This window comes from Enterococcus pernyi (assembly GCF_045371165.1).
GTDB lineage: Bacteria > Bacillota > Bacilli > Lactobacillales > Enterococcaceae > Enterococcus_B > Enterococcus_B pernyi.
On the sequence record NZ_JBIQDM010000005.1, the window covers coordinates 57,672 to 115,342 of the forward strand.

The 57,671-nt window shown below is 38.3% G+C and carries 49 protein-coding genes, 1 pseudogene and 1 other annotated feature (1 of these 51 only partly in view); of the genes and pseudogenes, 10 read left to right on the forward strand and 40 right to left on the reverse strand.

Translation table 11 applies throughout. The annotated features are described in order from the left end of the window. Positions 1–4,973, reverse strand: partial view of a hypothetical protein gene (locus ACH0AK_RS07585; protein WP_347082506.1) — the 5' portion only. Its footprint begins 1,783 nt before the window's first position; 4,973 of the gene's 6,756 nt are visible here — the first part of the coding sequence; the start codon lies at positions 4,971–4,973; its stop codon lies beyond the left edge, outside the window. Positions 4,974–5,180: 207 nt separating this feature from the next. Between ACH0AK_RS07585 and ACH0AK_RS07590 the strand changes: the two are divergent. Next, positions 5,181–5,684: pseudogene (locus ACH0AK_RS07590) on the forward strand (transposase); the annotation flags it as partial. A 307-nt stretch (positions 5,685–5,991) separates the two neighbouring features. Here the strand turns inward: ACH0AK_RS07590 and ACH0AK_RS07595 are convergent. From ACH0AK_RS07595 to opp3b, 5 genes are read right to left on the reverse strand one after another with little or no spacing between them, the layout of a single operon-like run. Next, on the reverse strand, positions 5,992–6,999 hold the full coding sequence (locus tag ACH0AK_RS07595; protein WP_023519217.1) for an RNA-guided endonuclease TnpB family protein: 1,008 nt from the start codon (positions 6,997–6,999) through the stop codon (positions 5,992–5,994). Between the two features lie 12 nt (positions 7,000–7,011). Continuing rightward, entirely contained in the window at positions 7,012–7,965 is a 954-nt protein-coding gene (locus ACH0AK_RS07600; protein ID WP_010736151.1) for an ABC transporter ATP-binding protein, read from the reverse strand. Next, a complete protein-coding gene (locus tag ACH0AK_RS07605; protein ID WP_224434559.1) occupies positions 7,940–9,022 on the reverse strand; it encodes an ABC transporter ATP-binding protein in 1,083 nt (360 codons plus the stop codon). The genes ACH0AK_RS07600 and ACH0AK_RS07605 overlap by 26 nt, the downstream gene beginning before the upstream one ends. 5 nt (positions 9,023–9,027) lie before the next feature. Further along, on the reverse strand, positions 9,028–10,071 hold the full coding sequence (locus ACH0AK_RS07610; RefSeq protein ID WP_347082504.1) for an ABC transporter permease: 1,044 nt from the start codon (positions 10,069–10,071) through the stop codon (positions 9,028–9,030). Then, positions 10,072–11,013, reverse strand: a complete 942-nt coding sequence (gene opp3b, locus ACH0AK_RS07615; RefSeq protein WP_023519216.1) for an oligopeptide ABC transporter permease — start codon at positions 11,011–11,013, stop codon at positions 10,072–10,074. An 80-nt stretch (positions 11,014–11,093) separates the two neighbouring features. Between opp3b and ACH0AK_RS07620 the strand changes: the two genes are divergently transcribed. Continuing rightward, positions 11,094–11,438 carry a DUF3899 domain-containing protein gene (locus tag ACH0AK_RS07620; protein WP_010736155.1) on the forward strand — a complete coding sequence of 115 codons (345 nt, stop codon included), beginning with the start codon at positions 11,094–11,096 and terminating at the stop codon, positions 11,436–11,438. A 92-nt stretch (positions 11,439–11,530) separates the two neighbouring features. Here the strand turns inward: ACH0AK_RS07620 and ACH0AK_RS07625 are convergent, their stop codons facing one another. From ACH0AK_RS07625 to ACH0AK_RS07650, 6 genes are all read right to left on the reverse strand, one after another. Then, positions 11,531–13,198 carry a peptide ABC transporter substrate-binding protein gene (locus ACH0AK_RS07625; protein ID WP_010736156.1) on the reverse strand — a complete coding sequence of 556 codons (1,668 nt, stop codon included), beginning with the start codon at positions 13,196–13,198 and terminating at the stop codon, positions 11,531–11,533. Between the two features lie 332 nt (positions 13,199–13,530). Continuing rightward, a complete protein-coding gene (locus ACH0AK_RS07630) occupies positions 13,531–14,073 on the reverse strand; it encodes an aminoglycoside 6'-N-acetyltransferase (RefSeq protein ID WP_023519215.1) in 543 nt (180 codons plus the stop codon). A gap of 85 nt (positions 14,074–14,158) precedes the next feature. Continuing rightward, positions 14,159–15,232: a dual-specificity RNA methyltransferase RlmN gene (gene rlmN / locus ACH0AK_RS07635; RefSeq protein ID WP_010736158.1), complete on the reverse strand. Its 1,074-nt coding sequence runs from the start codon at positions 15,230–15,232 to the stop codon at positions 14,159–14,161. 120 nt (positions 15,233–15,352) lie between these two features. Further along, on the reverse strand, positions 15,353–15,766 hold the full coding sequence (locus ACH0AK_RS07640) for a hypothetical protein (protein ID WP_010736159.1): 414 nt from the start codon (positions 15,764–15,766) through the stop codon (positions 15,353–15,355). Between the two features lie 15 nt (positions 15,767–15,781). Beyond that, positions 15,782–16,192, reverse strand: coding sequence for a ribonuclease G (locus ACH0AK_RS07645; RefSeq protein WP_226076807.1), 411 nt, complete (start codon positions 16,190–16,192; stop codon positions 15,782–15,784). 479 nt (positions 16,193–16,671) lie between these two features. After that, on the reverse strand, positions 16,672–19,104 hold the full coding sequence (locus tag ACH0AK_RS07650; RefSeq protein WP_347082499.1) for a DNA translocase FtsK: 2,433 nt from the start codon (positions 19,102–19,104) through the stop codon (positions 16,672–16,674). Between the two features lie 512 nt (positions 19,105–19,616). On the opposite strand from ACH0AK_RS07650, the gene ACH0AK_RS07655 reads away from it, so the two are divergent. Beyond that, positions 19,617–21,071: a metallophosphoesterase gene (locus ACH0AK_RS07655; protein ID WP_226076707.1), complete on the forward strand. Its 1,455-nt coding sequence runs from the start codon at positions 19,617–19,619 to the stop codon at positions 21,069–21,071. Between the two features lie 136 nt (positions 21,072–21,207). Here the strand turns inward: ACH0AK_RS07655 and ACH0AK_RS07660 are convergent, their stop codons facing one another. The 4 genes from ACH0AK_RS07660 to ACH0AK_RS07675 form a co-directional block, all read right to left on the reverse strand. Further along, complete coding sequence (locus tag ACH0AK_RS07660) at positions 21,208–22,653, reverse strand: glycoside hydrolase family 1 protein (RefSeq protein ID WP_023519209.1); 1,446 nt, start codon at positions 22,651–22,653, stop codon at positions 21,208–21,210. A gap of 205 nt (positions 22,654–22,858) precedes the next feature. Then, the gene (locus ACH0AK_RS07665) at positions 22,859–23,671 is read right to left on the reverse strand and encodes an amino acid ABC transporter substrate-binding protein (RefSeq protein ID WP_226076709.1); all 813 of its coding nucleotides are present in this window, start codon (positions 23,669–23,671) and stop codon (positions 22,859–22,861) included. Between the two features lie 18 nt (positions 23,672–23,689). Beyond that, positions 23,690–24,325, reverse strand: coding sequence for an amino acid ABC transporter ATP-binding protein (locus ACH0AK_RS07670; protein WP_010736165.1), 636 nt, complete (start codon positions 24,323–24,325; stop codon positions 23,690–23,692). A 20-nt stretch (positions 24,326–24,345) separates the two neighbouring features. Continuing rightward, the gene (locus tag ACH0AK_RS07675; RefSeq protein WP_010736166.1) at positions 24,346–24,987 is read right to left on the reverse strand and encodes an amino acid ABC transporter permease; all 642 of its coding nucleotides are present in this window, start codon (positions 24,985–24,987) and stop codon (positions 24,346–24,348) included. Positions 24,988–25,078: 91 nt separating this feature from the next. Continuing rightward, positions 25,079–25,309, reverse strand: a binding site (T-box leader). A 92-nt stretch (positions 25,310–25,401) separates the two neighbouring features. On the opposite strand from ACH0AK_RS07675, the gene ACH0AK_RS07680 reads away from it, so the two are divergent. Then, positions 25,402–25,887 (forward strand): YbaK/EbsC family protein, encoded by a 486-nt coding sequence (locus ACH0AK_RS07680; protein WP_023519207.1) that lies wholly within the window; start codon positions 25,402–25,404, stop codon positions 25,885–25,887. Position 25,888: 1 nt separating this feature from the next. Here the strand turns inward: ACH0AK_RS07680 and ACH0AK_RS07685 are convergent, their stop codons facing one another. From ACH0AK_RS07685 to ACH0AK_RS07695, 3 genes are all read right to left on the reverse strand, one after another. Continuing rightward, positions 25,889–27,964, reverse strand: a complete 2,076-nt coding sequence (locus ACH0AK_RS07685) for a DNA topoisomerase III (RefSeq protein WP_080674304.1) — start codon at positions 27,962–27,964, stop codon at positions 25,889–25,891. Further along, positions 27,897–28,274 carry a DUF1033 family protein gene (locus ACH0AK_RS07690; RefSeq protein WP_010736169.1) on the reverse strand — a complete coding sequence of 126 codons (378 nt, stop codon included), beginning with the start codon at positions 28,272–28,274 and terminating at the stop codon, positions 27,897–27,899. Before ACH0AK_RS07690 ends, ACH0AK_RS07685 begins: the two co-directional genes overlap by 68 nt. Before the next feature lie 124 nt (positions 28,275–28,398). Beyond that, positions 28,399–28,965, reverse strand: a complete 567-nt coding sequence (locus ACH0AK_RS07695; RefSeq protein ID WP_010736170.1) for a TetR/AcrR family transcriptional regulator — start codon at positions 28,963–28,965, stop codon at positions 28,399–28,401. Positions 28,966–29,112: 147 nt separating this feature from the next. Here ACH0AK_RS07695 and ACH0AK_RS07700 point away from each other — a divergent pair, with 147 nt between their 5' ends. Next, positions 29,113–30,375: a multidrug efflux MFS transporter gene (locus tag ACH0AK_RS07700; RefSeq protein WP_023519205.1), complete on the forward strand. Its 1,263-nt coding sequence runs from the start codon at positions 29,113–29,115 to the stop codon at positions 30,373–30,375. A 30-nt stretch (positions 30,376–30,405) separates the two neighbouring features. On the opposite strand, the gene mnmA is transcribed toward ACH0AK_RS07700, so the two are convergent. The 5 genes from mnmA to ACH0AK_RS07725 all read right to left on the reverse strand — a co-directional run bounded on the left by mnmA (position 30,406) and on the right by ACH0AK_RS07725 (position 34,899). After that, positions 30,406–31,527: a tRNA 2-thiouridine(34) synthase MnmA gene (mnmA, locus tag ACH0AK_RS07705; RefSeq protein WP_023519204.1), complete on the reverse strand. Its 1,122-nt coding sequence runs from the start codon at positions 31,525–31,527 to the stop codon at positions 30,406–30,408. Between the two features lie 199 nt (positions 31,528–31,726). After that, positions 31,727–32,350, reverse strand: coding sequence for a hypothetical protein (locus ACH0AK_RS07710; protein ID WP_347082493.1), 624 nt, complete (start codon positions 32,348–32,350; stop codon positions 31,727–31,729). A 958-nt stretch (positions 32,351–33,308) separates the two neighbouring features. Next, positions 33,309–33,572: a hypothetical protein gene (locus ACH0AK_RS07715; protein ID WP_023519201.1), complete on the reverse strand. Its 264-nt coding sequence runs from the start codon at positions 33,570–33,572 to the stop codon at positions 33,309–33,311. Positions 33,573–33,961: 389 nt separating this feature from the next. After that, positions 33,962–34,249, reverse strand: coding sequence for a hypothetical protein (locus ACH0AK_RS07720; protein WP_023519200.1), 288 nt, complete (start codon positions 34,247–34,249; stop codon positions 33,962–33,964). 392 nt (positions 34,250–34,641) lie between these two features. Continuing rightward, on the reverse strand, positions 34,642–34,899 hold the full coding sequence (locus tag ACH0AK_RS07725; protein ID WP_023519199.1) for a hypothetical protein: 258 nt from the start codon (positions 34,897–34,899) through the stop codon (positions 34,642–34,644). 1,549 nt (positions 34,900–36,448) lie between these two features. Between ACH0AK_RS07725 and ACH0AK_RS07730 the strand changes: the two genes are divergently transcribed. Further along, positions 36,449–38,362 carry a hypothetical protein gene (locus tag ACH0AK_RS07730; RefSeq protein ID WP_347081800.1) on the forward strand — a complete coding sequence of 638 codons (1,914 nt, stop codon included), beginning with the start codon at positions 36,449–36,451 and terminating at the stop codon, positions 38,360–38,362. 304 nt (positions 38,363–38,666) lie between these two features. On the opposite strand, the gene ACH0AK_RS07735 is transcribed toward ACH0AK_RS07730, so the two are convergent. From ACH0AK_RS07735 to ACH0AK_RS07745, 3 genes are all read right to left on the reverse strand, one after another. Next, positions 38,667–39,353 carry a hypothetical protein gene (locus ACH0AK_RS07735; RefSeq protein ID WP_023519195.1) on the reverse strand — a complete coding sequence of 229 codons (687 nt, stop codon included), beginning with the start codon at positions 39,351–39,353 and terminating at the stop codon, positions 38,667–38,669. A gap of 156 nt (positions 39,354–39,509) precedes the next feature. Then, complete coding sequence (locus tag ACH0AK_RS07740; protein WP_023519194.1) at positions 39,510–40,118, reverse strand: metallophosphoesterase; 609 nt, start codon at positions 40,116–40,118, stop codon at positions 39,510–39,512. Between the two features lie 92 nt (positions 40,119–40,210). Beyond that, positions 40,211–41,482 (reverse strand): MFS transporter, encoded by a 1,272-nt coding sequence (locus ACH0AK_RS07745; protein ID WP_226076711.1) that lies wholly within the window; start codon positions 41,480–41,482, stop codon positions 40,211–40,213. A gap of 91 nt (positions 41,483–41,573) precedes the next feature. Here ACH0AK_RS07745 and ACH0AK_RS07750 point away from each other — a divergent pair, with 91 nt between their 5' ends. Next, positions 41,574–42,353, forward strand: a complete 780-nt coding sequence (locus ACH0AK_RS07750; protein WP_010736188.1) for a hypothetical protein — start codon at positions 41,574–41,576, stop codon at positions 42,351–42,353. 142 nt (positions 42,354–42,495) lie between these two features. Here ACH0AK_RS07750 and ACH0AK_RS07755 read toward each other — a convergent pair whose 3' ends face one another. The 4 genes from ACH0AK_RS07755 to ACH0AK_RS07770 form a co-directional block, all read right to left on the reverse strand. Further along, the gene (locus ACH0AK_RS07755) at positions 42,496–42,843 is read right to left on the reverse strand and encodes a DUF1831 domain-containing protein (protein ID WP_010736189.1); all 348 of its coding nucleotides are present in this window, start codon (positions 42,841–42,843) and stop codon (positions 42,496–42,498) included. A gap of 75 nt (positions 42,844–42,918) precedes the next feature. Then, on the reverse strand, positions 42,919–44,049 hold the full coding sequence (locus tag ACH0AK_RS07760) for a cysteine desulfurase family protein (RefSeq protein WP_023519192.1): 1,131 nt from the start codon (positions 44,047–44,049) through the stop codon (positions 42,919–42,921). 166 nt (positions 44,050–44,215) lie between these two features. Beyond that, positions 44,216–45,196 carry a ribose-phosphate diphosphokinase gene (locus tag ACH0AK_RS07765; RefSeq protein ID WP_010736191.1) on the reverse strand — a complete coding sequence of 327 codons (981 nt, stop codon included), beginning with the start codon at positions 45,194–45,196 and terminating at the stop codon, positions 44,216–44,218. A 77-nt stretch (positions 45,197–45,273) separates the two neighbouring features. Next, a complete protein-coding gene (locus tag ACH0AK_RS07770) occupies positions 45,274–46,128 on the reverse strand; it encodes a hypothetical protein (RefSeq protein ID WP_023519191.1) in 855 nt (284 codons plus the stop codon). A 237-nt stretch (positions 46,129–46,365) separates the two neighbouring features. On the opposite strand from ACH0AK_RS07770, the gene ACH0AK_RS07775 reads away from it, so the two are divergent. Further along, complete coding sequence (locus ACH0AK_RS07775; protein ID WP_010736193.1) at positions 46,366–48,273, forward strand: M13 family metallopeptidase; 1,908 nt, start codon at positions 46,366–46,368, stop codon at positions 48,271–48,273. 188 nt (positions 48,274–48,461) lie between these two features. Here the strand turns inward: ACH0AK_RS07775 and ACH0AK_RS07780 are convergent, their stop codons facing one another. From ACH0AK_RS07780 to ACH0AK_RS07810, 7 genes are all read right to left on the reverse strand, one after another. Beyond that, a complete protein-coding gene (locus ACH0AK_RS07780) occupies positions 48,462–48,557 on the reverse strand; it encodes a putative holin-like toxin (protein WP_353629272.1) in 96 nt (31 codons plus the stop codon). Positions 48,558–48,713: 156 nt separating this feature from the next. Further along, complete coding sequence (locus ACH0AK_RS07785) at positions 48,714–48,800, reverse strand: putative holin-like toxin (protein ID WP_353629271.1); 87 nt, start codon at positions 48,798–48,800, stop codon at positions 48,714–48,716. 1,568 nt (positions 48,801–50,368) lie between these two features. Beyond that, on the reverse strand, positions 50,369–50,656 hold the full coding sequence (locus tag ACH0AK_RS07790; protein ID WP_010736195.1) for a hypothetical protein: 288 nt from the start codon (positions 50,654–50,656) through the stop codon (positions 50,369–50,371). Positions 50,657–50,806: 150 nt separating this feature from the next. Continuing rightward, positions 50,807–51,358, reverse strand: coding sequence for a cysteine hydrolase family protein (locus ACH0AK_RS07795; RefSeq protein ID WP_023519187.1), 552 nt, complete (start codon positions 51,356–51,358; stop codon positions 50,807–50,809). A 12-nt stretch (positions 51,359–51,370) separates the two neighbouring features. Then, positions 51,371–52,063 carry a 5'-methylthioadenosine/adenosylhomocysteine nucleosidase gene (locus ACH0AK_RS07800; protein ID WP_023519186.1) on the reverse strand — a complete coding sequence of 231 codons (693 nt, stop codon included), beginning with the start codon at positions 52,061–52,063 and terminating at the stop codon, positions 51,371–51,373. A 17-nt stretch (positions 52,064–52,080) separates the two neighbouring features. Next, entirely contained in the window at positions 52,081–52,365 is a 285-nt protein-coding gene (macP, locus tag ACH0AK_RS07805) for a cell wall synthase accessory phosphoprotein MacP (protein WP_010736198.1), read from the reverse strand. A gap of 12 nt (positions 52,366–52,377) precedes the next feature. Beyond that, a complete protein-coding gene (locus ACH0AK_RS07810; RefSeq protein ID WP_010736199.1) occupies positions 52,378–52,941 on the reverse strand; it encodes an NUDIX hydrolase in 564 nt (187 codons plus the stop codon). A 217-nt stretch (positions 52,942–53,158) separates the two neighbouring features. Between ACH0AK_RS07810 and ACH0AK_RS07815 the strand changes: the two genes are divergently transcribed. Further along, positions 53,159–53,815 carry a 5-bromo-4-chloroindolyl phosphate hydrolysis family protein gene (locus ACH0AK_RS07815; protein ID WP_023519185.1) on the forward strand — a complete coding sequence of 219 codons (657 nt, stop codon included), beginning with the start codon at positions 53,159–53,161 and terminating at the stop codon, positions 53,813–53,815. An 89-nt stretch (positions 53,816–53,904) separates the two neighbouring features. Beyond that, positions 53,905–55,104, forward strand: a complete 1,200-nt coding sequence (locus tag ACH0AK_RS07820) for a toxic anion resistance protein (RefSeq protein ID WP_499796842.1) — start codon at positions 53,905–53,907, stop codon at positions 55,102–55,104. A gap of 64 nt (positions 55,105–55,168) precedes the next feature. Here the strand turns inward: ACH0AK_RS07820 and ACH0AK_RS07825 are convergent, their stop codons facing one another. Then, on the reverse strand, positions 55,169–56,548 hold the full coding sequence (locus ACH0AK_RS07825) for an APC family permease (RefSeq protein WP_019724164.1): 1,380 nt from the start codon (positions 56,546–56,548) through the stop codon (positions 55,169–55,171). A 43-nt stretch (positions 56,549–56,591) separates the two neighbouring features. Then, complete coding sequence (locus ACH0AK_RS07830; protein ID WP_019724165.1) at positions 56,592–57,458, reverse strand: GRP family sugar transporter; 867 nt, start codon at positions 57,456–57,458, stop codon at positions 56,592–56,594. Positions 57,459–57,671 lie beyond the last annotated feature (213 nt).

Genomic DNA, 57,671 nt, shown 5'->3' on the forward strand with positions numbered 1-57,671 from the left:
GTGCCCATTTTAACCCTTTTATCGTGAGAACTTGTGCTTGAAGTACCTGAGGTGCCCGGTGTCTCTCCTTGCGACACTCTTGATTCACCTGAAGTGGTTTTTCTTTTATGCTGTAAAGCCTCTAACTTATGAGGTTTTTCTTTCTTACTTGTTTGTTCAATTGCTTCTACCTTCGCTCTTTCCGAATCTGTCTCAAAACGAAACTTGCCTTTTTTTTCATCAAATATCAAAATCGTCATCGGTTCATTGTATTCCTTTTTCACTAAATGATACCGATTGCTATTTTTATCCAATGCGATCAACGGAATGTAATGATTATTGATCTTGATGTAGGATCTGCCTGATTCATTCCACATCATCCCCTTTCCATACGGAGCAGAAAGTCCACTTGGATCTTTTAGTGTTTCAAACTTATCTAACATCCCAGCGATTTTTTCCTCTACGGATTTTGATATGAAAGTAGACGTTGCTTCTTCAAAATACCATTCCATCCCGTTAAAATTCACTGGTAACATTTTTCCTTCATGACGATCATAAACATCTAATCGGATTCCATGCTTTTTGATGACTGTCATGGTCACTTCAATCAATTTCTCCTTCATTTCAATACAACGCTTCGTTTCTTCACCTTCTTTTGCTACAGTTGTGATCTTTCCTGTACCATAGGCTTGAGGATTTAAATTATCTTCCACGACAAAGATCTGATTTTCATCCAACTTCACCTCCAAGAGGTTAATCAAGTTGAGTTGTTCATTCGTAAATGTAGCGGGTCTATAGGGCTCTAAGCGATCCCCCTTTTTCATAAACAAGCCGCCAAACACCTCTGCAGTTTCTAGATTCGTCACGCGCATATACAAATGAGCATTCACTTTTCTCACTGGTACTTCCAGACCATTTAACTGAACGATCTCGATTGATTTCTCCCACGCTTTTTGCTTCTTCTCCCACGCTTCGACTCTTTCTAACATTTCTCTCGTCTTTTTACCCACACGAAGTTCATTTTTGAACTGCACTACTTTTCTAATGATCCATCGTCCTCCACCTACAATGGTCTCAAATCCTGGATCAATCGTTTGTGCAAGAGTTAACGCAAGTCTTCTGGTCTCGGCCGCTGTTGGTAGGAAACTTTTACCACTTCTGATGGCGTTGCGAATTCCTCTACTGGCAAACGCTCGAGCCGCACCTAATGTAAATTTCATATTGAGGGAAGTGACTTGACCGAGTACCGGAATCATGAGTAAGGCATCAATCGTACAAGAAACAATTGCTCCTTCTGTGTCTTGATTAATGCTCCCTGTCACACAATCATAAAAAGGAATAAAATGCTTGACGACCTCCAAAGCTTTTTCGAGATCCGCTTTGTCGTCTCCCGAATCATACAATTGTTGATACAGTTGATCACTATGTTTACGACTAAGTGCTTCAATGAATGGAGTTGTCTCAACTCCATGGGATAATTTTTTACTCCAATTCATACGAGTAGAAAATGTAAAAAGTTTATCCCCGATCCGAATCTCATTTCCTTCTTTCTTATACCCATTTTTCCAAAGGTTTTTCTGATCAAATAACCCAAATTTGAGGTATAATAGAGGATCTTGATCAACACGATAAAAACGATAACCTCCTTCGCCAGCCAACTGCTTCAGGGCATACCAACGTTTTTCCTTTTCGTTGTCCGCTACAAACAGATCGGTTTTGTCTAGATTTAGAATCGTTCTCTGTTTCTTCTTCATAGAAAGCAACTGATACATCTTCAGAGCCACACTTGCGACTGGCACTTCAGCCATATAGTCACTTTCATTTGTCAACTCGGCATTTGCCTCATATAGCTGAGTTCCTTCTGAGAAAATAAACGCTCTTTCCTCTTTGTCGAAGGCGAGTAATGCAAACTCTATCAGTTTTTTATTCAGTGGCAAATACGTATCTGCTACATTTTTCGTCAATTTAACATAACTAGTTTCTAATTTCTCTGGAATCCAGTCAATATCTGGACAAGGATCTTCTGAACCTATAAGATAATTTTGTTTGATCACATGAAATGAAATGAGGGAACCTTTGTCGCGACAAGTCTGTGCCACAGTTATAGCTAATGCTTTTTTTCGACGCCATTGAAGAAAGACTTTTTGATAAGCTTTATACAATTGACTGAGGAGTTCTTGATTTTCGACTAGCTTATAATAACCTTCTTGTTGATATCCAATAAAGGTACTGATTGCCACTTCTTTGTAGGTGTCCGTAGCCAATGCCTCTCGTAATAGATTTGGTTCTAGTTGGGCGACCGCAAGCAAAGAAGGCATTAGAAGTTGACGGAATTCTTCATAGCTGGTCACGCCTTTTTCAAGGATCGTTTCCCAGAAATGTTGCCCCATCAACCAACTATCTTCTTGACTGAATGCCTGTGGGTACCCACTCTCATTTAAAATTTGTGCTCCTGTCAGCTGCATCAATGATTGATAATCAGAAATCAATAAGTGATCCGCTAAACCACTGCTATCTAGAAAATAATTTGGTAGCTCTTTATGAAGTAACAAATTCCATAATTTGTTAAAGACTCTTTTCTGTTCTTGAGAAAGGGTAGGCGTATCTAACTGAATTAATCCCTCTTTTTCTAAGTTTCTGGCAGTGAATAAATCTCTCAATCGACCTATGGTAAATTGCTCTACATCAGGAGCCGACACTAAGGTTTTGACTATATAAGCTTCAATCGAACTTCCTAATATCGTTTCAAAGGCCCATTTCATGACAGTTAATTCGGCATCTTTGTTTGAAATCTTTTCCTTTCCTTTTATATCATAAAGCTTCAATCCTTTTATAATCACTTTTGCTACTGCTTGAATTCTTTTATAATTGAAGACGAATTTGTTATTTTCTTCTTTGATGATCCATTTTCCTAAGGCGATCAATATTTGTTCTTTGGTTGGCTGATTTGGTAATAATTCCTTTTCTTGAAAAAATGCTTCCATTTGTTTTCGCACATTAGGATCACGCCATTGAATTCCATCAGTTTCGCTGTTATTTTTTTGGTTTTCTGTCCTTGTGGGGTGGGGCGTACTGATTCCTTCTGGTTGTTTAGTCGTTTCCACAACAAGATTTAAAGCCACAGGTTGGTTTTCTGTTCTTGTGGGGTGGGGCGTACTGGTTCCTTCTGGTTGTTTAGTCGTTTCCACAACAAGATTTAAAGCCACAGATTGGTTGTCCTTCACTGTTTCATAGATCCATGTCCCGACCGTTAGACCGGCTTGTTCCTCTGAAATCACTGTCTCTTCGCTCATTTCCAAGATCAGTTTTGCAATTTGTTTAACTTTCACCATATCCAACGTTGGTGGCGCTGCACCTTCAAGAAGTACCCACTCACCGACTGTCTCCATTAATTCCTCAGCATTTTCTTGACAAGCAATTCCTTTTTCCGTGAAAAAATGAGTCAGCTTTTTATTTATGTCCTCTTTTTGTTCCTTATTCCACATTGGAAGAGGTGTTTCCTGTTCTTCTTGAATTATTTCCTTTGCTGGATCAGCTCTATTTTCACGCAAAAATGCTTGGATTTTTTCATTGATCTCTTGCTCTTGGGTGGTGTCAAATTCTCCAGCTGTTGTCACATTTAATCCAAGTACTTCCGTAGGAATAGCTGTCGCATTCACCGAACTGTCTTCGAGAGTTGTTTCAGTGCTAACAGGAAGGGGCATTGCTTCCACCCCAAATGTTGGGAAAATATCAAAGCTCCCTACTTTTTCACAAAAATCTTCTACTAAATCCCAAAGTTGCGTGAAGAAACTCACTTTTTCAGGAGATAGTACAGATTCACCTTCTGGTGGTGTGCCTGTCACTTCCTCTGAAGCTGTTTCCTGAGGATCCTGCGCCTGTTTTTCCTCCCTTGATTTTTTTGGTGAAATCTTGGATGGATGCGAGTCTTTCGTGGAGTACACATTCATCGGTATCTGTTGATCCTTTTCTAAATGGAAATCACTAGATAGCTCTTCCTCATAATCTATCGAAAAAGTACGCAACAATAAATTCACAAACTGCGACAGCACTGACCCACCACTTGTGTCTTTTTGTTCTTGGGTGTAGCTCGTATTCTCGTATTGGTGAAAGATCTGGTAAAATCGCTCCGTTAATCCCTTCCAAAACGTGGCTGGGATTGGTCTATGTACATTCGTTGGGGCATCTGTTGTGCCATTATATTTGGTTTCAAAGGTGGTTCGGATGGCTTCACTTAGTTTTTGAGCCGACTCTTGTGCAGAAAAATAAGGAAAATCTTGAGTTTTTGAATCATTCTTATGGTGAGAAGAGTGTGTAGAATTCTCCCTCTCTTGTTTCTTTTGCTCATTTTGCGCATTCGATCGAGTAATCGCTTCTTGGCAAATAGTGGTCAATCTCGTTTGTTCCACACTTGTTCCTGTGACGATCCATGTGTTTACCTGATCTGTCCTTCTCGTGGTTGTACAATTGATCAGTTGATGAATCTTATGCCTCCGTCGGTACAAAGAAAGACTTCGTTCATGCACCATCTTCGCGAGATCAACGTACGGTGATAGATCCATGGATGTCGTATTAGCAAACGTCTGATTGTCATAAGAAAGTTTGTCTGTATCCGAATGGGATATCGCATGGTTTGGATTCAAGGAATGGATTCGAGCACGATTGATGGTGGAGGTGGAAACAAAGGAGTGAATCCTTGCCTGATTCCCCTCTCTTCTCACGTCAACTCGTGTAGTGACTTCAAATGCTGGCGAGTCTTTTTTTATAACCGGATGTTGTTCGGGAGGATCTACTGGCCGAAAATTTTGAAAAATAGTGGCTAGATAAACCAATCCAGTAAATGTCCATACACCATTGCGTATCAGCGTTTGCCCCCTGTGATTGGCTAGATAGGTTAAAATCTTTTGGTCCGTTCCTGGCGGATGTTCATCATTCCGTTTGTTGTAATTATTTCCAATTTTTTCTCTATGAGCATCTTCTGGTAACTTTGGCATCTCTTTCACTCCTCGTTAATTAATAAGATAGATAGTTTATTTATATGTAGTCAACAAAAAGCACCTCCTAATCACTCTTTTTTGTATCATATAATACAAACTTCAAAAAATACACTAAAAAAGAAAACTCAGACTACAGTTTTTTTATTACAATTAAAAAAAAACGTTCGCTTTTTGAGGAGGAATGTATAATGCTGTCCAAACAATCAAATGAATGAGCAACGTAAAGTAGAACAGAAAAGCCATGCAGAAAAACTGAAAAAGAACTGGCGCTTTCTGCTAAAAAATCGTGCAAACATTAACCACTATGAATATAAAACATGGAAAAGTTTCCGAGCACCTAAATACCCATTTCTTACTGAAGCAATGATGATTGATCGATTGCTTAGCTTTTCCACGCCCCTAAAGGAGGCGTATCCCGTTTTCCATGAATTAGTTGAAGCTTTTCGAGACAAAGATCCTGACTTGCTTTTCTCCTTATTGGCAGAACTTCCCGAAACATTAGATGAAGGATTTCGTGAGAAACTTCAAAACCTTCTGATCTACGAAGAAGGCATCGGCAATGCGATGATTTATCCTTACTCCAATGGAAAAATAGAAGCAAAGAATACCCACATAAAAACAATGAAACGAGTATCCTACGGATTTAAATCATTTGAGAATATGAAAATTAGAATCTTTTTGACCAATCAATTAATCAAAGTTAGATAACACAAAATCTGAGTCAGAATGAGGTTTGTTCTGACTCAGATTTAGTTTTTCGCAACTCATCAGTCCTTATTGACAAAGAGCCCATATCTTTTATTATACAAAAATAGACAAAAGTATTAGTCTACACTCTTAGTAAAGAGGAAACTGATGCTTTTGTCTACAGTCTGAAAGGAGAAGAGCATTCATGCTCTTCTCCTCTTTTTTGGTTTGTCATAATTAGTGAGCTTCTCTGAAAGAAATTCCTAGAAACAAAAACAATAGATGTTTTTTATTAGCAAGGCGAACCCTGGCGCCCCTACCAGTTTTTTTATTCAAAAAGGACTTGTTTCCCGATTTCAACTAATTCCAGACTCTTTTTATTTGTGGAAGGATCTGTTTGTTCTTTCATATCGATCAATACTAACTTTTTGCTATACCATTGCGATTTATATTGGAGCTTTGCTAATAGCTTATGCCAGTCTTGGATAGAAAAATCACCTTCCGGACAATCTGCTGAAATCGATTCGACAAACAAATAATCATAATGACGGATCACTGTTCCTGAAATTTGTTCTAAATAGTCTTCTCGTTGAAATTTTTGTTTTAAATAAAGGTCTTTGATTTTCCTTTTTTGCTTTTGATAATTTTTTACTCTTTCAACGCGTGTGCGTCGATGCTGTGCTGATCGTCCTTTGATCACAAGCTTTCTCTTTGCCCGCAGAAGTTGTTGATCAACTTGTTTGAATTTAGGAATCGTGATGTCAAGTGGTGTGGACATCTCCACTAGACGATCTGGATCATAGGCTATCCCGATCCATTTATTTGACGCTTTCATCGTCTTTTGGGGAACTTCACAGAGCAAGGAGACATAAAAGATCTCGTTGTATCGAGATGAGATCGTTGCTGAACGAATCGTTCCTTCAATCGGACGATGGGCATGGATGCGAATTTTCTCTTTTAGCTTTGGCAATTTGAGGTATGTTTCTTCTAAATAGATTGTTCCTTTTTGATTATTCGTCGTATACGACTGCCAAATACTTTTTTTATTTTTTAGTTTGGGGAAGCTTGCGCGTCCTTTAAAATAATTACGAAATGCACGATCCAAGTTTAATTGGGCATTCGCTAAGGCTAAACTATCGACTTCTTTTAAAAACGGATATTGCTTTTTTAAAGAAGCTGGTGTCAGCGTATAATCGATCGCTTGTGTTTCTAAATAATACGCCTGTCTGGCTTTTAATAAATGATTGTAAGTGAAACGCACACAACCAAATGTTTGGATCAACCACTGTTTTTGTGAATCAGTGGGATAGATTCGAAATTTAAAGGCTTTTAGCATCGGCTTCTCCCCCTAGTTTGCGACTAGCAAGGCTTCTTTCTGCCGTTTTAATTTTTTCGCATAATAAGCAACTTCTTGTTCTGTTGCATATACAAAATGTTCAGGAGCAATTTCTCTTAACGTGCGGATTTGTCCATCATCTGGTTCAGGTTGATACTTGATCCGGCGACGTTGGCGTTCATGATCAGGGTCAGGCAATGGGATCGCTGATAGTAAGCTTTCCGTATATGGGTGCACTCCATGATTATAGATTTCTTCACTGGTTCCCATCTCAAGCAACAAGCCATTGTGCATCACACCAATACGGTCACTGATATGTTTCACCATGGATAGATCGTGCGCGATAAACAAGTAAGTCAATCCTTGCTCTTTTTGTAAATCTTGTAAAAGATTGACCACTTGGGCTTGGATCGATACGTCTAAAGCAGAGATTGGTTCATCACAAATGATAAACTTCGGATTGACTGCTAATGCTCGTGCAATCCCGATCCGTTGGCGTTGTCCCCCTGAAAATTCATGAGGATAGCGTGTGCCATGGCTGGGATTTAAGCCAACTGTTTTTAGTAACTCGTTGACTTTTTCTGCACGTTCTTCGGGTGATTTAGCTAGTCCGTTGACATCGATTCCTTCTGCAATAATATCTCGTACTTTCATTCTTGGATTTAATGAAGCATATGGATCTTGGAAAATCATTTGGACTTCATGACGAAACTTTGTCATGGCTTGTTTGCCTTTTAATTTCGTCACATCTTGCCCATCAAATAAGATCTCGCCACCCGTTGGTTCATTCAAACGGATGATCGTTCGACCTGTGGTTGACTTTCCACTACCAGATTCGCCAACTAAGCCGAATGTTTCTCCTTCATAGATGTGAAAACTGATATCATTCACCGCATGGACTTCATTTTTCTTTCCTACATTAAAATACTGTTTTAAGCCTTTAACCTCGAGCAGTTTTTTGTTCATTGTTCAATCCCCCTTGGCCATGTGCTTTTTGCTTTTCTTGAAAAATCGCCCAGCGCCGTTGAATCTCTTCTGGCGGTGACACTTTTGGAGCTTGTGGGGCTAATAGCCAAGTAGCTGCTTGGTGTGTTGGTGATAGTTCGAAAAACGGTGGTGCTTGTTCCGCATCGATTTTCAATGCAAATTCATTTCGTGGATAGAAGGCATCACCTTTTGGCGGATTCAATAAATCCGGTGGAGAACCTGGGATTGCATATAAGCGGTCATTGCCACTTTCCAATGTAGGCATAGAGCCAAGTAAGCCCCATGTATACGGATGCTGTGGATTGTAAAAAATCTCTTCAGATGTCCCCACTTCAATGATTTTTCCACCGTACATCACTGCTACTCGATCAGCGACATTCGCTACGACACCAAGATCATGGGTGATAAAAATGATCGACGTGTCGATTTTTGATTGGATTTTTTTCAACAACTCTAAAATCTGTGCTTGGATCGTCACATCTAAGGCTGTCGTTGGTTCATCTGCAATCAAGATTTCTGGGTAACAAATCAACGCGATCGCGATCACGATCCGTTGCCGTTGTCCCCCTGAAAATTGATGAGGATAGCTATGGATGCGTTTCTCAGCTTCCGGGATTCCTACAAGATTCAATAATTCTAAAGCGGCTTTTTGCCCCTCTTTTTTCGATACTTTATTATGCTTACGTAAAGATTCTGCTACTTGTTTACCAATCGTCATCGTTGGATCTAATGAAGTCATCGGATCTTGGAAGATCATCGCAATTTCTTTCCCACGAATCTTTTGCATTTCTTTTTCTGTTTTATCAACAATGTTTTGTCCTTTGAATAAAATCTCACCAGAATCGATCGATGCGTTACTTGACAGTAAACGCATGATACTTCTAGTCGTTACAGATTTCCCACTACCGGATTCGCCAACGATTGCCAATGTTTCACCTTTGTTCAAATGAAAATCGACGCCTCGGATTGCTTGGACTTTTCCAGCATAGGTATCAAAGGAGATTTGTAAGTTCTTTACTTCAAGAATTTTCGTCATCGTACTCACTCTTTCATTTTAGGATCAAAGGCATCACGTAAGCCATCTGCTAATAAGTTGAAACCAATCATGATCACCGATAAGGTTGCTGCCGGTATCCATAATAGGTACGGCAAGTATAAGAATGTTTTGTATCCATCACTCAACATCGTTCCCAATGAAGCAGAAGGTGGTGTCAAGCCTAGGCCGATGAAACTTAAGAAAGCTTCGAAGAAAATCGCTGATGGGATACTGAACATCATTTGGATGATGATCACACTCGAAATGTTTGGCAAGATATGCTTGAAGGCGATCTTCCATTTGGATTCACCTAATGTCATTCCTGCTAACACATACTCTTGGTCTTTTAATTTCAAGGTTTGCGCCCTGACGATCCGAGCCATCGGAATCCAGTTCGTGATCGCCATCGCCGCCACGATCGAGAAGATCCCTGGTTCAAAGACGACCAACATCAAAATCATCACGACTAAGTTAGGAATACCAGATAAGACCTCTAAGAAACGTTGCATCGCATTGTCCACACGACCACCTAACAAACCAGAGATCAAACCATAGGCAACACCGATCGTTACATCTAGTAACGCAGCAATGAAGGCAATCAGTAGAGAGATACGTGTTCCCATGAACAAACGACTTAACACATCACGACCTAGACCATCTGTTCCTAAAAAGTAGTTCACGTCTGCGGGAACATTTGCTTGCGCATATTTATCGACTAACTCACCAGCAACCATTGCTTTTCCGTTTAGTCCGTCGATATTGATACCAGGAATACGTGGTGGTAAGTTGATGTAATCGACATTTTGAGCGGTTGGATCATGGGGTGAAACGAAAATCGTGAGGATCGAGATAAAGATGATCACGATCAGTAATCCCATAGAAATAACTGCCGCTTTGTTTTTCTTCAATCGACGCCAAGAATCCTGGATAAAATTCAGTGAAGGAGCTTCGATTTTTTCACGTTCTTCTTCTGTGTTTTTTTGTAACGGTAAAAATTCATCTGCAGGAATTTCTGCAATTGTTTCGTAGCGTTTTGGTATCAGTTCCATCTAGCTTCGACTCCCTTCAGAAACTCGGATTCTCGGATCAACTAGTCCGTACAATAGATCCACGACTAAAATAACTAAGATCAACATAAATGAATACAAGATCGTGACAGCCATGATCGTTGGATAGTCATTTGTTGTGATCGACTTAACGAATTGCTCACCGATCCCCGGAATAGCAAAGATATTTTCAACAACTAATGAACCAGTCATCAAAGCGACTGCTAATGGGCCTAACAAGGTCATCAACGGGATCAAACTATTACGTAGACCATGTTTGAAGGCAATTTCCCAACGACTCAAGCCTTTTGCTCGAGCCAATTCAACATAATCACTATGCAAGACTTCGACCATTTCTGTTCGGATGAATCTGGCAGAGTCGGCTAATGGCGACATGGCTAGTGCAATCGTTGGTAAGATCGTATACATGAACCCATCCCATTTTGCGATCGGTAATACACGAAATTGGATGGCAAAAATGTATTGTAACAATACAGCAAAAACAAAGTTAGGGATAGAACGTCCTAAGATCGCGACTAATGTAGAAGACGTATCGACCCATGTATTTTGTTTCATTGCTGAGATTGTTCCTAGGATCGTTCCAAAGAAAGTTCCGAAAATGATTGCTTGTAGACCAAGCTGTAATGAAGGTCCTACTCGTCCTGCTAATAAGTTAGCAACTGGTTGGTTTTTGAATTGGAAAGAGATACCAAAATCTCCTTGGAGCAAATTAGAAAGATAGATCCCATATTGAACGATGACTGGTTTATCCAAACCAACTTGTTTGTTCAACATCTCAATTGTTTCAGGACTTAAACGTTCCTGGTTTGTGTAAGGTGTACCAGGCAATAATTGCATCAAAAAGAATGTGATGGTTGCAATCAACCAAAGTGTGATGACCATAAAGAAGACACGTTTTAATACATATTTTATATAACTATTCACGAATGTTTCCCCCTAGCTTTTGACTTCTGATCAATGTTTCGCTACATTATTTAATGAACCAATGATAAAGGAGCAAAAAAATGAAAAAAAAATATCGTCCTTATTTGTTTGCCGGTTTAGTGATCGTCCTCGTGTTACTTAAAAATGCTTTGACTGATCAGTTGACCCTTCTTCAATTATCCAATGATTTATTTTTATGTGCGTTGCCGTTTTTGATTATCGGCGGATTTTTATGGGTGTTCTCCTCAGGTTTCTTTGATCACTTTCAACGTTCGTTTCACTTAGCACGAACGAGAAACCGGAAGGAAAAACCAGAATTTACTTCCCTATCTTCGGTCAGCTACGGTATGTATACCTTTTGGCTGATCATCGCTGGAATTTTGCTTGTGTTTTCGATTGTCTTTGCGCTCATCTCACTTGTCTAAATGAACGGCCAAAAGAATAACTAGGATCAGAAAATTGAGAGGTCTGGGATTTGTAATACATCCCAGACACTCTTTTTTCTTTTTAGGACAGTTTATTCTTCAATATATGTCCATTTGTAATCCCATGATGCGCCAGCAGCATGATGAACGATACCTTTGACTTTTGGATTAACTAAATGACCTTCAGCTTTTTGATAAACTGGTGCGACACCCATATCTTCAGCGATGATTTTATTCGCTTCTTGTAAGTCAGCCCAACGCGCTTGTTCGTCACCAGCATCTTTAGAAGCAGATGCTTCAACGGCTTTGTCATAGTCCGCATTTGACCATTGTCCACGGTTGTAAGAATTGCCTGTTACAAATAAGTCAGTAAAGCTACTTGGGTCAGCATAGTCTGCGCCCCAGCCACCTAATACTGTATCGAAATCACCAGATGATGAACGATCCAAACGAACAGAGAATGGTACTGGTGTAGGTTTTACTTTCACACCGTCAAGGTTTTCTTGGATAGAGTTTTGGATATATTCGATCACTTTTTTCGTTGAGTCATCATCTGATGCCATCAATTCAAATTCTAATGAGTCGATTCCTAATTCACTCTTCGCTTTTTCCCAATATTCTTTTGCTTTGTCTTGATCATATGATACTAATTCGCCGGCTTCTGCTGCAAAATCTTCATTTGTTTCAGGATTCTTAGTCATGTCAGCAGGAATCAAGCCTGTTGAAACAACTGAACCATCACCCATGACTTGTTTCACTAATGCTTCACGGTTGATTGAATAAGAAATGGCTTTTCTTAAGTTCACATTTTTGAATGGTGAATCATCTTCTCTTTGATTGAACTCGATATAACTTGTACGTGCTTCTTTAACTGACGTATAAGCTGGATCATTCGCATTTTGTTGTGCTAACTCACCTGATAAGATGACATCATCTGCTTGTCCATCTTTGAATAGATTCAATGCAGTAGAAGATTCTTTTACAACACTGACTTTTATTTCTGATAATTTAACTGCATCTTTATCCCAGTACTCTTCGTTTTTCTTGTACGTCCATTCTGTATCAGTACCTGGTCCATCAAAATCAGCTAAAGTAAATGGTCCGTTGTATACTGCGTTGTCACTTGATGATGCGTACGCATCTCCATGTTCTTCAACCACTGCTTGACTTTGTGGGAAGAATGAAGGGAAAGCAAGTAAGTATTGGAAGTATGGTGTTTGTTTGGCTAATTTGATTTCCAATTCATAATCGCCAACTGCTTTGATGCCTAATTCTGATTTGTCTTTGTCGCCTGCTGTGATTGCTTCAGCATTTTCAACTGGTGCAAAAAGATACGCATATTCTGATGCCGTCGCTGGATCTACCGTACGTTGCCAACCGTAAACATAATCAGCTGCAGTGACAGGCTCCCCATTTGACCATTTTGCGTCTTCACGCAATTTGACTTTATAAGTCAATCCATCTTCACTAACTTCAGCCAATTCACTTGCACCGGCTGGTTGAGGTTTACTATCTTCATCTAAACGATAGATTCCTTCATACACATTATTTAGTGCAGTAAAACTGATTGTATCTGTTGCAACCGATAGGTCGGCTGACGGCATTTCTTGAGGTACTACTAAGTTGAAGACGCCTCCTCCATCTGCTGATCCACTGCTTGAAGAACCACTACCACTTGTATCTGCACTGCTGCCACCATAACAACCAGCAAGTACAAGCCCACATAAGGCCACAACACCAAAAGTTAAATTCTTTTTCATCTTCCGTACCCCTTTATCGAAATTTTCAGAATAATTAGTATTTTCTGAGTTGTTTATGAGTTTAATGAATAATTATTAAAATTGCAACAGTTTTTTTCGCTTTTTCTAAAAAATAATGACTTTTCCATGAACGTTTTATTATTTTTTTCTGAAAAAATGAGATAAATCAAGGATTTTTATCTAATCCTCTTTCGAATAAAATAATCATAAAAAAATGGTCGTTATAAGAACGTTTGATATGAATGTTCGGTTTTTGCTACAAAAAAGAGCCTCCACACTAGGGGAGGCTCGCATGTTTTATTCGATTTTAAAAAATCATTTTGGTGCTTCATTCATTGATTTATTTCTCCAAGTCGTTTTGCCAGAATGATATCTGGTTGATTGAGCCCATTTGCATCAGGAATCGCTCCAACGACTTGATAGCCCATTTTTTCATAAAATGTATAAGGATGCTTGTTGAAAGTTTCGATTGATTTCAGTTTATCTAACGGATGATCAAAAAGATCCGTATGACTAAGACTCGTGTCCCCATCCGTATCATCTGTTCCTAAATAAACCATCACACCACCTTTAGAAGCGATTTCTTTCTCCACATAAGCAACTAAGCGGCTACCGATATACTGCTTTCGATAAGAAGTTTCTACTACTAGAGGGTGAATTTCCCAACCAGTCATTCCATACTGCGGAATCGCACCGATAAAACCAACCAAACGATCTTGTTCCACCGCTGAGACAGCGATTCGATCCATCGCCAGCAGTTGCTCGACTTCTTTCATTGGTTGTTCACCGTAATCCTTCGGCCAAGTCAATCGCAAAAGGTCAGCTAGCTGATCCTTCAAACCGATATTTCTACGATCAAATTCACTGATGATCATCCTATTCCCCTCCATTCCAATTTCAGCCTATTCTATCAGCCAAACGGGAAAAAGAGAAGGAAAGAAAACTTAACTTTAAGAATATTTATTTTGCTACAGTTTTTTCTTTTTTCATTTGTTTGCTACGCAATTGCCCACAAGCTGCATCAATATCTGTCCCATGCTCTTTGCGAATCACACAATTGATGCCGTTCTTTTTCAACACATCATAAAATTTCAATACATCCGCTTTTGGACTTCTTGAATATTGATCATGTTCACTTACTGGGTTGTAAGGAATCAAATTGACATAAGTTAATTTTTTCTTGTCTTTCAACAGATCAGCAAGTTGTTGCGCATGTTCTGGCCGATCATTTACTTGATTCAGCATGATGTACTCAAACGTGATCCGGCGATTAGTTTTCTCCAAGTACTCATCCACTGCTTCCATCAATTTTTCGATTGGAAAACGGCGATTAATGCGCATCATGGACGTACGGACTTCATTATTTGGTGCATGTAATGAAATTGCTAAGTTGACTTGTAATCCATTTTCAGCAAACTCTTTGATTTTATTTGCCAACCCACTAGTTGACACTGTGATGTGACGAGCACCGATTGCTAAACCTTTGGCATCATTGATGATATGCAAGAAATCCATGACATTGTCATAATTGTCGAACGGTTCACCGATCCCCATCACCACGACATGGGATACACGTTCCCCCAATTGACGTTCATCAAAGTAATGTTGGACCATCATGATCTGAGCCACGATCTCACCCGCAGTTAAGTCTCGGTTTTTCGTTAATAAACCACTGGCACAAAAAGTACAGCCAATATTACATCCGACTTGTGTAGTTACACACACAGATAAGCCATATTCTTGTCTCATCAACACCGTTTCGATCATATTTTTATCTGGCAACTCAAACAAGTATTTGACTGTCCCATCACTTGCCTCTTGCACGATCACTTGTTTCAATGGATTGATCTCAAAATTTTCTGATAGTTTTTCAATCAAACTTTTTGAAAGATTCGTCATTTCTTCAAAGCTTGTGACACGCTTTTGATAGAGCCATTCCCATACTTGTGAGGCACGGAATTTCTTTTCACCATGTTCTAAAAACCAAGCAGTCAATTCTTTATTTGTTAAACCATAAATGGATTGTTTTTCCACGATTATTCCCTCTTTTTTTCAAAGTATCGCTACATACTATAACTGATTCCCTTTATTAATGCAATAGTTCACAAAAGAAACTAAATAATCGTTAAAAACTTGTACTAAATCTTATTTAGGTCATGCATGGGTATCATGCCACTCATCGTATTCTTCTACTGATTTTTCTGGATCTATAATCATCCATTTAATAAAGATAAGCCCTAAAATCAACAAGGTTGCTGGAATGATCAAGAAAAAACTGAATAGTAGTGGGGAACCATAACCAATAGCAGAAATGATCAACCCGACTGTTTTTTTAGAATCTACTGCTTTTGAAAGCAATAAATATAAGCTCAAAGTGAAGCCGATCACGCAAATCATACTTAGGATCGACCAAAAAATAATTCCATAAAAATTCCCCCATAGACGTGTCACATAGACGAGAGGAACCAGACCTGACTGCTCTGCTACTCGGTTAAAGAAACCAAAAAGATAAATCACTGTTTGAACGATATTCAATATAAAAATAGTTTTGATCATTTTTTGATGCATATTGTTTTCTCCTTTCTAGTAGTAATAACCATCATAAATGTAAGGATCATAGTTATAAGAATCCCGGATAAAAGAATCACGAATATACCATAAGCTAGAAAGAATGAATACGACGAAAACAAGATATAAGAGGATAATCACAATTTGAATAATAAACATCGCTATGCCAGCTCTACTCCAAGTTTTTTGGACTTGTTTGAATGTTTCAACATCCGTATAGTTTCCATCTCTCCATGCCCCTTCATTGCCTTTGAATCCGCAAATAAACACCCAAACAAAATTGAATAGTGGAATCAGACACAGTAATGGAAGATACGTTTTGTTCCCAATTCCCCAGATGATGTTAAGAGAGAAGGCGCCCCAATTCCATTTTTTGATTTCTTCCGGTACTTCCTGATTGCCCCTTTGAAACTCAGAATCTGCCAAGCCGACTCGGGGTTCATCACGCGTTGCTTTTTTTGTGTGACTCGTTGGTTGTATCGGTTCTTCGATCGGTTCTTCGATCGGTTTTTCGATTGGTTCTTCGGTTGCATCTACACCGGCATCCGCATCCAGTTCTTTGACTGGTTCTTCGATTGGTTCTTTGGCTCGTTCTTTAGGTTGTTCGTTGACTGGTTTTCCAGTCGCTTCATCCCTTGTTTCTGTTAATTGTTCATTCGTGATTTTTTCGGAAACTTCATTCGTTACTTGATCAATCTTTTTCATTGTCTCATCGTTCATTCAGTGAATCTCCTTTCATCTAAAAAAACTATTGTGACTTTACGCTTATCATTTTTTAACATGAATGATTTTATAATAGTCGTGTTGTTACTACCTGTTTTTTTTCACAAAAAATATTTTTATGGACTAAACGCAAAATAAAAGCAAAAAATCAATTCGATAAGAAAAGATTTCTTGCTTTCATTTTATATTTCCTGATTTTCAGATGATGATTGATCCATTGACTCTTCCACTTGCTCAATAAAAACTTTTCGAGGCTTACTGCCTTCTGAAGGGCCTACGACGCCGTGAGCTTCTAATTCATCGACTAAACGAGCTGCCCGATTGTAGCCGATTCTAAAACGACGTTGCAACAGAGAAATACTAGCGGTTTGCATTTCGATAACTAATGCTTTTGCCTCTTCAAATAGTTCATCTTGAGGTTGTTCAGCTGAACCAGCTGATTCAACTTCATCCGTTGGCATCATTTTTTCTTCGTAATTGGCTTCTTGTTGATCGGTGACAAAGTTAACCACCCGTTCGACTTCATGATCGGAAATGAATGCCCCTTGGACACGGATCGGTTTGTTCTCACCCATTGGTAAGAAGAGCATATCCCCTCGTCCTAAGAGCTTTTCCGCCCCATTAGAATCAATGATCGTTCGTGAGTCTGTTCCGCTGGAAACAGCAAACGCCATTCGTGAAGGCACATTGGCTTTGATAATTCCGGTGATAACATCCACACTTGGGCGTTGTGTTGCTAAGATCATATGGATACCTGCGGCACGAGCCATTTGCGCTAAACGGATGATCGCATCTTCGACTTCGTTGCTTGCAACCATCATCAGATCCGCTAATTCATCAACAATGACAACGATAAATGGTAAGGTCGGATGTTTGGTTCCATTTTCTAGATTTTTTTGTTGGACAAATTCATTGTACCCAGAGATATTTCTCACACCAGTTGCAGCAAACTTCTCATAACGTTCTTCCATTTCCTGAACGACTTTTTGCAATGCTTGTGCTGCTTTTCTAGGATTGGTCACAACTGGCGTCAACAAATGCGGGATACCATTATACATATTCAACTCAACCATTTTCGGGTCGATCATCATCAGTTTGACTTCATGAGGTTTTGCTCGCATCAAGATACTTGTGATGATGCCGTTGATCGCTACTGACTTCCCACTACCAGTCGATCCGGCAACGAGCAAGTGAGGCATTTTCGATAAATCGGCCGTTTGGACACGACCCGAAACATCTCGTCCTAGAGGTACTTCTAATAGCTTGTCTGGATGATCCGGTTGGGCTTCGATGATCTCTCTAAACGAAACCATACTGATCTTGCTATTCGGCACTTCGATCCCAATCAGTGATTTCCCAGGGATCGGTGCTTCCATACGAACATCTTTTGCGGCTAAAGCTAAGGCAATATCATCAGTCAAACTAACGATTTTACTTACTTTTACTCCGACAGCTGGTTGGATCTCAAACTTCGTCACAGATGGGCCTAAACTTGCTTTGACGACTTTCGCATCGACACCAAAACTTTGGAAAGTTTGTTCTAACACGCCAATGTTCTTTTCAATTTTCTTGTACTCATCACTTTGATCCACGGTTTGCGCTGAGTCTAATAAATCGATTGAAGGTAGCTCGTATGCTTGATTTTCTTCTTCTGCTTCGATCTCAAATTCTAATGCAGTGCCATCATCTTCAAATAACTCATCTTCGGAAGACTCTTGTACTTGGCTCATCTCATCCTGTTTAGGACGTTCCATAACAGGAGGTTGGACATTTCCTTGGAAACTGTCAATCGGCACAAAACTTAATTGTTCAGGTTCACTTTCTTCATAAATAGGAGAAGTTTCCTTTTGTACCTGATTCTTTTGACGAGTGGCTCGCTTTTGTTCTATTTCCGCAGCTTCGGCTGCTTCTTTCGCAGCAAGACGTTTTGCTTCCTTCGCTTCTGCTCGTTGCTTTTGCCGCTCTTCTTTCGCAGCTTGTTTACGTGCCTGCTTTTCTGGATCGCCTTCTAACAGTTCTTGGAATCTATCTCCCATGACTTGTAAGGCATTCAATAATTGATGACCCTCAACATTACTGAATAATACTGCTCCGCCAATAATCAATAAAACAGCTACGAAATAACTTCCCGGTTGAGCAATCAAAAAGAATGTCAGATTATAAATAAATGCACCTAACATACCGCCACCAACATTCGTGGTGATTTGGCTTTGACGAATATCTGCCGATAGTAGATCCCAAGTCGTTCCAATGATATTGGGTTCTCCGCTGTTCAATTTTCCAAAAAGATTGGCATGTAAAAAGAGTAAGATACCTAAATAAAACAGACCGACTCCCAGCCAACGACGACTCTTACCCATCGTGAATTCTCTATTTTTGACCATGATCCAAAATCCTAAAACTGCTAATAATACACAGAGGATCTGATACGTATTTCCAGCGACTATGCGAAAGCCATTCGCCACTAAAATGCCTAAAAAGCCTAATTTCAAAAACCCAAAGACGGCAAATAGTATAAAAGCAAAGCCAACACCGATCGCAATCATTTGCTCCTGCTGCTGTTTTTGTTTTTTAGTTTTTCTCTTCTTCTTAGCAGGACGTTTTTTCTTTGCCATGATATATCCCTCTTTTCATCAAGTTCCATTATACAAAAAAAAGCAAGCGAACAAAAGTTTTGTTTGCCCGATTGCTGATTTTCTTTTTATCTGATTCTTCAAAACTCTTCCTACGATCCTCGCCACCCCTTTTGCCTCCATGGTCTTCGCTCTTTCGTTGAGGTGAGGATAGAAATTCTTTTATGTCTTTGTAAGAAGAATTATTTGTTGCAACACCACACACTATGAACAGTACCTATTATAGGAAGATATACTTTTTTTAAAACAATCAACTTTAAAGGAGGTTACGAAAATATAGGAAATCACACCACTTTTTGTTTTGTCATAACACTCACAAGAATCAAAAAAGCCTTCGAGTGTAGAATTTCAAAATAAAAGTGAAACAAACTTTAAAAAATAAATTAATATAAGAGAATGGAGTAGAAATGAAATTTGAAAAGCGTACTAAAATATTAATAAATAAAATGATCAAAAGCATTACTTTGAGTGCGAGTATTCTAGTAGGTACAATTATGGTTGGCACTACGGCATTCGCAGACATCGACTATTCGTTTGTAGTTACCTCTGATCCTCAATTTCCATGGACAGCAAAAACAGATGATGGTATTTATCAATCAGATAGCGATCTCAGAGCGGAGTCCGCTGCGTTAATTTTAAATCAGTATGACAGTATCAATGATTATTCAACAAGCATCGGCAATAAAGTAATACATACCTATGTCAATGGGGATGTCACTGCTTACGGTCAAGGCTCTCAGTGGAGTCGCATGGATCAATTATTCAGTAGACTAAAAATGCCTTATTCTTATGGCCTAGGAAACCACGATATTGAAAATAATTTCGAGGATACTTTCCTCAACCAAGCTTGGCGGATAACCTTTAACAGAATGCATACCTATAGACCTCATAATTGGATTTCAAAAGATACTTGGAAAGAAGATTACTTTTTTGAATCTAAGCATGTTGGTAGCCTAAACTATTCACAAAAAATTGGGGATTTTAGAATGATCACAGCCAACAATTATCCCACGATGCATCTTTCTTGCTCTGAAGGGCCTGGTCCTACTTATTGGTTAACACCTGGGATGGACTATATCGAGAGACAGTTAGAAGAAGCAAGAAGTGCAAACCAACCGGCTATTCTTTATATACATAAACCAAATGATTGGAAATTGGGAAGTGATCCCCAAGGAAGATTCAAGGCAATGGTAGAAAAATATTATGATAATGGAACGTTGCGAGCCGTTTTTGCAGGGCATTATCACAAAACAATCGGTAAGGTTTCTTACCCACAGTATTTTGGCAAAGTCCCAGTTTATTCTTCTGGCAGTGCTTCTCAAAAAACTTACTTAACTGCAGAAGTCGATCATTCAAAAAATGAGATGAAAATCTATCGAGTGATTGGGAATGTTTGGGAAAAGAAACAACTCATTGATACAATTGCTATAAATTCGAAAGGACTCACTGCTGTGAATGATGACAGAGACTACCAACAGCAAAAAGAATTGGCTAATAGGGTAGGTAATTCTTATCACATCATTAATTCTCTTAATAATAGTAGAGCGCTAGATGATTCAGCAAGTAGTGATGATGTCATCTATTTTAATGAACATAGGAATACGAACCAACAATGGAGATTTGTATTCTATGAGGCTAACAATTCCTTTGTCATCCATAATCGAGCAAATAATTTTTCAATGTATGAATCAGATAGTAAATGGAATGGCTTCTCTATTGTACGCACTGGGGTTTTAAATGCTTCAGATAAACGGGCACAATGGCGAGTAGTAAGCGCAGGAAATGCCTATGGAACCATTCCTTTGTACAAGTTCAGAAACGTTCGAAGCGGAAAACTACTCACACTAAATTCGTATAGTGGGAAATTGACGGATGCCGCAATCGGCGCAACATTATTGACTGCACCTGATTTTGGTGTAACGGTGCTTCAACAATTTATGTTAGACTAGTGATCAACAGAAATTCTAGGTGATGTAAAAGCTAAAAGACAAACAAAAAAAGGAACAAAAGATGAGCAGTACCTCCTCTTTTGTTCCTTTTTTTAAATTGTGCCATCCACTTTAGTACGTATTATTCGTGCAATATTTATTGGTTCCCAATATTCGCGCCATTCTCACGAATTACTTGTTGGTACCAGTAATAGCTATCTTTTTTGTAGCGATCAAGTGATCCTTCTTGTGTTTCATCCTGATCTACATAAACGAAGCCATAGCGTTTTTGGTAGCCATTTAACCAGCTCAGCAAGTCTGTGTAAGACCATGTGCAATAGCCCAAGACTTCTGCACCATCTGAAATAGCTTCTTTGATGGCTTTGACATGACTTTCCAAGTAGTTGATACGGTAGTCATCATGGATTTTTTTATCTTCTGTCAATTTGTCATATTCACCTAAACCGTTTTCCGTGATCAACACAGGGATACGGTAGCGACTCGTGATTCGTCGCAAAGCAATACGTAAACCTTCTGGATCGATTTCCCAATCCCAATTTGTACGTTCGACAAATGGATTTTCTACTTTTTTGTACATGCCAGGCACGCCTGTTTCTTCTGATGAGCCTTTTTTACCTGTAGTATTCATCTTACCAGCGCCGACACCATCTAATGGATTAAAGGCATTCGTTGCTGTTTGGTAGTAGTTGATGCCTAAAAAGTCAGGTTTCGCAGATGCTAGTAGCTCCTCATCGCCTTCTTCAATCGTTGGCGCCCACCCTTGTTCTTCCAAGAATTTCATCGCAGCGATTGGATATTTGCCCCACATATAAACATCCATCCAATAATGTGCCATCAAATCTTCCGCATTTTCAGCAGCCAAAATGTTCTTTGGATCACTGTCGATCGGATAGTTTGGCGTATACGCAAAACTTGGTCCGATTTTCCCAGGCATATCCATTTCATGGAACTCATTGATCACTGCTGCATTAGCTAAGTTGGCAATGTGGTTCACTTGGTACATTCGTTTTGGATCAGTCACTCCTGGAGGATGTACCGCTAATAAATAACCGAGTGAAGTAAAAATATTTTGTTCGTTCAAACTAACCCAATAGTGGACTTTGCCACGAAATGCTTCGAATAATGTTTTTGCATAGTTCGTAAAATCTTCGATGATCTGACGAGATTCCCATCCTTGGTATTCATCTTGCAATGCTTGTGGCAGATCCCAATGATACAAAGTCAACATTGGTTCAATGTCGTGTTTGATCAATTCATCAATCAAATCCATATAGAAAGCTAAACCTTCTTGATTGATCTCGCCGCGGCCATTTGGAAAAATACGTGTCCAAGCTACAGAGAAGCGATACGTTTTCAAACCTTGTTCTTTCATCAAGGCAATGTCTTCTTTATAACGATGGTAGTGATCTACTGCTAGGTCACCATTTGTTCCTTTAAATGTCTTACCTGGAATACGAACAAAGCGATCCCATACAGACTCACCTTTTCCGCCTTCTTGCCATGCACCTTCTACTTGATAGGCAGCTGAAGCAGATCCCCAAAGAAAATCATCAGGAAATGCCGTTAATTTTTGGTGTTCCATGAACATCTTCCTTTCCTAGTTCAATCTTTACCTCTTTAGAATAACACGAAACCCTTTTCATTACCAAGTAGATTTTTGACATTTCTAAATAAAAGTCTAGTCATTTAAAAAATAAGTCCAAAACAAATAAAAAAAGCGGAGCAGCAGATGCTGTTCCACTATTTTGACTTCCCCTATGATTCGATCCTTCATGTCATCCTGTCACCTATTCTGGTGTGACATCTTCACCAAACCACTTCTCTGAGATCTTTTTAAATTTTCCGTTTTCAACCAATTCGGCTATGCCATCATTGACTTTTTCCACAAGTATTTCGTCATTTTTTCGCGCACCGACAGCAAAATCTTCTCCATCAAAGTCCCCTTTGATCACATTGAAATTGTCTAATTCGTCTCGTATGTTCAAAAAATACTCGGCATAGACTTTGTCGATCAACACACCATCTGTACGGTCACTTTTCAAATCGATCAATGCTTCATTAAAGCTTGCATACAAAACTGCCTCTTGATTTTTCACATAGTCTTTGAGTATTTCTGGATGTCTGACAAACATATCATAACCAGAAGAACCGTTTTGTGCGCCTAAGATTTTGTCTTGCATTTGTTCAAAGCTTGTAATACCAGAAGTTTTTGGTGTGATCAACACTTGATCATTTTTCATATATGGTTTTGTAAACAAGACTTTTTCTTCACGTTCTGGCGTTTTTGAATACCCGTTCCAGATCAAATCAATTGTTCCGTTGTTTAATTCGAACTCCTTCATTGACCAGTCAATTGGTTGGAACTCAACAGTAATGCCATATTCATCAAAGACAGCTTTCGCTAACTCAATATCAAATCCTGTCAGTTTACCATCTTTATCACGAAAACCCATTGGTACAAAGCTGTCGTCTAGTCCTACGATAATCTTTTTTTCTTCATTGATTCTTGACCAGCTTTCTGTCGCTGTCCGCTCATTCGTGCAGCCAGTTAAAAAGAAAAAACCAATCAAAGATAAAATCAAAAAGCTGAATTTTTTCATTTTCTCCCCACCGCTTTCCTACTTACTTGGCATAACTTTGATCAATTGATCCCCAACGTTTTCAGCAAAGACTAAATCGTGGGTCACGATGATTTGTGTCACGCCTTCTTCTTTTAATGAAAGAATCAACTTCTCTACTTGTTGGCGTAACTCTGGATCTAATGCACTCGTCGGTTCATCATAAGCTAACACTCGTGGGTTCATCGCTAACGCACGAGCAATGGCCACACGTTGTTTTTGTCCTCCAGATAATTGATAAGGATAATTTCCTAATAAATCACGAATCCCTAATGAGTCCGCTAATTCCTCCGCCTTTTTCGTGTATTCTTCTTTACTTTGTTTCAACACCATTTTAGGTGCCAAAGTAATATTGTCAAAAATACTCAAGTGTGGGAAAAGCTGGAAATCTTGAAACACGACGCCTACCACTTGTTCTTCTGTTTTCAATTCAAAAGGGTCAAATTTCGTGCCATCCAGGTAAAACTCACCACTGTCAGCTTTTTCTAAACCGGCTAAAATCCGTAACATCGTTGTTTTACCGCCTCCTGACGGTCCGCCGATCGCTAATGTTTGTCCTTCCGGTATTACTAAATCAAAATCTTTGATCACTTGTTTGTCACCAAATGATTTACTAATCTTTTTTAATTCAATCATCGCTGTTCCCTCCTCGTTTCTTAGCGGTAATAATTTAATTTTTCTTCAATTTGCTTCAACACGATCGTCAGCACTCCTGTTAGTGCGAGATAGATCAGTGCCACGCCAAGCAATGGAAGTAAACTTGCATCTCTCTCCATCGCGATCTTACCCGCTCGCATCACATCACCTAAACCTAAGATATAGATCAACGAAGAATCTTTCACTAGATTGATGACTTCATTGCCGACAGAAGGTAACACGATTTTTGTTACTTGCGGAATAATGATTCTTGTCACTGTTTGGAAAGGACTCAACTGTAAGACTTGAGCTGCTTCATACTGCCCTTTAGGGATAGACTGGATACCACCACGGAAAATCTCAGCAAAATAGGCAGCATAATTTAAAACGAATGCGATCAAAGCAGCTTCGAAACGATCAAACACGATCCCGATCGTTGGCAAACCGTAAAACACGAAGATCAATTGTAATAATAGCGGTGTTCCTCGCATGATCCAGACATACGTTTGTAGGAAATAACGGATCGGTTTAAAATGTAACGACAACCCTAAGGCTAAAATAATTCCTAATGGCAAAGAACCAATCAAGGTAAAGGCAAATAATTTCAAGGTTGTCAGCGCCCCTACTAACAACTGTGGCATCACTTCTAATAAATCATTCATTTTCTTTTCCTCCTCTTTTCTTTAAAGGGGTACATTGTTAGCTGTCCCTTCCAACCACATGAAAAACAAAAAAAGTCCTTTGATCCGAAGATCAAAGGACGCAAAATACGTGGTTCCACCTTTTTTTATTAGTTTCTCGCAAAACTAACCTTATCTGGTCGTCTAACAACGACCGCAGCTATAACGGGCTTCCCGGATTTTCTTACTGGCTGTTCAGAAAATCGACTCCAAGATGTGTTTCACAATCAGTTATTGCCTCTTCTCACCAACCAGAGACTCTCTTCAAACACTTAATTGCTACTCTTCTTTTCGATGTCTTTTATTTAACTTAATGAGTAATTTACCTGATTCATTTTTATTTGTCAATCTTTTTTGTGCTAAAATAAATAAAAAATGAATGGAGGATTGTTTTTTATGTGTCATGCCACGAAACAAGAGGCCTATGAATTGCTTGATCTATTGGCAATCAATTACCAAGAAGTGAATCATCCAGCCATTACTTCTGTCAAAAATCTAACTTTTACTTTACCAGGTCCACAAGTTAAAAATCTTTTGGTCAAATCAAAGAAAGGCAAACAAATATATTTTGTCGTCTTACCTGATGAAAAACAAGCCGACTTGAAGTTATTGGCAGAACAGTTGAATGAAAAACGATTATCGTTTGTGTCAGGAGACCAAGTCAAACAGTTGTTACATGTTCCGCCAGGTACCGTCAATCCATTTGCCTTAGTCAACGATTTAGAAAACGAGATCCAAGTCGTCATTGATTCCTCGATCGATCGCAAAGATACCGTGGGCTTTCATCCAAACAGCAACACCAGTACCATCATTTTTCCCTTTGCAGATTTTGAACGACTACTCGCTCATGTGGATCATCTGCCAAGGTATGAAGTCTTGTAACTTAACTATCCTTCATCGCAGCTTTTAAGGCTGCTGCTAATGGGCTTTCTTCCGGTTCTTCTGCTTGAGAATATTTCTTCATCAAGCGACGTTCTTCATGTTTTGTCATTTTTTTCTTCTGCTCTTTTTTTTCTAGCATCTTCTCTGTCGTCCCGTCAAATTTACAACGGAAGTAAGCGCCATTTTTGCCTTCAATGATCTCCATTTTGCGGTGACATTGTGGACAACGATGGTTAGAGACTTTCGGATCTTTCCGACGACGATAGCTACAATCTTGATTCGTACACACATAGATTTTGCCATCTTTTGTGTTCTTCTCACGAAGATTCGAGCCACAATCCGGACATTTCTTTTGGGTAATCGAAAAATCTTGGTATTCTTGCTTACTTGTTTTGATTTCTTGGACAAGTCGCTTCGTTTCTTTTTCGATGGATTGTAAAAAGACGTTGGCTTGTTTTTTTCCAAGCGCGATCGCTTCTAGATCTCTTTCCCAACTTTCAGTCAAATCTGGTGTCACAAGTGATGGATTGACCAGTTCTAACAACTGCTTGCCCTTCGGTGAGACTTGTAAGCCTTGCGGTGTGCGTTCCATTAATTCGGATTTGATCAACTTTTCAATGATCTCCGCACGAGTCGCGGGCGTGCCTAAACTGTGTTTTTCCATCAAACCTAACAGACTTGCTTCTGTCAAAGGTTTTGGCGGTGCCGACAATTCCTTTTTGATCGTAAAATCAGGTTGGATGCGCATGTCTTTTTTCCAGTCAAACGAATCCACATGACTTTCAGCAGACGTTTTCCAACCAGCTTCCAACACCCGGTTTTGGCGGAAAACAAATTGTTCGTTCCCAAATACGACAGTGATTTTCGTTTGACTGATTTTATGTGGTTCTGCAAATAACCCTAAGAATCGTGTCACGATCATTTGGTAGATTTTTTGTTCTTCGTTACTTAATTTTTCATAGCGTGGACGATTTTCCGTCGGTAACAAAGCATGGTGATCTGTTACTTTACTATCTTGGAAGACACTCGTTTGACGAACCACTGCCCCATTCTTCAAATAAGTTTTCACTTCTGGTGCAAAATCGCTGATGGCTTGAAGTCTTTCTTTCATGGTACTTTTCATATCATTCGTCAAATATTTACTATCTGTTCGTGGATAGGTGACGATCTTGTGCGTTTCGTATAAACTTTGAACAAGTCCTAACGTTTTCTTTGCAGAATAACCATAACGTTGGTTGGCTTCTCGTTGGATCTCCGTGAGATCATAAGGCAGAGGAGCTTTTTCTGTCTTTGTTTTTTCTTCAATGTTGACTACTGTTCCCTTACTCTGACTAAGGGTTTTAACAAACGCTTGGGCTTCTTCATGGGATTTCAAAGCAAACTGGTTTTTTTGGACCATTTTTGCTTGTTCATTGCCGACTGTCAATGAAATCGTAAAATACGTTTGTGGTCGGAATGATTCGATTTTCTTTTCCTGATTACGCACCAAAGCTAAGGTTGGGGTTTGTACCCGACCCGCTGATAAATTGTCTTGATATTTTACTGTCAGTGCACGTGTCACATTCAACCCGACCAACCAATCTGCTTTTGCCCTGGCCAAAGCAGACTCATACAGCGCATCATAGCTTTTAGCTGGTTTCAATTGGCTGAAACCTGTCTTGATCGCTTTGTCCGTTTGAGAGGAGATCCACAAACGTTTCACCGGCTTATTGAAGTGAACGTATTCCAAGATCCAACGTGCAACGAGTTCTCCTTCACGTCCGGCATCTGTGGCGATCACTGCTTCTGAGACATCTTTACGACTAGCCAATTGCTTGATGGCTTTCAATTGATGACCAGTTTTTGGTAAGGGTTTGATCCCTAGTTTTTTAGGGATCATCGGCAAGGTCTCCATCTGCCAGCTTTGCCATTCCTTATTCAGATCCTCTGGCATCTTTAGACCTAATAAATGACCAAGGGCCCAAGTCACGATCACCTTGGGTCCTTCGTAATAGTTTTTGTGTTTTTGATTAGCACCAAGCACCTTGCTTAGGTCTTTCGCAACGCTTGGCTTTTCCGCTAGAATTAGTTGTTTCATAAAAATCCTTTCTGCTTTCCAAAGTGATCGGTTGATAATCTTTCAGCAAAGCCAGTCCTTTGTATTGCTGCAAATCATCATCGCATTCTTCACACCAGCGCTCATCGCCATCATTCCAAAAAGCGCTAAGAAAATTATTTTTGGCATGGATATACTCATAGTTGTCTTTAATGGCCAGCCATTTTTCTTCATAGTTTTGTTGCGCTTCTTCAAAAGAGGAGAAAGTTTCCTCCATTTGAATATCTTCTTGCCAATCTTCAAAGAACCACCAAGGCTCATTATCACCGAACATTGTAATTACTTGATACATACATGCGCTCCTTTTCTCAGGTCATCTTAAAAACATATTAGTCACTTTCCAAGAAAGTTGCAAGAAATTTTGCTTAAAAGGGGCTTTTTATGAATGTTCAGAAAATTAATTTAAATGATGCCTTTTATTTTATTGGTAAAGTTGCAATAAAGTCGTCGATCATCCAGACATAACTTTCTTCTGGAGAAACATTCGGTTCATTGGTAAAGTACCCTAAAAAACGTAACGAAAGGTACCCATGGATCATACTTCGCAGTTCTCGACTTCGATGGACCTTTTCTTCTTTCGACAAAGAAAAAGCGTCAAATATTTGTAAAATGATTTGGTTCGTTTCGTGTATTCCCTCTAATAGAATTTCTTCATTTGTATGCGGTACACTGATCAGCAGTTCATAGACTGCCTGATTTTGAAACGCAAATGACTGATAGGTTTGCGCGTACGCTTGGATCGCTTCTCCCTTACTTTTCCCAACTAACACTCGACGTAATTGATCATTCAACTCCGTTAAAAGTTTCGCAGTCAACGCCGTTTTCACTTCTCGAATATTCTTAAAGTGGTTATAAAGCGACGGTGATTTGATATTCAATGCCTTAGCTAAATGTTGGAAAGTGATTTGCTGTACAGCCATCTCTTCTGCCAATTCTCGAAAGCAGTCGATGATTTTCTCTTGTGACAGCGTTCGTTTTTTCATTTGATTTCCCCTCTTATGGAATAAACTCAATCCCTTTAAGTTTACCATGAAAGACGAAGAGAAAAAAGACTTGTTATTGATAAACTACACGTTGTAGTTTATAATAAATGATTGTAGATGAAAATTTTCAGAAAGAAGGCTTTAATTGTGGTGTCAAGAGTAAAAGAGACAGTATTCAGAAAAAGAGAAACATGGGAGAAAAACCTAGTTGTTTTGTGGTTTGGTACATTTATGGCAGGGATTGGGTTTAGTCTAGTGATGCCTTTTATGTCGCTTTACATAGATACGTTAGGAAATTACAGTACGTCACAATTGAACTTTTGGAGTGGCTTGACCTTCTCCTCTACATTCCTTGTTACTACTTTGATTTCTCCATGGTGGGGACGACTTGCCGATCAAAAAGGCCGAAAGATGATGTTGTTGCGCGCTTCTCTAGGGATGGCGGTAGTGATTTCCTTGATGGGTCTAGTAACCAGCGTGTATCAATTAGTCGCATTACGTCTGTTGCAGGGAATTTTTTCCGGCTATATCAGTAACGCAACAGCTTTAGTCGCCACTGGTACCCCAAGAGAAAAAAGTGGACAAGTACTTGGCACTTTGGCGACCGGCTCTGTGACCGGAACATTACTTGGTCCTTTACTTGGCGGACTTTCTGCTTCTGCTTTTGGGTATCGCCCTACCTTCTTTATTACCGGGACAATTTTGTTCTTCGTTTTCTTACTTAGCTTATTTTTTGTCCATGAACAATTTGTGCCAGTAGAAAAAAGCGAGTTGGTTTCTGCTAAACAAATTTTCCGTGACCTGAAATACCCACATGTCGTCATCGGCATGTTTATTACCACAATGATCATTCAAGCATCAAATAATTCGATCAGTCCGATCATTAGTTTATATATCCGGCAATTATTACATGGACATGGCAACGTCACGTTGGTCAGCGGGATCATTGCTTCTATTCCTGGGATTGCCACCCTGATAGCCGCTCCTCGTTTCGGCCGCTTAGGTGATAAGATCGGGAGTGAACGAATCTTAGCCATCGGATTAGGCTTCGCCTTGATCGTCTATATCCCAATGGCTTTCGTAACGAATGTATGGCAACTTGCAGGACTACGATTTTTGATCGGGATCTCAGACGCTTGCCTCCTTCCAGCCGTGCAAGCATTGATCACTAAATACTCTCCCCCACAAGCTGCCGGAAGAATCTTTAGTTACAACCAATCCTTCCAAGCCACTGGAAATGTCGTTGGCCCCTTGATCGGTTCAAGCGTTTCAAGTATCTTCGGTTATCGTGGTGTCTTTTTATCCACATCCTTACTTGTACTTGCAAACTTTGTGCTGGTTCACCATAATACGAAGGAGATTCATAAGCAGGAAGAAACAAGCAATGGTCATGCTTTTGTCAATAAATAGCAAAAAATCCTGTGGCTTTTTTAGACTATCTTAGACGTATTGCAAAACTTTCGTTTCTTGATACGCATGATCGATCAATCCGCCACCTAGACATTCCATTCCGTCATAAAAAACAACGGCTTGTCCTGGTGTGATTGCGCGTACGGGTTCGTCGAAGATGACTTCTGCCCGATTATTTTCTAATAAGCGCACGGTTACCGGTACATCTTGCTGACGGTAACGGAATTTCGCTGTACATTTGAATTCTTTTGGCATTGGTTCATTCGTTGTAAAATGGATTTCGCTTGCATCCAAACTGGTTGCATACAATGCAGGGTGGTGGAAGCCTTGTCCAACATATAATGTATTCGTCGCAAGATCTTTCCCCACCACGAACCAAGGTTCTTGTGAATCGCCACCGCCGCCGATACCTAAGCCTTGACGTTGTCCGATCGTGTAGTACATCAAACCAGCGTGTACGCCTTTCACTTCACCATCAAGGGTCACCATATTGCCTTTTTTAGCTGGTAAATAGTTACTTAAGAATTGTTTGAAGTTCTTTTCGCCGATAAAACAGATACCAGTTGAGTCTTTTTTCTTCGCCGTTGCTAGACCGGCACGTTCCGCAATCGCACGTACTTCTGATTTTTCCATACCGCCTAACGGAAACATCGTTTTTGCTAACTGTTCTTGTGACAATTGGCTAAGGAAATACGTTTGGTCTTTGTTATTATCGATCCCACGCAACATATGTGACACGCCATTTTCATCACGTGTGACTTGCGCATAGTGACCAGTAGCAACATATTCCGCTCCTAAGTCCATTGCATAGTCTAAGAATGCTTTAAATTTGATTTCCTTATTGCACATTACATCTGGGTTCGGGGTACGTCCTGCACGATATTCTGCTAAGAAATATTCAAACACACGGTCCCAATATTCTTTTTCAAAATTGACCGAGTAATAAGGAATCCCGATTTGGGCAGCGACTTTCGCTACATCCTTATAATCTTCCGTCGCCGTACAGACGCCATTTTCATCGGTATCATCCCAGTTTTTCATAAAGATCCCGATTACATCATAGCCTTGTTCCTTTAACAAAAGTGCTGTTACAGATGAGTCAACACCGCCACTCATCCCAACGACAACGCGTGTTTTGCTGTTGTCTGTCATGGTATCACCATCATTTCAATTAGATTCTGAAACATCTACGAGTTGAAGGTCGCAACTTTTCAGTATTTTACATTATACGTCATCTTTCTGAAAATTTCACCCCTAAATAATCAATTTAAAAAAACGACGTTTTTTAGTTGGCCTATTCTGTACTTTTCAGATACCAAAACTTTGCTATGAGAGGCGTTTTGTTCGTGATTCAGTTTCTTACTACATTCACCAAAAACAAAAGTAACAGCACAACATTGAAATATGTAGAAAACAAATAGTTGATAAACAATAAGTAAAATTTTCGCCAGCTAGTTTCAAGCTTTGTTGCGGCGTATAATCCAATCAAGCCAGAGATCACCATCAACATCAGTAAAGGAATCAAATAATAACTTTCGAATGAATGACTTTGAAAAATAATCAAATAATGAGCATAAATAAATGCGAGTGTAGAAATAGACATCGGGATGATCAATCCCATGATAAAGAATGCTTTCTTTTTCTCTAACTCATGAAGCGCGCCCACAATTAATACGTACGCAACAGGGAACAATAAATACTCCACCTTACCAAAGCTGACAAAACCTAATAAAGTTCCTAGTACAATACCGTACATCAAAACAAGATGAATGCCAATGAGCACTCTTTTTAAGAATGCTGAGGGGATTCTAGTTGAGTAAAACAAACTGATTCCACTGATGATCCACCAAGAATATTGGACTGTTGCAAATAACCAATAAAATTTGAAAACAAAAACTAAACTTCCTAATAGAAAACAAAGCGCCAATAGATAGAACGAAATATATTTATTCGGCATACTTTTTTTTACAAACATTCCACTCACTCCTTTTAAAACATACTTATCTAGTAGAAAACCACCAGCCAAAGATACAGAACCAGTTAACCAAAATGATCAATACTTTTACCCAACCGAATTTTATTCCTGTCGAAAAAAATAAACTAATCCCACTCAAGAACCAGCAAATCGTGGAAATCATCAATTTAGTCTCGCCAGTATATGGTAAATATGGTAAATACGGTAAAAAATAAAAAATCGCAAAAAAACTGACAAGCACATAAATAGTAGGGAAAAAACTTAAATCTTTTAGGTTCAATCGAAATCATTCATCTCACTCCTTTTTTCAACGATTACCGATCATAGCTTACTAGAAATAAACTCAATCACACGCATCAAACTCATAGCGGTCGCAAATCCATAATTTACGACTAAGAGAAATCCTTTCTGATAGTTACTCATCGTAAGACAGTTCGTAAAATAAATCCCCATAAGTCCAGGAATTACCATGTACAGGATAAATGCAAAACTTGAAAGTGGCTCTTCTCGATATAGAAAGCTCCCTATCATAAATAAGATAGACAACAGCATCGAAAGACCCAATCCTATTTTATGGAATTTCATGGTGATCTCCTATTCATCTTTTATTTATTGTGGCGTTATGGTGCTTTTTTCTATGTACAGTTACTGTTCATTTCACCAGTAAATAGAGTCTTAACTAAAGGAAAACAGCCAACCATAGATACAACTAAAGTTCAAAAAAAATGACTAAGTTTTTTAAGGCTTTACTTTCAATGAACCTTGAAAAAAATAAACTTATACTGCTAAGTAGCCAACAAATCGATGTCAATATTACTCGCCATTCAATACTATAGCGACCTCCTTGAACCATACTGAACGTAATCACACTGATCGATAAGAGTAAAATAATCAATGAACAATATCTTTTGTATGTACTTTTCATTTCAATCTCCCTTTCAAGTAATATTTAACTCTATTAATTGTTCAAAGTTAAAACAATTAATTGAATGAATTGTCCAATAATAATAAATGTAGCAAAAAAATAATTCAGAGAAACAATCATCCATTTGTATCGTCCAAGATTCGCTTTTATCGAATAATAAAACCCAGCTAATCCAGGAAATGTCATAATGAAAAACAATAAGACACTCTGAGGACTATCTCCATAAACGATTTCTCCAACAAAACAACAAATCGAAAAAAACATCGCTATTAATAATCTGAATTGATTATTCGTCATCTTATTCTCCTTTTAATTTTATGAATATCTGTAGTTTCAAAAATCAAAATATAAACCACCAACCATAAATACAAAAAATATTCGCTCCTACAACAATACACTTAATAAATTTATTGTTGATTCCTGTAGAAAAAAACAAACTACATCCACTCAATAACCAACAACTGATAACGATGATTCCTTGATATACAAGAGGCAAAGTTCTATAAGATGAAAAATAACTGCTACTAAATAAACAAGAAGCGAACAAAAAGATGATCGATAAAATCCAGTACTTGTTATTCTGTTTTATAATCATATGTGACTCCTTCTTTCTTAAATCCACTCACAACTAGATATAATTTCTATTAATTTTTAAATTGTTCAATTGATACATAAAATAAAATGTACTAACTTGTAAAAAACTCTATCCCGAAGACTTGTAACCAATAAATTACGATAATCAAGACGGTACTGTAAGTAGCGAAAAGGTAATTCAGCCCTAGCAGTAGCCATTTCAACTTCGTCTTTTTTATTTTTGTCGAACAATAAAAACCAATCAAACCCGGAAAACCTAAACCTAATGCAAAAAGAATCCCCTCAATTTCTCCACTTAAATAAATATGTATATAAAACAGACCACTGACACATGCAAGTATTGACAAAAATAAAACGACTAGATTCAATGCACGTTTCATACTTCTTTCTCCTCCTTATCAACATCAATATTTCTCACTAAAAACAGAAATAGCTTCAAAAATTCAAAGAAAAATGAAAAATCGTAGATAAAAAGACATAGCTAAACACAAAATTCAACGTAATCAACGTCCTTTTCAGGTATCTATCTGCGATTCCTAACGCAAAAACGATACTCCCTCCATTGATGACCCAACAAATCGAAATTGTGACTATAAATAGATGCGGTTGATACTTAAATGAGTCAAACAAGATGGGACTAGCAAAGACACACGTAATAAATACAAGAAAAATTGATAATACCAATAGAACTACTGATTTTTTTGTACGAGACTTATTTTTTTGGAAAAGACATTTATACGCTCCTTTTTACTATTTTACAAGCACACATAGACTAACCAAAATAAAATAACCAACCATAGATACAACAAAAATTCACTAATATGATTCCTCTTTTCAAATATGGATAAGTGATTTTCGTTGAAAAAAACAAACTTGCAGTGCTACATAACCAACAAACCGTCATGATGAATATTCTGATTTCATATTGCAATTTAGAATACGGATAGGCATAGAATAAAAATAAAAGAATAGAGATTGCCAATAAAACAATTGAAAGAATAAATTCTAAATAATTTTTCTTGGTTAACATTCCTATTCCTCCTCGTAAATAGTCTTAACTCATTTGGATAAACTTTCTAATAAACCATTCAATGAATTGCCCAATAACAATATACGTAGCAAAAAAGTAATTCAAAGAAATAAGCAACCATTTATACTGTCGAAGTTCCGCTTTAGTGGAAAAATAAAGTCCTAGCAGACTTGGAAAAGTCATCATGAAAAACAAAATAATCCGTAGAGCACTCTCTCCGGAAATGATTCCTCCAACAAAGCAACTCATCGAAAAAAACATTGCTATAGATAATCTGAATTGGTTATTCGTCATCTTATTCTCCTTTTAAATTTATGAATATCTGTATTTTCAAAAATCATATATAAACCACCAACCATAAATACAGAAAATGTTGATGCTAATGACAATGCGTTTCAGAAATTTATTACTGATCGCCCGACAAAAAAATAAACTAAATCCGCTTAGTATCCAACAACCGTAGACAATAATCCTTTGATATACAAGTGGATATAGTCTATAGGATAAAAAATAATGTCTAGCAAGTAGACATGAAAGTATCAATAATACAAACGACAAAATCCAGTATTTTTTATTTTGAATCATTTTTTTCTCCTGCTTTCAATATCTTTATTGATACGTCTGGTCCTTTTTATTTATAAAAAAATCGTAAGAAAACATGGACAACGTCCCATCCGATGAGCGTAGTCGCAAATAAATAATTCACGACTAACAGAGTCCACTCTATGTACTTTTTCATGGTAGTTTTTGTAGTAAAATAAATTCCCAAAAAGCCAGGAATTATGATTACAAATGACAAAATAAAACCAACATACCCTCTATAATCTATGAGTATTCCCAATAAACATAAGATCGATAAAATCATAGAAACAATTAACCCGATTTTATAACCGTTCATCTAATCTTCCTTTCTTCTAAAAATTTTAGGTAACGCTATTCGCTGATTCAGCTGATTTTTATTCGTTGATCTCTGACAACCTATAGAACCCTCGTTAAAAACTGGATGAAATATCTGATATGAAGATGCGTTGCGAATAAATAATTTACGATGAACAAAAAAGATTTCAGAAGCTTATCCATAGTGATTTTAGTTGTAAAATAGATCCCAAAAAATCCTGGAATAATTGTTAAAAAAACTAACAATAATCCAATTAGTCCACGTCCATCAATCAGCGAACCAATAATACACAGAATAGATAAGGACATTGACGTACACAAGCCGATTTTGTACCCATTCATAAGCTACTCCTTTCTTCGCTTCATTTAAAATAATCAAAGCTATTTTTGGATTAATAGAAAAATTATACATCTAACAATCAAAAACCAATAAATCGTTATTTAAAATAAAAGTTAAAATAACTTTAAAATGAATTAATTAACTTGCAGAGAAATAATGGAAAATTCTTCACATTAACTTTTAATGATAAACATAATTAGATAAAAGCTTTTCCATAAATTCATATAAAAAAACATATAAAATCAAAAAAATAGGTGCTTTTATAAATATTTGTATGTTATTATTTTATCATAAAATTAAGGAGGAAATATCATGAAGCTCAAACTTTTTTTCACAACTTTTTTATTAATCGTTTCACTTCAATTCTCAAATATGCAGGTACATGCCGAAGCGGACTCTTATCAGTCTTTAGAGGATTATTATGAATTTTTCAAAAATGAATACGCTTCCTTCGAGCAGACATTTGAGGAATTTTCAGCTGGTTACTACAACCAGACACCTTATTTAGATGAGGATCAATTAAAAGAATATGCACATTCCGTCAATGACACGTATTTAACCGAGGAAGCAGAATGGTTAGCGAAAATCCCACCACTATGGTCTTTCAATATTGGCAATTCTTTAGATAATATTACTTTTGAAAAGAAGCCGGAATATGGTACTTATGACTTGTTAAATACGGTCCAGCCTGGAGATGTTATTTTTGAGGTAAACAGAGCTGATATGGTCATCAGATATCTGCATCATGTCATGATTGTCGATGATATTGTTGAAAAAACTCATATGATCAACGGAAAAGAAGAAACCTTTACATATATTCGAACAATTGAAGCGACAAAAGGAAACTTCGGCGCCAAAAGTGATGGCGTTGTCTACGGCGTATTAGATGACGAGCGTTTTGATTATACCAATGCCTCTATCTTAAGAGTCCCTGAAGCAACTGTTTTACAAAAACAAGCTGCTGTTTTATTTATGAAAAGTCAATTAGGAAAAAAATATTCTGCATTAGATATAATCGGACATCGGGATCGTACTTTTAGCAGACAAAGTTGGTACTGTTCCATGCTCGTATGGGCTGCATATATGAACGCTACACCTGATGGCAGCATTGATGACCTGACGCCTGGAGATGACCCAAATTTCCATGGAATCGACATCGAGTCAAAAGATGACCTATTCGAATCACCAACGATTACGCCTAATGATATAAAACGCTCCGATAAACTGGAAAAAATCAGTCCTTCGTTTCCCGAACACATCGATTATATAAAAAATATTACTTGGTCAGGGGAAGGTGCGCCGCTTCAAGGTGAAGATTTTGTTTTCAGCCCGAATTCTAACCTTTATTACCTTGAAAACGACTATCATTTCTTAGCCATCGACCAAAACAACCAACGTCCCTACACCAATAAATCACTTACACTCGGTCGGAACGCCAATGGAAATGTTGTTGCACAATTAGATTTATTCACCAATTTCGCTTTGACTGATGAAGCGAAGCAAAAATACGCAGATAAAAATATCCCTGTTGTACCTAATGGTATTGAACTTGCGGATATCCCAAATTACGTGATGAATTGGATCAATCGCTATACTCAGTGTAGCTTTGATATTGTTTACTCAAAAGATATCACGACGGATAGTAATCACTTACGCTATAATCCGACTTATTCAAAAATCGATCAAAAAGCACATCCTTCATATGGCTATTTAGTTAGTCAAGTAGTACATACTCCTCCAGCATTTACTCAAAGAAAATTTGATTACACGGAGAATTTAAGTGTCTATGAAAATTATGATCTGGCCTATCCGAATCCATTGAATTATGATGTATCCTACACGAAGAACCGTCCGACTTGGTATTACTTCTTTAATAACTTCCATGCCTTGATCAAGCTAGAAAATGGTACCTATCGTTCCGCTACTTATCTACGATTCCATGGCTCTTTCACTACGCCTGCTTCTCAGAGAAACGGGTATGGACTGAACCATGATTTTACAATGACCGATGAAGCCAAAACGATTTACCAAAATTATTACTATCATATCGGCGTCAACCAATCTGTGGATTACGCGATCGACTGGTTGAATCAATATACAAAAGAAGAGGTCCTTATCGTCTACTCAACAAATATCACGAATGATCTTAAACGTTTGAATGATGGGACAGCCACTGTTGGTAAAGGATTGAATAATCAAGGAAAACTCGTCAATTGTATTATTTAAACTTTCAATAGCTCCTTGGATTTTATGTCTGATGAATCTATAAAGTTGTTAACAAGGATTGAACAAATGAACTCTACACTTTTTCCACCTAGTATCTAGATGAATGTCGAAAATAAAACAGGTGTGAGACAAAAGTAACATTTCCTTTTGTCTCACACCTTAAAACCGCATATGCGTTGGAAACATAGGTAACCTCATCAGAAAAGCGACAGCTACAAAAATTTGAAAACAATTTTTGTAGCTGTCGCCTTATTTCTTGAGGTAATCCATCCCCCACCTTCTTCTCACCTACTTTTCCTAATGGTTATTCTTTTGATCCAGCAACTTCTGTCTCTTCGATGAGGGAGAGTTCATCGACTTCACCGGATTCTTTATCAGTCAGTCGACTCATTCCTGTTACAGGATTAATCTCTTCTTTGATCTCTTCATCTTCATAGACTAGATAAAACCGATTTTCTGTACCATATTCTTCTTGCAATGTTTGAAGCAGTTTGTCATTTGTGACTGTTTCAAGTGCTTTGAACGCATCGTACTCTTCAATCGTCCCCTTTTCCTTATCTGTTATTCGAGCCATTCCAGTAATCGGATTGATTTCTTCTTTCGTTTGATCATCTTCATACTCTAAAAAGAATTTGTCCTCTGTCCCGTATTCTTCTTGTAGTGATTTTAGAAATTCTTCTTTTGTAAATAATTCAAATTCCCCGAATGCTTCATATTCTTCCGTTTCCCCTGTTTTTTTATTAGTGGTTCTAGCCATTCCAGTTACTGGATTGATTTCTTCTTTGTATTCATCATCCTCAAATTCAAGATAAAATCTGTCTTCTGTGCCGTATTCTTCTTGCAACATTTTTAATAGTTCTTCTTTTGTTTCTACTTCTTCACCGACTTGTTCTGTTCCTTGCGATGTGTCAGCAAAGGTAGGAACAGCACCAAAAGCAAATGCACTGAATAGGCCAACTGAAGCTAAACTTACACTCAATTTTTTGATCATATGTCATCACCTCTCTATTTGATATGGATTTATAATAACTTAAAATCTAGGTAAAAAATGGATTTAAATTTAAACAAAAACCGCTTATTATCTAAACTATTCTTTAATTAAGAATAATTTAAAAATAACTAACGGTTTAAAATTATCGAGCGATGTTTAGCGTTGAATTTTTTGTAGCTCTTGAAACTTTGCTTCATAGATTTCTTCAATCTCTGCTTCCGAAAGTGGCGTGCCAAACGGGCGTTTTGTTTTTAATAATTCTCGCTCTGGAGCATCTACGCCTACATTGACGTCGTTGCCGATGGGTACGCTGTAGTGATGGATATGTCCATGAAGATTGCGTATTTTATCATTGCCTCCGAGCAACAATGGATAATGGGTCAAATAGTATTGTTGGTGATTGAATTTTATGATGACACCTACATCATAAAAGTGAAACTTTTGCTTTCCTTCCTTTTTCCACGGATCATGTTGTTCCAAGTAGTTGAAAAAGGCCCGACTGTCATGATTCCCTTTGATAAAGTGGATCGTGCCATTCAGTTCTTTGACTAAGGAAAGAATTTCTGCGCTACCTTTTTCATACTTAGGGTGCATCGCGAGGTCCCCTAGATGATAAACATGGTCGGATTCCTTTACGACTGCATTCCAACTAGTGATTAATTGATGGTGCATGTGGGCAATATTTTTAAATGGTCGTGGCGAAAAATCACTATTACCGAGCAACCGTTCATGGAAAAAATGCATATCACTGATAAAATAATTCATCTAAGCTCACTCTCCTTTATAAATATCGTATGTGAAAACAAAAAAATAGGCAATCAATGCCTATCTTTAAAAAAGAAATTTATTGCTTTGTCTTAGCTATGTTTACTTTGTAATTCTAAATCGTAGTTTCTGGCTGAAGGAACCAGGTACAGTGCAATTGCGCAAAGTAATGTACCGACACCAGCAATCACAAACAATTTCTCCACGCCAAGAGCATCTGCTAGTGGTCCAGCAAAGATCAAACCGATTGGACCAGACAGAGACATCAGTGAATTGAACACACCCAACACCCTTCCTAAAATGCTTGGCTCAAAACTTTGTTGGATCATCGCCATGACTAATGTATTGTAGTAAGGCGTAGCCAAACCGGCAATGGCATTCAACAGAACAAAGTAAATAAATCCTTGTGAGGTTGCTGGCAATAAACCACTTGCTGTGACGGATACCCCTAAAACGATATAAGAGATGATCACTAGCTGCATTCGATTCTTAAAATGACCAGAAAAACCAATGACTGCGCCTCCGACTAACATCCCAACGGCGTAAATGACTTCGATCAATCCCGCTTGTCCAACTGTGCCATTAAAATAACCCATGGTCATCAGTGGATATAAGCTTGCGGCAGGCATGAACAACAGCATGAAAACTGCCCCATTGAGCATGATATGCCATAACCCTCGCTTCTCATATAGTTTCTTTACTCCAAATTTAGTATCCGCTAACAAATGAACCGTTTCTCCTTGGATGTCCATCTTGGGAATTACCACAAGAATCAACAATCCTACACCAAGAATGGCACCTAATACATCCAAAAGAATCAAAGCATTCATTGGTACCGCAGCAAATAAAAAAGCACCTAATCCAGGAGCAACGATATAATTCGCTGATTGCACCATACCCAATCGCCCATTGATCCTTGTTAATTCTTCTTCTGGAACCATTGTTGGTAAAATTGATTGGATCGTCGGCATTTGGAATGTCTGTGCGACCGAACGAATAAATAAAGAGACAAACACTAACCAGAGCGGAAAGGTCGACATCACTGTTCCTACAATGGATAAAATAAGTGCAAAGATCGCAACAATGATATCCGTATAAATCAATAATTTTTTCTTATCCCAGCGATCGATCAGTGGCCCAACAAATGGACTTAATAGAACCATCGGCAGCATTCCTAATAATGTGGCAAAACTTAAAATAGTCGCAGAACCTGTTTCTTGCGTCAAATACCAAATAATAGCATATTGAACAACCATACTTGTGATTCCTGATAAAAATTGTCCCATCAAAAATAAATTAATATTCTTTTTCCAGTATTTCTGCATAACGCCTCCTAATTTTGTATTCTTTCTGTATTTTACCATTCATTTGTCTTATATTTTTTTATAATTATGATTATTTTATTATTGCTTGAAAAACATGATACACTGTAGAAAAAAACGGGAGGATACACCTATGACTAAGGTTAGTTTTCACACAACGATCACTGCTTCTGAAACACAGATCCAATTAGAGGAAGAACAAATCCAACTCTCTATTTGTTCAAAGCCAGTAAAAGAAATAGAAAATTCCTTTTATCTTTATTACTTAGACAAAAAGTGTCTGGCAATTGGTACAAAGATCCGCCCAAAATCCTTTGACCAAGTCATCACTATCCATTTACCATGGGATCTTGAAGCAGATTATTTTATGTATCTAATGAATAATCAAGCCACCGAAGCTGGTCTAACATTAGAAAAAGACAAAGATTTCAAAGAAAAAATCCCAGTTGAAGCAACCAAAAAATTAGCCCCGACGATCGAAAAAGTAATGACTGTGTTATCAACGTTTGGCTACGGATTTGCTCCGCTTGCTGCAACGAAAAAGAAACCTGCCAAAGCGCGTCATCGGTGGACGAAACAAATCAGCGAGATTCCTTTTACTGTGGAATTTCGTGGTAGCAAGGCAACACTTTACTGGATCAGTCGCAATGAGATGTTGATCAAAGCTGGCGCTACGTTATTACTTGATGCCCCTTTGAATAAAGATGGTTCGGTTAGTTATGCCGCGAAATATGGAGATAAGATGCGGGCTGACTACCAAGAGCAGATCAAAGATGGGAAAGTTGTGGAGGACATCATCGTCAAAAGTGTGAATGAAGCTAGCCTATTACTGTATTATGGCGGAACAAATAGTTGGTTAGAACTAAAAGATGCCCAAGGAAAAACATTAGATGAATGGTCAAAAGTTGAATGATCATTGACCGATAAATAAAAAAGTACCCAAGCGCTAGGAAGGACAGTTACGCATGCTCGCTGTCACATGAAGACGATACATGCACTTGTTTTTCTAGTGTTTAGGTACTTTTTTGTTTTTCTTTATTGTTTCACATGAGTACTTAGCCTTCTACTTTTTCAAATAGTCCACGACTGATCATGCTATCCATCAAGAAATAAAACTTATCTTGACTCATTTTTTGCTTTGGATCTTTAAAAATATCGACTGCACGCAAGCCATTGGCTGTCGTGATCGACATCTTCATTGTCTTGATGTCTTTTGCAACCGTGATTTTTAATTTAAAACCCTCTTTGCTTTGTGGTGTTGCATCAAGCGGACGTATCAATTGATAGTTCCCGCCATTTGTTTCTGTAAAGCCATTGTCGCGTAATGTGTATCTTTTTGCATCTGGATGTAAACGGTAGCTAACTGGAGAACCGAGTACGGACGCTGTTTGTTCAAATGCCATCTTTTTCACCTCAGTAAGTTTAGTTTCCTCTTTATTATAAAAGTTTCTAACTCGTTTTACTAGGTTTTTTAGCGCTTAGATTGCTTTGACTAAACCATCAGCAAATCGTTGGACTTCTTCTTCTGTATTCCCATAGCCAAAACTGATGCGGATGGATTCTTTCAAGAATGGTGTTCCTTTTCCATACATGGCTTCTAGTACATGAGAAGGTTCGATATTTCCAGCAGTACATGCCGAACCGATCGAGATCGCAAAGCCTTGTAGATCCAATTTCATCAACAATAGATCGTTGACGATCCCTGGAATACGTAAATTCAGTACATGAGGTAATTTATTCGTCAAATCCCCATTGATTGCATATTCAATCTCATTTTCTGTCAATTTATCTAAAATCAGTTGTTGGAAGTCCAAGTATTTTTTATTACGTGCTTCTCTTTCTTCAAGTGTTAATATTTCTACCGCTTTCGCTAATCCACAGATCCCCGCTAAGTTTTCTGTACCGGCACGGCGTTTTTCTTCTTGTTCTCCCCCTAAAAGCAAAGGTGGGATATTTACGCCATCTCTTTTATATAAAAAACCGATTCCTTTCGGTCCATTGATTTTATGACCAGATATGCTCAAAAGATCGATTCCTAACTCTTGAGGATGAATCGTTTGATTACCATAAGCTTGAACAGCATCCGTATGGAAATAGGCTGGATGTTCTCGTAAAATTTCACCGATTTCTTTGATTGGTAATAAATTACCGATTTCATTGTTCCCGTACATGATCGAGACTAGAATCGTGTCTTCTCTTAAAGCCGAGCGGAAGTCAGCGATCGAGATATTTCCTTTTTGGTCAACTGGTAGATATGTAACCTCAAAACCCTTGTTTTCAAGATACTTCATCGTATTCAAGACTGCTGGATGTTCAATAACTGTAGTGATTAGATGTTTCCCTTCATTTTGACGTGAGAATGCTGTTTCAAGAATCGCAGTATTATCACCTTCCGTTCCGCCACTGTTAAAAATAATCTCATGCGGGCGGGCGTGCAAACTATCTGCCACGATTTGTCTAGCATTTTCTAATTTTTCATGAGCCATCCGACCAAATCCATGAATGCTCGAAGGATTGCCAAATGTCCCTTCCATGATATCCATCATTTCTTTGATTACCAACGGATGCATCGGCGTCGTCGCTGCATGATCTAAATAAATATTGCCCAATGTATTCATCCCTTTCAAATAGAACTAGGCACATTCTAGCATAGAAATAGCCAGTTACCAAAAATAAACTTAGGCAAAAAGAGGATTTTTTAGTAGATATGTCCAAGTTCCTAGCAAAAAACACCATAAAATGACCTAAATTCCGTCATTTTATGGTGTTTCATTTTTATCTAAAGCTCTTCTCTTCCAAACGGAACAGTGGGCTCATTGGCGTGTTTTCATGGATACGCTTGACGGCTTCACCCATCAAGTTTGAACAAGTGACGATCGTCAATTTTTCTGGGTGACGGTCTTCTGGTGTATACACAGAATCAGTGATACAGATATCTTTGATTGGTGCTTCGTCCAAGATCTCTTTTGCAGGCTCTGACAACAAGCCATGGGAAGCACAAACATAGATATCTTTGGCGCCATTTTCTTTCAAGACTTTGGCTGCTCGAGCGAATGTCAATCCAGTATTTAAAATATCATCAACCAGGATACACGTTTTTCCTTGAACATTCCCGATCACGTAACTTGCTGCTGTCCCTTCGACTTCTTCGTCCGCATGATCAACGATCGCTAACGTACTATTCAAGTACTCTGATAAGCTACGCGCGCGTTGGACACCACTGTTCTTTGGTGAAACAACGACAATGTCATCGCCGACCAGACCAAGTTCACGGTAATAATGCGCAAATAATGGCATTGTAAATAAGTTATCTACTGGAATATCAAAGAATCCTTGTACTTGCACCGTATGCAGATCTAAGGTCAATACACGAGTCGCTCCTGCTTCTTCAAGCATGTTCGCAATCAATTTTGCTGTAATTGGTTCATGGGGCTTCGCTGTACGGTCTTGTCTCGCATAACCATAATAAGGCAACACCACATTGATCGTTTTGGCACTTGCACGTTTCATCGCATCGATCATGATCAATAATTCCATGTAGTAATCATTGACTGGTGCATTCGTCGATTGAACGATGTAGACATGGTCGCCACGGATACTTTCTTCAATGTTGATTGAAATTTCTCCATCACTAAATTGTTTGACTACACTTTTCCCTAACTCTGTTCCAAATACTTTGGCGATTTTTTCTGCTAACGGTCGATTCCCATTCAAACTAAAGATTTTCAACGTGTCGTCCTGATACTTTTTACTCATGACATCCTCCCAAACTTCTCTATTCTTCGATAGTTTAACATATTTCGTTCCGTATTTCTGGTATTTTCTGAAAATAATCAAGGAAGTGAGGCTGTTCCATTTCCCCAACTTGCAGGAATCACTTTATTTGTGTTTCCCCAATTATCATGGACTTTATAATAACGCTCACCAGAAGCTGATTCATAGTAAGCATAAGCAGTGACCCAATGATTGCCGTAGGTACTGCCTAGCAATCTTAAAATACCGATCATCACAGGTTTTCCTTCGCGAATCCGCTTTGTTGCTCGTTGCCAAGAACCGACTACTGTACTTCTGGCATAAATCGGTTGTTGTTGTGTTCTAAAAAAGGCTGAGATCCCTGTACTTACTTGGATAGGTACAGTGGGCAAGCCTAAAGGTTGGATCGTTTTACGCAGTTTTTGGATCAATTCTTTCGCATCGCGGGAATCTTTTCGGCGAATATCTGAAGGAATCAGATTCGGCATACGATAATCTTGATAGTAGGCAAGTAACACTGCTGCCGCATAAGTGCCACAAAGATAACCAGACGTTGTTCGCCACTTTTTATAAGTCAAGAAACGTTGCTCTGGCAAGCCTACCCAACAATCAACTAAATAAGTCGTTGGCGCTTGTTGCGCCCACTTTGCCAGAAGTTTATCGATCAGCTCATCGTCAATTCCTTCTGCATTTATACTGGCTTCTTGCCACATAGTGGATGTTGCAATGCTTGTTGAATAGGCGTTTACCGCTGTAATAAATTCGACTGGTTTTCCATGAGGATCAACGATCAAATAACTCTCATTTTCAAAAATCACTGCTAAATAGTATTCGTTCTCCCGTCTTCTCTTTAGCAGACGAAACTCACTGATTCGCTCTGTTTTGCCATCGAGCGTGATTTCTTGCCATTTCCCACTTACTTTACTCAGAATCAATCACCTCCACCTACATTATAAGGGATAGTCCTAAAAAAATAAATCAGATCGACTAATGGTTGATTGCGCGTTTTGAACATTTTTCCTGATTCGTATGTAAAATGATTTTTAGAGCTTGCTTACAAAAGAAACCGATTACAAAATTTGTCGCTTTGAAATAGATTTTACATTCCATTTGTTTATTCTGCTTTTTTGTTAGATAATGGGCACACGGAACTAAAAAGGAGCGATGATTCAATGAACCAAGAACGTTTGAAACAAGATTTTTTTGAAGCAGTAAATGAAGAATGGTTAAAAACAGCAACAATTCCTGCCGATAAGCCAGCAACTGGTGGGTTTCAGGATTTAGTTGATGGCATTGATCAACTAATGATGCGAGATACAGATGAGATGTTAGCTGATCCAACAAAAGTTACATCTGATAAAATGCGTCACTTCCTTGCATATTATCAACTAGCAAATGATTATGAATATAGAGATCAATTAGGTGCTACACCTTTACAACCAATCCTCGAAAGAATCGAGCAACTCACTTCCTTTGACGAATTAAATCAGCAATTTCCCGAATGGACATTGGACAGCTTACCGTTGCCTGTTGTCTTAGATGTGGATGCAGATATGAAAAATGCGCAAGTCAATGCCTTTTTCGCTTCACCACCCTCTTTATTTTTACCAGATAAAACTTATTATGAAGCAGAACATCCAAATGGTGCTCAATTATTGTCCGTCTTTTTTGATATGATGGTCCAACTTTTAGAAATGACAGGCAGAGAAAGAAGTCAGGCAGAAGCAATCGTCGAACAAGCGATCCAATTCGATAAATTGATTGCGCCCCATGTTAAAAGCGCGGAAGAAAATGCAGATTATAGCCAAATGTACAATCCACGTGCCTTTAATGAATTTACGGCATATACCGATGCTCTTGACTTAACTACCTTGACTACTGGCTTGATCGGCACACGTCCAGACCAAGTGATCGTTACTGACCCTGTCTACTTTGAACATTTAGCTGAACTTTTGACGACACCACATTTCCGACTACTTAAAAGCTGGATGATCGTAAAAACGGTGCGTTCACTAAGCAGTTATCTATCTGAAGATTTCCGTCAAGTCAGTGGGATCTTCTCTCGGACTTTATCAGGAACCGATGAAGCAATGCCACAAAAGAAAGCAGCTTACTACCTTGCTTCTGGACAGTTTGATCATGTGTTGGGCGATTACTACGGTAACAAGTATTTTGGCGAAGCAGCGAAAAAAGATGTCGAAAAAATGGTCAAGAAAATGATCAATGTTTACCAAAAACGACTCGAAACGAATGAATGGTTAAGTGATGCGACACGAGAAAAAGCAATTGTGAAATTGAACAAATTAGGCATCCAAGTCGGTTACCCTGATAAAATCCCTGCCTTGTTCGATGCGTTCCAAACAGTTCCCGCAAATGAAGGTGGAACCTTGCTTTCAAATGCGTTGAACTTTAGTCATCTAACCCTAAAAGACCGTTTCAGTAAATGGAACAAGCCTGTTGATCGTGATGAATGGGAAATGAGCGCGGATACAGTCAATGCGTACTATCATCCATTCCGAAACGTGATCGTTTTCCCAGCTGCGATTTTACAAGCACCATTTTATAGTTTGGAACAATCTAGCTCGGCAAACTTCGGCGGAATCGGTGCAGTCATTGCCCATGAGATTTCCCATGCGTTTGACAACAACGGGGCGAAATTTGATGAGTTCGGTAACTTGAATAACTGGTGGACAGAAGAAGACTTCGCTCATTTCCAAGAAAAAGCGCAAGCCATGATCGAACAGTTTGACGGTGTACCTTTTGCTGATGGCACAGTCAATGGAAAACTAACCGTTTCTGAAAATATTGCAGATGCTGGCGGATTAAGTTGCGCACTAGAAGCTGCAATGACAGAAGACGATTATTCAGCAGCCGATTTCTTCATGAATTGGGCGACAATCTGGCGTACAAAAGCGAAAAAAGAATACCAACAATTACTTTTACAAATCGATGTTCATGCACCTGCGAAACTTCGGGCGAATATCCAGCCACAAAACTTAGCAGAGTTTTATGAAACATTTGCGATCACTGAAGAAGATCCGATGTATCTAGCACCTGAAGAACGTGTGCATATTTGGTAAATAATTCCCTAACAAACTAGGCGTATGGGGCAAAAAAATAAATTCATTTGCAAATTCATTTTTGTTTCTGATTTAAATTCAAATAAACGATGTTCCAAAAGCTAACCTTAGTTAAATAACAAGTCAAAAGAGTATAGAGCAGACACACCAAAATGTTTGCTTTATACTCTTATTTTTAAAGTTATATTTCATTGTATTAACGTCTTATAGTTAATAATCAGCAAAACTAACATTGCGAAAGCGATCATCAGTTGCATTGCTTCAAAAAATCGACACTTGTCTATTTCATATTTGCAAGGGTAAAATTATTTTGCTATACTATGATTAACAAAATGAGCTATGCGCTAACATAGCTCATTTGTAGAACCGTTAAAAAGACGGCAGCTTTTATTAGTTTGATATTCTAACCATCTAATTACTCGCCAAAGTGGATTAGATGGTTACTTTTTTTGGTCTTTATCGGCAATAATCAGCAAAACTAATGTCGCAAAAGCGATCATCAGTTGCATTGCTTCAAAACTTGACACTTGCCTACCCCCTTCTAGGGATAAAGCTATGAACCATAGGCATCACCCCTTTTTCAAGAGATTAGCCACCATCTTTTCACTTCTCTACCTCAAAATTATATCATATTATTTACAGTGATTTCTTCGATAAACAGTCTTTTTTCATTTTATCTCTATACCAATCTTTGACTCTGATTCTCGAGTGGTGGTTACTCCCACAATTTGACTTAACTGACTTTCAGCGGTGTTCAGTTTTTCAGGTGGGTTTCCTGGTTTTTTCCACCCACCTCTATTTTCAAAAGTTTGTGCATTTCTCCAATCGAAAAAAGCTCTGTTATATTTAGCTCATTTTTATAGATAATCTCCTACTTAATCAGCTGAAGTGAGCTTAGAAACTTGCACTCACTTCTCCTATCAACCACAAACAGAAGTCTGAATCTGAAAATAATGGAAAATTACCGATTCTTCTTATTTGTTATATTCTTCCATTCCTCATTAATAAATAAACACCAAAAAAGGAGTGATACATTAGTACCCTTCCACCACCTAAGGGTAGGAACAGAATTAACCTCTTCGAAAATAAGGCTGAACACTTCTGTCACAACCCCTTTTTATCTGATCTTCTTTTAGTGTAGGGAAACCCCTTTTTTGTTTTTTATAATCAATCTAGCAAAAAAAAATAATTAAAAGGACTCCTAAGATAATAAGATAAGGTACTAGTGTAAAAGTTATTTTTTCTAATCCTAAAAGATCAAATGATTTTTTCAGTAAATAATCACTCAAAAAGATGAAAAAAAGAGATTTAAATGTACCCCAGCCTTTATGAATTGGTACCAATCCAATCCAATCACAACACCAACAACAATCGGGACTCTAAAATAAATTTCATCGAGAGTAAATGAATAATTTCCTTTCCAAATAAATTCTAAGATTCCTCTTAAAACAAACAATAAAAGAAATACACCCACGATATATCGGGAATCCAGTTGTTTCATTATTTCACCTTACTTACATTGTTTTATTTCATGTACCTTACGTAATAAACAGTCTGTGAAACATTGCTTGGTTCACCAACCTATCATCCAATCCAACCATTTCCACTTGTGTCCAATCCTCTAGCAATAGCATCTTCAGTACTAAAACCTTTTGTAGTTATTCCAAAAATACCTCAAGAAGAAACTACTTCCCCAAATGAGAGAGCAGTAAAGAATGCAAACAAATCTATTTCTACTACAAGATTAGTATATTTCAAAGCTGGCTTTTATTATCATTAATACTCTAAAAGTTTCGCAAATAACAATTATTTAACTTATGGTATTCAAAGGAATATTCTTAATCACAACCTACTACCAAACTTGCAAGTACTGCTGACGGGTTCAGTCGCCAGATTCATTTCTACTCCCCTTAATGGTAGAAATAGAAACACTACTTGTCGAAGAGCCTTTTTCAGCTTATTTCATATTTCTTTTTGATATTTTTAATTTGAATTTATGTATGATTTTACACTTTCTTCACCGATCAGCAGACACTACTCCTACTAGTCTCTGCTCAGATATGAATTTAAAACAATTAACAGAGAAAAAAACATACTAATAAATATAGTGACGAACGCTTGTAACTCTCCCAGTTTTATAGTTAGAATATATGCTAATAACAGTGAAAAAATTATAATTTTCAGTAAGATACTTCTGGTTAAAACTCTTTCTTTCGTAAAAAAATCTTTCAAACCTTCCCCATTTTTTGTTATCCAAAAAAAAGCCAAACAAAGAAAATAATGCAAAGAGCGAAAATAACCCTGAGAGATTTGGCAAATATCCTAAAAACCCTAAAATTCCCAGTAAACCTAAAAAACCCAAATTTGCTTTCCCTTTTCTCATACCGATTCCTTCCCTTCACGTAGAAACGACTTTATGCACACCCCATTGATCAATTTGTATGTATCTATTTCTCTTTGTTTCAGTTAATGACCAATAGAAATAGTGGATAAAGTACGATATAAACGCCTTTATCCACTTTATTCACTCTTTTTATCCCTTAATGATCTCCGCACCAAGGGCTGTTTGAAAATGTTTCAATGCCCAGTCATGTCCGATTGGATCAAAGCTGGCAACTGCATCTTCGTAAATAAATAATTGATAGCCTAGGTTATAGGCATCGACTGCTGTATGCAAGACACAGATATCTGTACAAACACCTGTCAAATAAATCTCTGTAATCCCACGTTCCCGTAAACGAATGTCAAGATCTGTTCCACTGAATGCAGAATAGTGACGTTTATCGATCCAATAAACATTGGCTTGTGTTTGATGTTCCGCATAAATCTCTTGCAATGAACCATACAGATCGCGGCCACTCGTTCCGACTACATTATGTGGTGGAAACAATTGGTTTTCCGGATGAAAAGCATCTTCGGGATCATGTGCATCGATCGCAAATACGACAAATTCTTTCTCATCAATAAACTTTTTTGTATACTTCGTTAAAGCTGGTTCAATTGCCTGACCGCTCTTTCCAGTCGTCAATTTCCCATCGTCTGCCACAAAATCATAGGTGTAATCAATCGAAATCAATGCTTTCATTCGGTTCACTCCTTATACAAGATGTTTGACAAATTCAATCACCATTTCAGCTGAACGTTTCCCTGCTTCTTCGATGAATTCGTCAAAGCTTTGTGTCGCTGAATGGTCCGCAGTATCACTCATTGCTCGCACGATCAAGAAAGGAATATTGAATTGTTGTGCCGTTTGACCGACTGCAGCCCCTTCCATCTCACAAGCAAGTGCTTCAGGGAAATTGCCTAAGATCTCTTGGACTTTGACTGGCGAATCAACAAATGTATCTCCTGTGACGATCAAGCCTTCTTTTACATTCAAGTTGGTTGCTTCTGCGGCTCTTTTCATTTCTGAACGTAAATACGTGCTTGCTTCATAATAAAGAGGCATACCTGGTAATTGTCCTGGCTTGTAACCGAACCCTGTAACATCTGCATCAAAATAGGCAACTTTGTCAGAGATCACTACATCCCCTACACGTAGACCTTCACCAATGCCACCAGCTGATCCTGTATTGATGACCATGTTTACACCATATTGTTGGATCAATAAGCTTGTTGTGATCGATGCTAAGACTTTCCCGATACCTGAACGTACAACGATGACTTCATGGTTGCCTAATGAGCCTGAGATAAACAGAGCGCCTGCTCTTTCCCATGATAAGGGTTGTCCTAGTTGCTCTCTTAAAATTTTTACTTCTTCTTCCATTGCTCCGATGATTCCAATTTTCATTTAGTTGTTCCTTCTTTCTATATAAATGCAACTGCCAGAAAAACGATGGCTAACAATAAAATGACTATAACCAAGCCTTTCATCAAAACAGCATTCCATTTACGTGTTTTTTCTCGTTCGCCTGCTCTTGTTTTCGTGATTGGCTTATTTTTCTTTTGTTCTTTACGATAAAAACTCGCGATCTTTTTTTCTTCTTGTTTGTACGTAGCTTCCGCTTTTCTTTGTTTTTTTAATGATTCTTGTGCTTGTTCTTGCTGTCGTTTACGGATTTCGCTACGTGTGACTAGCGGTCCTTTGACCATCAATCGATCCCTCTACTTTCCTTTGTTCATTGATTCCCAGTATTGAATCGCATAAATCGTTTTTGCATCGCAAATGACTTGATCTGACATCGCTTGTTTTGCTTCTGCTAAAGTCAACGCATAAAGTTCCAATACTTCGTCCTCATCTTGTGCGAGAGGCTGTTCCACTTTTTCGATATTTACTGCATGATAGATATGCAGGAGTTCATTCGCAAATCCTGGTGATAAATACATAGAAGTCAAATGATCCAAACGCTCTGCGCGGTATCCAGTTTCTTCTTCTAATTCTCTAGCAGCAGTGATCTCAGGCGCTTGTTTTTCTCCTGGATCAATTTTACCAGCTGGTATTTCGAGGATCACTTTCTCTAAAGGTTTGCGGAATTGTTTGACTAATAGTAGACGATCCTTTTCATCAAAAGCAATGATTCCTACACCACCGGGGTGAAAGACTAATTCACGCTTCCCGATATTTCCATCTGGTAAGCGAACATCATCCACAGCGACATCAATGATCGCTCCATGATAAATTTCTTTTCGTTGGATCGTTTTCTCTTCAAACTGTTCATATTCAAGCATCTTTTCCCCTGCTTTCTTTTGTCCTATAATAACTACTTTTTTTGTTTTTTTCAATTTTCTTTTTGATTTCTTACTTAGTTTACCATATCCAAACCTTAGAAATTCTATAAACTCATAAAATCCACCTTTAGTCCGATACTAATTATTAAGAAGGTTGTGCTAAAATAAAGAAGTAGATGAGCAGAGTGGACAATGAATATACACGGAGGTTTTTAGGATGATTAAAAAGAATTGGAAATGGATCGTAGGTTTACTCTTAGTGATACTGTTCTTCAGTTATAATGATGTATCGATCATATCAATGATCTTGTTAATTGGCGCAGTTTTGCTGATTTGGGGGCTTTTTGGTTTTCGTAAAAAACCTAAGGACAAAACAGCTTTACCAAATCTATCTGACAAATTAGCGACCCATTATAGCGAAAACGGCATGACACCGAGTGAAATCTCTTTTTTTAGAGAAACGATGAATCAAACAAAAAATGAAATCGAACAACTAGAAAAAAATATGTACGAAACGGCAAAGCTTAAAGCGATCGATCTTCGTCACGAACCGGTAAAAGCAGCAAAAGGTTTGTTCAAAGAACTCGTAAAAGAACCCACTCGATTGCACGATGCGAGTCAGTTCCTTTACACCCACTTGCCAAACCTAGTGGATTTGACAAACAAATATATTGAGATCAATGAACACGAGATCAAAAACAAACAGACCTATCAAAAACTGGAAGAAAGTACCCAGATCATTGATCAACTTGCTTCATTAGTCGCGAAAGACTATCAAGATTTCGTTTCGGAAGATTTGGAAGATATCGATGTAGAGATATCTGTTGCGAAACAAAGCTTAAAGCGTGATAATAAAGATGTACCAGAAGAATAAGCACGTTTATTTCTTGGACTCGGAACACTTAGACATCGTCTGATTGTTTCGGGTACTTTTTCTAGCTTAATCGATAAGGAGGAATTTTAATGGAAAATAATCCACATGAACCAAAACACGAAGTAACCCCTGTAAATGATACTTTAGAAGATTTATTGAATAATCCTTTTTCGACACCCGTCGATAAATTGACTCAAACACAACAAAATGAAATCAATGCACTTCAAGAACAGCAAACTGCTGCTCGGCTGATTGATAAATTACCTGCTGAAAGACAAGAACAAGCCAAACAATTGGCTGAAAAAATCGATGTCACTGATTCTCAATCGGTCATCAGCTACGGTTCAGCTGCTCAAACAAAATTAGGTGAGTTCTCACAGTCGATGTTGAATCACGTGCAAGCACAAGATATCGGACCAGTCGGTGATTCATTGACTGAACTGATGTACCGCCTTCAAGAAGCAAATCCAGATGAATTACGTGCAGGAGAAGGAAATATTTTCCAACGCGTATTCGGTAAAGTCAAACAATCGATTTATGAAGTCACTGCCAAATACCAAAAAATCGGTGCGCAAATCGACAAGATCTCAGTCAAATTAGACAAAGAAAAAGATGGCCTATTAAAAGACAATCTGATGTTAGAACAACTTTATCAAAAAAATAAAGATTATTTTGATGCGTTGAACATTTATATCGCTGCTGGCGAATTAAAAATGGAAGAATTACAGACAAAGATCATTCCAGAAGCCATGCGAAAAGCAGAAGAAACAGGGGATCAAATGGATGTACAGATCGCCAATGATTATACACAGTTTCTTGATCACCTAGACAAGCGCACTCATGATCTACGCTTAGCCAGACAGATCACGATCCAACAAGCGCCACAGATCCGTTTGATCCAAAATACAAACCAAGCATTGGCAGAAAAGATCCAAGCATCGATTGCTACAGCCATCCCATTATGGAAAAACCAAGTGGTTATCGCATTGACCTTGCTTCGACAAAAAGATGCAGTTACAGCACAACGACAAGTTTCTGAAACAACCAATGATTTATTGAAGAAAAACTCAGAAATGTTGAAAATCTCTGCCATCGAAACTGCTAAAGAAAATGAACGTGGCATCGTGGATATCGAAACATTGCAAACTACACAAAATGATTTGATCGAAACGATCCAAGAAACACTTCGTATCCAACAAGAAGGAAAAGAAAAACGTCGTCATGCAGAAGTCGAACTTGGCCATATGGAAGAAGACTTGAAACAAAAATTACTCGATTTAACGCAATAACAAATAGAATGAAAAAACCTTGTATCAGCAATGCTGCTTGATACAAGGTTTTTTGTTTATCTTTTTATTTTTCGGTATTCATCTTACTGTGTTTGTAACCATAGCCAAAGTAAATCACTAGGCCGATCACCATCGTAATCCCAAAGACTAACCAAGTCACCGCTTGTAAACGTGACATCAAGACTAGACAAGATAAGATCGAAATGATTGGTAAAATCGGTACCAATGGTACTTTGAACTCGCCTGCTTTTGGTTTGCCAAACATTTTACGTAATTTCAGTAAGCCTAGACTAACTAACATTAGATAAGCCAATGCCATGATGTTCGTCAACTCTGCCAAGATATTCAATGGGAAGAATCCTGCGAAGAATAATGCGGCGATACCTGCTGCATACGTCGCTTTCTTCGGTGTGCGATGTTTCTTGTCGATTTCTGTCATGAACTGTGGTAACAAGCCATCTTTACTTACTGCAAATAATAACCTAGCTAATGAATACATCATGGAGATCGTCACAGTCAATAAGGTCAAGATCGCGCCAACGGCGATGATCGCTCCTACTGTACCATGTCCTACATAACGCATCGCGAATGCCACAGGATCATTCACACCTAATTCTGTATAAGGCACGATCCCTGTTAAAATCAATGTCACGATGATGTACAACACGGTTGCGATCAAGATCGAGCCAATGATTCCACGTGGTACATCTTTTTGAGGATTTTTTACTTCCTCCGCAGCCATCGCTACCGCATCGAATCCTAAGAATGCGAAGAAAACTAATGCTGCGCCATCTAGGACACCTTCAAAGCCAAATGGTGTGAATGGTTGCCAATTCTCTGGTTTAACAAAAAAGATTCCTACAATAATAAATAATGCAATGATTCCAAATTTCACATAAACCATCATGTTGTTCAATCGTAACGCTTTCTTCGCTTCCAAAGAAACAATGTATGTGACGAAAATCACAACAAGCACCGCAATTAAGTCGATGTATGTACCATTGGCTGGATTATATCCACCTGTTAGCGCCGTTGGTAAGCCAAAACCAAGACTTTCAATAAACCCTTGTACATAACCGGACCAACCTGACGCAACGGATGAAACGGCCAATAAGAACTCACCGATCAATAACCATCCAGTCAACCAAGCGGCAAATTCACCGAATACGACGTATAGATACGCATATGGTCCGCCAATCACTGGTACCCGCGAAGCAAATTCTGCAAAGCTTAGACCAGATAAAATCACAACGATCGCTGCTAAAACAAACGATAATGATAGTGCCGGACCTGCATTTTGGTTTGCTGCCACTCCTGTTACGACAAATATACCTGTACCGATGATCGCGCCAATGCCAAGCATGATCAAATCGGATGTTTTTAGTTCTTTCTTCATCTCACTCGTATGATTGAGACTGATTTCTTTCTTACGAAACAAATCCATTAAATTCCCTCCCCCTGATTTTTGAGTATATAAAAAAACAGCTTTACGCTGTTTTCATATACCCTAAAAGGATACCACCAAAAATAACTAAAAGGCAACCTACAATTACAAATATAAGCTCTTTTTTTGTCTTTTTCTCCCCTAAGATAAAAATACCACCTAGAGTTGAAATGATGATCCCCATTTGAGAAAGAGAGAAACCGACTGCTAGTCCTAATGACTTAACGGTCAATAGCATACATACGTTACCGATTCCCCATAGCAATCCACTCGCCATATTTTTCCAAACATATTGATCAACTTTTACTTTTCGGAAAGCAAAGAAACTTGCCCCTAAGATCATACCGATACTTTGCGGTAAAATAATCGACATCGCATCTAAATTCGCCCAGTTGACGATGATCGTATAGACACCATAACCTAAAGTAGAATAGATCAATGCTCTGAATCCTTTACCAAAATCAAGCATTTTATTATCTGTATCGACTTTTCCTTCATCATCTTGTCGAGCAGTCAAATACGCACCGCTTACAAGAAGAATCAGCGCTAAAATACCATAAACGTAATCTTTTGTTTGTGTCCATTCATGGAAAAAAACAGCGCCCGCAATCGTATTCAAAATTAATTGAAAACCAGTGGATAACGGCAATCCTACAGATACTCCCATGAATTTCATCCCATGAAACTGCCCATTTTGTCCGACACTCCACGCTAGACCAGATAAAAATCCAATCAATGTGATCCATGGCGTGATCGTTGGATTAACGATGAAAAAAGCAACGAGTGAAAAAAGAAATGCACCGATCGTCATTCCTAATGTTTGTTGATTGGCATCGCCACCGATCTTTCCACTGACTAAACCAATACTTCCCCACGCGACCATTGGGACTAATGCGATTAATAATTCCATAAACATTCTCCTTCTTTTAAATGTCACATGTTATAGAACATATCAACGAAAACGTTAACAACACAAGAGTTATTTTTTATTTCTCACTTTTTTCTAACTTAACTTCCTTGACGATTCTATGAAGTTCAATCAGTCACTAATAAATCATAAACAAAATCAACCGTTACCTCGAAAATTCTTCTACTTTCGGGGCAACAGCTGATGTATAACTAT

Coding starts and splice junctions, on each gene's coding strand:
- ACH0AK_RS07735 (WP_023519195.1), bottom strand. CDS start 39,353: ATGATCAAAAAATTGAGTGTAAGTTTAGCTTCAGTTGGCCTATTCAGT.
- ACH0AK_RS07745 (WP_226076711.1), bottom strand. CDS start 41,482: ATGGTAAAATACAGAAAGAATACAAAATTAGGAGGCGTTATGCAGAAA.
- ACH0AK_RS07800 (WP_023519186.1), bottom strand. CDS start 52,063: ATGAAAATTGGAATCATCGGAGCAATGGAAGAAGAAGTAAAAATTTTA.
- ACH0AK_RS07830 (WP_019724165.1), bottom strand. CDS start 57,458: ATGGAATTATTAATCGCATTAGTCCCAATGGTCGCGTGGGGAAGTATT.
- ACH0AK_RS07790 (WP_010736195.1), bottom strand. CDS start 50,656: ATGAGAAAAGGGAAAGCAAATTTGGGTTTTTTAGGTTTACTGGGAATT.
- ACH0AK_RS07630 (WP_023519215.1), bottom strand. CDS start 14,073: ATGATCATCAGTGAATTTGATCGTAGAAATATCGGTTTGAAGGATCAG.
- ACH0AK_RS07600 (WP_010736151.1), bottom strand. CDS start 7,965: ATGAACAAAAAACTGCTCGAGGTTAAAGGCTTAAAACAGTATTTTAAT.
- ACH0AK_RS07610 (WP_347082504.1), bottom strand. CDS start 10,071: ATGGAACTGATACCAAAACGCTACGAAACAATTGCAGAAATTCCTGCA.
- ACH0AK_RS07765 (WP_010736191.1), bottom strand. CDS start 45,196: ATGAGTAAAAAGTATCAGGACGACACGTTGAAAATCTTTAGTTTGAAT.
- ACH0AK_RS07685 (WP_080674304.1), bottom strand. CDS start 27,964: ATGAAACAACTAATTCTAGCGGAAAAGCCAAGCGTTGCGAAAGACCTA.
- ACH0AK_RS07740 (WP_023519194.1), bottom strand. CDS start 40,118: ATGAATTATTTTATCAGTGATATGCATTTTTTCCATGAACGGTTGCTC.
- ACH0AK_RS07825 (WP_019724164.1), bottom strand. CDS start 56,548: ATGGATTTGTTTCGTAAGAAAGAAATCAGTCTCAATCATACGAGTGAG.
- ACH0AK_RS07640 (WP_010736159.1), bottom strand. CDS start 15,766: ATGCATCAAAAAATGATCAAAACTATTTTTATATTGAATATCGTTCAA.
- ACH0AK_RS07695 (WP_010736170.1), bottom strand. CDS start 28,965: ATGAAAAAACGAACGCTGTCACAAGAGAAAATCATCGACTGCTTTCGA.
- ACH0AK_RS07680 (WP_023519207.1), top strand. CDS start 25,402: ATGTGTCATGCCACGAAACAAGAGGCCTATGAATTGCTTGATCTATTG.
- ACH0AK_RS07670 (WP_010736165.1), bottom strand. CDS start 24,325: ATGATTGAATTAAAAAAGATTAGTAAATCATTTGGTGACAAACAAGTG.
- ACH0AK_RS07605 (WP_224434559.1), bottom strand. CDS start 9,022: ATGACGAAAATTCTTGAAGTAAAGAACTTACAAATCTCCTTTGATACC.
- ACH0AK_RS07720 (WP_023519200.1), bottom strand. CDS start 34,249: ATGAAACGTGCATTGAATCTAGTCGTTTTATTTTTGTCAATACTTGCA.
- ACH0AK_RS07655 (WP_226076707.1), top strand. CDS start 19,617: ATGGTTGGCACTACGGCATTCGCAGACATCGACTATTCGTTTGTAGTT.
- ACH0AK_RS07660 (WP_023519209.1), bottom strand. CDS start 22,653: ATGGAACACCAAAAATTAACGGCATTTCCTGATGATTTTCTTTGGGGA.
- macP (WP_010736198.1), bottom strand. CDS start 52,365: ATGGTCAAAGGACCGCTAGTCACACGTAGCGAAATCCGTAAACGACAG.
- ACH0AK_RS07625 (WP_010736156.1), bottom strand. CDS start 13,198: ATGAAAAAGAATTTAACTTTTGGTGTTGTGGCCTTATGTGGGCTTGTA.
- ACH0AK_RS07730 (WP_347081800.1), top strand. CDS start 36,449: ATGAAGCTCAAACTTTTTTTCACAACTTTTTTATTAATCGTTTCACTT.
- ACH0AK_RS07710 (WP_347082493.1), bottom strand. CDS start 32,350: ATGTTTGTAAAAAAAAGTATGCCGAATAAATATATTTCGTTCTATCTA.
- ACH0AK_RS07595 (WP_023519217.1), bottom strand. CDS start 6,999: ATGCTAAAAGCCTTTAAATTTCGAATCTATCCCACTGATTCACAAAAA.
- ACH0AK_RS07820 (WP_499796842.1), top strand. CDS start 53,905: ATGGAAAATAATCCACATGAACCAAAACACGAAGTAACCCCTGTAAAT.
- ACH0AK_RS07620 (WP_010736155.1), top strand. CDS start 11,094: ATGAAAAAAAAATATCGTCCTTATTTGTTTGCCGGTTTAGTGATCGTC.
- ACH0AK_RS07650 (WP_347082499.1), bottom strand. CDS start 19,104: ATGGCAAAGAAAAAACGTCCTGCTAAGAAGAAGAGAAAAACTAAAAAA.
- ACH0AK_RS07665 (WP_226076709.1), bottom strand. CDS start 23,671: ATGAAAAAATTCAGCTTTTTGATTTTATCTTTGATTGGTTTTTTCTTT.
- ACH0AK_RS07725 (WP_023519199.1), bottom strand. CDS start 34,899: ATGTTAACCAAGAAAAATTATTTAGAATTTATTCTTTCAATTGTTTTA.
- mnmA (WP_023519204.1), bottom strand. CDS start 31,527: ATGACAGACAACAGCAAAACACGCGTTGTCGTTGGGATGAGTGGCGGT.
- ACH0AK_RS07715 (WP_023519201.1), bottom strand. CDS start 33,572: ATGACGAATAATCAATTCAGATTATTAATAGCGATGTTTTTTTCGATT.
- ACH0AK_RS07810 (WP_010736199.1), bottom strand. CDS start 52,941: ATGCTTGAATATGAACAGTTTGAAGAGAAAACGATCCAACGAAAAGAA.
- ACH0AK_RS07795 (WP_023519187.1), bottom strand. CDS start 51,358: ATGAAAGCATTGATTTCGATTGATTACACCTATGATTTTGTGGCAGAC.
- ACH0AK_RS07775 (WP_010736193.1), top strand. CDS start 46,366: ATGAACCAAGAACGTTTGAAACAAGATTTTTTTGAAGCAGTAAATGAA.
- ACH0AK_RS07675 (WP_010736166.1), bottom strand. CDS start 24,987: ATGAATGATTTATTAGAAGTGATGCCACAGTTGTTAGTAGGGGCGCTG.
- ACH0AK_RS07755 (WP_010736189.1), bottom strand. CDS start 42,843: ATGGCATTTGAACAAACAGCGTCCGTACTCGGTTCTCCAGTTAGCTAC.
- ACH0AK_RS07750 (WP_010736188.1), top strand. CDS start 41,574: ATGACTAAGGTTAGTTTTCACACAACGATCACTGCTTCTGAAACACAG.
- ACH0AK_RS07815 (WP_023519185.1), top strand. CDS start 53,159: ATGATTAAAAAGAATTGGAAATGGATCGTAGGTTTACTCTTAGTGATA.
- ACH0AK_RS07690 (WP_010736169.1), bottom strand. CDS start 28,274: ATGTATCAAGTAATTACAATGTTCGGTGATAATGAGCCTTGGTGGTTC.